Source organism: Lysinibacillus phoenicis (genome assembly GCF_047238325.1).
GTDB classification, from domain to species: domain Bacteria; phylum Bacillota; class Bacilli; order Bacillales_A; family Planococcaceae; genus Lysinibacillus; species Lysinibacillus irui.
This window is the reverse complement of sequence record NZ_JBDFMP010000002.1, coordinates 1-57,671: the sequence shown is the minus strand read 5'-3', so window position 1 is coordinate 57,671 and position 57,671 is coordinate 1. Positions and strand designations below refer to the sequence as shown.

Below are 57,671 nucleotides of genomic sequence, written 5' to 3'. Positions count from 1 at the left end.
GTCGATAAATAACACCATTTTCTAGAAGAATCTCTTCCTCTTGCTCGATAATTCGGTCTGTTATTAATAAGGTAGCATGAGGTTTGGCATCAATGGCTGCCTGTGTAGATGGATATATTTTAATTTGCTCTGGCATTGGTGTGTCACGCATCCACCAATCACGTTCACCTGTTTCCTGCACGATCGCCACATGCTCCTCGTTGACGACAGAAGCACTAACAGGTGTCAATTTGTCGGCACTATCCCATACCCACCCAAAACGTGCGCCAAATAAATCAACAGGAATGGTCTTTTGCACATCAGAAGCAGTTGTAATGATCGGATTAGCACCAAGTGCAGCTGCCACTTCATGTGTTAGCTCATTGGCCCCACCCAGATGCCCCGATAAGACACTAATAACGTTTTCGCCTCGATCATCTATGACGACAACACCAGGATCTGTCTTTTTATCTTTTAAAATCGGCGCAATCATTCGGACGACTGCACCAAGTGAAATGATTAATATCAACCCTTTGTATTGCTTAAATAGCGTTGGCAATAATAAGCGTACTGTGCCCGTAAATAGTTGAATATGCCTTTCTGCTTCATCACCTTGTTCAAATTTGCTCATGTAATATAAATCACTGGCTGCAAATGTTTGCTGTAGGCGACGTCCAATTTGAACACCGTGCTTAGTAATCGCCACAACAGCATAGGGATTGCGTTGATCAACTTCTGGTAACACGCCCTCTTGTAACTCAATCACTTGTCTTCACACCTTTTCTAAAGCCATGTGTAAAGGTTGCATCATACAACTTTGAGCGATATTGGTCCTTATCATGAATAGTCGGATCTAACGCCCAACCTGCTAGAATCATGGCATGCTTACGAATACCGTTAACACGCATCGCTTCATCTAATTCTACTAATGTCGTACGGACTATTTTTTGATCTGGCCATGAGGCACGTTGAATTACCGCTACTGGCGTATCGTCAGCCCAGCCAGCACTTTGTAGTTCCTTGACAATTTTCTTTGTAAGCGTTGCACTTAAAAATAAAGCAATTGTACAATGATGACTCGCTAAATCACGAAGCTTTTCAAATTCTGGCACAGGTGTACGCCCTTCAGCACGTGTTAAAATAAGTGTTTGTGTTAAATCAGGAATGGTTAGCTCAGCACCAATAGCCGCTGCCGATGCAAATACAGAGCTGACTCCAGGAATGACCTCATAGCCAATGCCTTCTTTTTTTAAAAGTGCCACTTGCTCCATAATCGCACCATACATCGCTGGGTCACCTGTATGCATACGTGCCACTACTTTCCCAGCATTAACGCGATCAACCATCACAGCCACCATTTCCTCTAAATGCATACCCGCCGTCCGAATGACCTCTGCATCAGGTCTCGCTTTCGCAATGAGGTCTTCACTCACTAATGAATCTGTATACATCACAACGTCCGCTGTTTGTAACATATGTAAACCTTTAACAGTAATTAAATCTGGATCACCTGGACCAGCGCCGACTATATAGATTTTATTCATTATTTACGCACCACCATTAATGTTAAATATTCTAAATCGACACCATCTAGCTCCCGTACATCCCAAATGACTTCTTCATCTGATGTTACTTTTGTCACCACAGAAGCTTTATCAAGTAAATCTAGATCACGTAGCACCTCAAGCATTAAATCAATTACTTTTGCCACTTTTATAAAGACAACTGCATCATGGCTTTCAATGGCTTCACGCATTGCCTCATAATCATCATACGCAGGGATAATTGCAACACGGTCATCACCATCCGCTAGCGCAATTCCTAGACGAGATGCGGAACCATTGAATGAGGATATCCCTGGAACTGTACGGATTTCTACATCCGGATGCATCTCCTGCATTAATTTCATCATATGGATGAACGTACTATATAATAATGGATCACCTTCTGTGACAAAGGCTACATCCTTGCCCTCTTGTAATTTTTCGTAAACTAGTTCTACAGACTTTGTCCATTCACGTTCTAGAACAGCCTCATCTTTAGTCATTGGAAAGACAAGCCCCAGCATATCTTTTTCGTCAGGGTTTATATACACATCTACAATACGATGGGCATAGCTTTTACTACCTCTTAGCTTTTTTGGATAGGCAATAACAGGAGATTCCTGGATCACACGAAATGCCTTCACTGTAATTAATTCTGGATCGCCAGGACCGACGCCCAAGCCATATAAAACACCTAGATTACTCATGATTTTCTTCCTTTCGATAAGCCGAAATAATATATATTGGATTTAATGGTACAAAGCGTGTCATATCTAAAATAGGTTTGCTGCGTGCAAGCTGAGCCTGTAAAATGTCAACCGCAAAACCACAAGCCTTAAATGCCTCAACGGCTTTATATAAATTTTCAATTGTCGCTGCATTTAACACAATGCGCCCATTTGGCTTTAAACGCTGACAGCATAATTGCAGTAACTCAACCATTTCCCCACCAGTGCCACCAATGAAAATGGCATCAGGGTCAGGAAAGTTGTCTAGTCCTTGTGGTGCTTTACTATGAATAGCCGTTATATCGACTCGAAACTTTTGCTGATTTTGAAGACAGTTTTCTAAATCAGGTGCATTTTTTTCTACTGCAAATACTTGTCCCTCTGGAGCCAGTTTACCTGCCTCAATAGCCATAGAACCCGTACACGTGCCGATATCCCAAATAACACTATCCTTTTGAAGCTGCATCGCTTGTAAACTTAAAACACGAATTTCTTTTTTCGTAATAAGCCCCTTATCTGGCTTTCGTTGTGAAAACTCCTCATCATCTATCCCGAGTGTATAGCATTTTGGTTCCATTGTTTGCTTTAAAATCACGACGTTCAACGGAGAAAAATGACCAACTTCCATTTCATCAAGCGAGTACCAGCCGTATTTTTCATGAACACCCTGTAAGTTTTCTGCTACAAACGCACGGTATTCCGTCATACCAAAATGCTTTAAATAACGAGCAAGGGCATTTGGACTATTTTCTGCATCTGTTAAAAGCGCTACTTTCTTTTTCCCATCAATCTTTTGTGCCAAGCCTTTCATTGGTCGACCATGAATACTCGTTACATAAGCATCCTGCCAGCTTTCTCCCATCTTCGCAAAAGCAAGCTGGAGGGAGCTCATATAAGGGTAAATCTCTATGTCAAGCTTTTTCGCAAGATAGCTCCCAATACCATAAAATAATGGATCGCCAGAGGCCAGGATGACTGTATTTCTAGTTTCTTCTGACAATCTCTCAACAAGTGTTGAAAGTCCTCCTTTGATGGTGATTTTTTCACCTGCAAAGTCTGGGAAAAATTCAAGGACACGTTCACCCCCAACCAGTACCTCACAGTTTTCAATCAACTGCAGATATTGAGGGTATAAGCTTGCTAATCCGTTATCCCCGATCCCAATCAATTTCATCGATCGATGCAATGTCATCAGCCCTTCCTAATAATTGTCCCTGCATCGAATAGATCGATGTAGAAAGCGTTAAACCACCCTTTATATGACGGATGGATGAGTAGCAGCAAGCCTCACATAAATGATGGAAAAATGCATCATAGCCCTTGTCCATCATTATTTCTCCTACTTGTGACGCTGTGTTGGCTTCACGTACTTGTGCTATTGTTTCTTCATTTGCTCCTATATCTACTGCCAGTTGCGCTAAAAAATTAAAGTCAATGGGTGCACTTTTGGAATGCACCATCATCACGCCTTGTGCCACCTTCGAGAATTTTCCCATCATGCCAACAAGAGAAACTTGTTTGATGCCGAGTCGCTTACAATGTTTTAATGTAAAGCCGACAAAATCACCCATTTCAATAAAGGCCTCTTCTGGTAAATGAGGATATTGTTTCATCGCAAATTTTTCACTGCGACCACCTGTTGTTACCACGACATGCTCACAGCCTGCCTCTTTGGCAACGCTAATGGCTTGAACAATACTTGCCATATAGGCTGAACTTGAAAAAGGCACGACGGTTCCCCTTGTGCCTAAGATCGAGATGCCCCCAAGTATACCGAGTCGTCCATTTAACGTCTTTTTAGCAATCTCCTCTCCCTTCGGTACAGAAATCACCACATTCACGCCTCTTGTAATGTGAAATTCGTCCAGAACACCTTGGACAGTACTAACAATCATTTTACGTGGTACAGGGTTAATGGCTGCCTCGCCGACAGCTACTGGCAAGCCTGGCTTTGTTACACGCCCCACACCAATTCCTCCATCTAAATGGATGCCTGGTGTATCTGCCCAGCTTACTGTGCCAACGATGAGTGCCTGATGTGTGGCATCAGGGTCATCGCCAGCATCTTTAATCGTTTCACAGCTTACTGCATTTTCCTCAAAGGTGCATTTTTCAATGGTAAAGGTTGCATCCCGACCAATAGGTAAATGAATGGTACTTGTCTCTTGTTCTTCCTTCGTAATAAGGGCCAGTAATGCTGCCTTTGATACTGCCGTCGCACAGGCTCCCGTCGTATAACCGTGACGCATGTCCTTGGGATCCTTTTTGGGCTTCCGCTCCATTATTTTTTCGCCTGCTCATCCGCTAAGAGTGAGATGGCGTTTAATGCGGCAACCGTCACTGTACTACCGCCTTTACGGCCAACATTTGTAATGTACGGAATACCTTCTAGTTTGAGCAACTCTTCTTTCGACTCAGCAGCTGACACGAAACCAACTGGCATCCCGATAATTAAATCTGGTTTTGCTAAGCCTTCCTTAATTAAACGAATCAATTCCAGTAATGCTGTTGGTGCATTACCGATTGCATAAATACCACCTTCATGCAACTTAGAAGCCTTTTGCATAGAAATGATGGCACGTGTTGTATTTTGTTTTTTCGCTTCTACTGCTACATCCTCATCTGCAATATAGCAATGCAGATCACCACCGTGCTTTTGGAAACGTTTTTTACCAGATCCACTTTCAATCATTTGGACATCGGCAATGACATGACGACCAGCAAGGATCGACTTAATACCCGCTTCAATGGCGCCGGGAGTAATAATGACACTACGACCTAGTTCGAAATCAGCCGATGCATGGATAATACGACGTACAATCTTCCATTCATCTTCGGAGAAGTCATGCTCACCCATCTCCTCTGCAATAATTGAGAAACTATAGTCGTAAATTTTATCTGGGTCTACTGTTAACGGTTTGAAATCTGTTTTAAAATCCATGGATAATGCCTCCTAAATTGTATGTTGAACAGCCTGTAAGACTTCTTCAAATGTTGAATATTGTTGCCCATATTGAATATTGGGTCTTGCTATCAAAATTGTTTCAATATTACAGGCAAGAGCTGCCTCTAGCTTTTCATCAACCGAACCGACTTTACCGCTTTCTTTGGTAATCATCAAAGTGACCCCATATTGACGAAAAAGGGCTTCATTTAATTCCTTTGAAAATGGACCTTGAATGGCTACAATATCACGTTGTGCAACACCAAGTGCCTCACATTTTTCCATATTGTCCAATCTAGGTAGCATGCGAGCGATCACTCTTGTATTTTCTAAGCCTTGTAAAACATTTGTAAATGTCGCAAGTGTTTTACTGCCTGTTGTCAACATGATGACACCGCGTTTTTCTGCTGCTAGCCTGGCTGCCTCCTCATAATCCTTCACCACAGTAATAAGTGGATGCGTATAATGCTCATGCGCACGTTCATAACGGATATAAGGTACTTGCGCCTGTTTAGCTGCAGCCATTGCATTTTTCGAGGCTTCCTCTGCAAAGGGGTGGGAAGCATCTACTACCAATTGATAGCCCTGGTCCAAAATAATGGACGCCATTTCTTCCGCTGTCAATCGACCTATTAAATGTGGCAAGCCAACATCAGCAAGACTTGAAGCTGCCGATTCTGTTACAACTGTGGCGGTTACAGCATGGCCTGCACTTTGTAAGGCAAGAGCTAGATCCCTTGCATCACTCGTTCCTGCTAACATGAAAATCATTTTACCGGCTCCTCTTCATGATGATGCTCGTGATGTTCGTGATCATGATGGTGGTGGTGGTCGTGACCATGATCGTGATCGTGATGATGGTGATGATGTGCATGACCATGAACCGCCGCATAGGCGCGATAATTTTCTAAATCTTGCATCCCTGTTGATGTACCGTTAACTGCTTGCTCAATACGCTCTAATAAAACATTTTGTAATCGTTCGTGGTAGCCAAAATAGTTAGCAATTTGAATATCACACGCTGGATATTGCTCATTAAATTTCTTACACATATCATTCATACGTTCCATTAAAATCCCTGTGAATAAAAAATAAGGAAGCATAACAATTTTTTTAGCACCTAGCTTGACACAGCGCTCGATCCCTTCTTCGACACGAGGATCCGTTACACCCATAAAAGCGCTTTCCACGTATTTAACAGGTAGCTCCTCCCATAAAAGACGAGTAATTTTATAAAAATCACCATTTGCAGATGGATCACTGCCACCTCGTGCAATTAATAAAATCGCTGTATCTTGCTCTTCCTGTTCCGCATTAAAACCAATTTCAGCGAGACGATCTTGTAATATCGCAAAGATTTCTTCATGAATTCCAATTGTTTGACCGTACGTGAAAGTAATATTCGGGTAATGCTCACGCGCATGCTCGATCTCTGCTGGAATATGTAGCTTCGAATGACCAGCATGCAGTAATATGATCGGTATTACATGAACCTCTGTCGCGCCCTTCTTCACGCAGTTTGTAATGCCCTCTTCAATATTTGGTGATGCAAATTCAAGGAAACAAGTTTCTACTAAAAACTGTTCATCAATACGAGGCTTCATTTGCTCGATAAATGTACGTACCTCATCATTCCCTGCTGCTAAACGGCTCCCATGGCCGACAAATAAAATCGCTTTCATCTCTTTTCTCCTTACCTAGTCGCCGCACGGAGCTGGCTCTACTTTTATTTTGGAAGACATATCTTGATACGTATAATGCAGTATCTTTTTCACACGTTTAAAGTATTTAAACAAGCGTTCATTTGGATGAGCATTTGCTTTATATTCTTCAATAATGTCTGTAATAAGTGGGAGTAGCTGTTCAGGCTCCAACCCTTCTACAACTGGCTGCGCTGCATGAGCCGTACGACCGACTGGCTTTGCTCCAATAAAAACATCAAATTTACTTTTACGATAGACGATGCCAATATCATCAAATACAGCTCGATAACAGGCCATACCACAGCCATTGAAGCCAATATTTAATGTTTTAGGTAAGGACATGCCGCCTAGTTTTTCTTGTATTTCTTCCGCATATGGAATGGAATCAGCCTTTTCACCATAGCAAAAATCACAAGCCTTCAATGTCAGGACATCCCCAATAGGCGCTAATAAAAAGCCTACTTCCTGTAATTTCTCTGTAATGCGTTCAGGCTCTGTCGTCGGAATTTTTAAGTGGATTTGATGGTCTGGCGTATATTCCATCGTGCCCTCTTCTCCAACCACCTCTGCTAATGTCATCATTTGCTGTGGTGTGAAAAACTTATTGGCTACCCCTGGACTTACTGCTAGCTCAAAAATAGATTCTATTTTTTGCTGCACAAGCTTCGGCGGCGTGACCTTAATTGCACTTGTTCCTTTCACCATGGCGAGTGCCGCTGTTGCCATTTCAAGCGCTGTTTTTTTCGGCCGAGGCGTAGCCGCTACACTGGGTTTATTAAATCGGCCAGCATTAGGGTCTGCTGCAAAGTCATCACGTGCAGTCCCTGTCTCTTGGTTCATTGCCCACGGCTCATTTTCTTCACGTAAACGCTGATGTGGTCGTAATGGCTGTTTTTCTTCCCCAAGTGTATATTTACGCTGGTAGCCACGTGGCGTAATCATTTTATTATCATAGAAAAATGTCGATGAATTCCCGATAATCACGGTTGTCAGCATACCAATATCATGTTCGAGCATTTCTGCTAATGTTGTCATCGTCACTTCCTGACGTTCTCTATAGGCACTTTTTACAAGTCCTACTGGTGTGTCTGGCGAGCGATATTCTAAGAGAATTCGTTGTGCTTCTACAATTTGTCTTGTTCTCCTACCACTTTTAGGATTGTATAAAGCAATAACAAAATCAGCCATTGCAGCAGCCTCGACACGCTTTGCAATTAAATTCCATGGTGTTAGGTGATCACTCAGACTAATGGTACAAGCATCATGCATAATCGGAGCCCCTAGTAAACTAGCACATGAATTGATTGCTGAAATACCAGGAACTATTTCTACTTCAATGCCTGTAGCTTCTGTCCAGCCTAATTCGATTAACACTTCGTACACTAATCCCGCCATACCATATACGCCCGCATCCCCACTCGAAATTACGGAGACGATGCTGCCTGCTTCTGCTTGACGAACAGCCTCTTGAGCACGTGATACCTCTTCTGTCATTCCGGTACTGACAATAGACTTTGCACTGACTAAATCTTGAATAAGCTCTACATAGGTTTTATAGCCTATGATCATATCACTTTGTTGTAAAGCTTCTACTGCTCGTGTCGTAATATGCTTAAAATCTCCAGGTCCAAAGCCCACTACGAAAATTTTCCCTTTTTGCGCCATGCTGTTACCCCTCTTTCACCTTTTCGATCCCTTTAATGGCTGTCGTTTGTGCTGTACGCTGTAATGTACCTTCCCGAAGTGTAAAGACATGTTCGTTGTATAATGATTCATGATGTAAATCTTGTACGAGTATTCTTGCATGCTCTGTTGATGGCACTCGATACCAATTTCCTTGTGGATAGGCGATGACTACACAAGCATCCTTGCATCGTCCATTACAGCGCGTTCTTGTCGTATGTATTTCCTGATCGAGTGCTTGTCGCTGTATTTCATCTCGAATGGCTAAGGTAATTTCCTCAGCATCCTTTCTCATGCAGCTACTGCCATTGCAAATAAAGAGATGTGTTTTCATCCCCTCTAAATTCCATGTTGTCATCTTCTGTCTCCCCTCATTTGCTTTCTGGAAAAAGAAAAAACCCTCACTCTTAACGAAGAGTAAAGGTTTTGTAGAAGCCAAATAAAAACGAATAGAATAAAATACAGGTACTCGCTCTCGCTTCAACTTCTCCCTCCGAAAAGTTTGCATGCACAATCAAATAAGCAGGTTTCCTGACTTAAGCTTCATTTTACTATCGCACCTTCCCAAGTTTTCACCAGTGGTACCTGCGAATTCATCAGCTATTACAGTAGCGGGGGCTGTATTGGATTTTCACCAATTTCCCTATTATCTCGAGCTATTCGAGCACTTATTGACGTTTTATATGAAATTTATTATCTTCTTCATTTTTTAGAAAACTGTCTCTATCATATCTTATTATTTTAAAATTTCAATATTTCTTTAAAAATTTATGACAAATTTATCAATTTTGCTCGAATCTTATTCTTTAAAAAACTAAGTTCTCCTTACTTCTATCTAAATTTTCTATATGGATATGCAATTAAAAATTTTTATATAAAAAAATCTAGCACAATTATGGAAATTTATGTTACACTTTGTCGTGAAATCTCACAACTTTATGTTTTTTCGGTGTAAAATGCTTGCCATTTTACTTAAAAGGGAAGCCGGTTTGAATCCGGCGCGGTCCCGCCACTGTAATAGGGAGCTTTATAGATAATGTCACTGTCCAATGATGGGAAGACCTATAAAGTGTTGAACTAGAGCCAGGAGACCTGCCGAAAAAAAGGTGATCGTTTCAACCTACGAGGATAGGTGTGCGGCTTAGCAGATGAGAATGATTTGCTTTTTTTAGCTATGCACTTTTCCAGCAGCGGAGAAGTGCTTTTTTATTTTACGCACGCTACATTCTTAAAAAACTAATCGTTAGGAGGAAAGCTTTTGACATTTTCATGGTGGAAACTTAGTTATTTTTTATTGGCCTTGTTAATCGTGCCAAACCGAGCCTTTGCTATGCATATCATGGAAGGCTTTTTACCCATTGAATGGGCCATTTTTTGGTGGGTCATCACGACTCCCTTTATTATTCTAGGATTGCGTTCCATTCGAAAAACAATGGAAGAAAACCCTGAAACAAAAATGCTCTTAGGGCTTTCAGGAGCCTTTGCTTTTGTGCTATCGGCCTTAAAGATCCCCTCTGTTACCGGGAGCTGCTCCCACCCAACTGGCGTTGGACTTGGAACAGTTTTATTTGGACCTTTAGCAATGAGTGTCATTGGGACGATTGTGTTATTATTCCAATCATTACTATTAGCGCATGGTGGTATCACTACTTTAGGAGCCAATGCCTTTTCTATGGCTATTGTCGGTCCGTTTATTGCTTACTTTGTTTTTGAAGGGGCTCAACAAATAGGGTTGTCATTTTCACTTGCCGTTTTCTTTGCCGCTATGCTTGGTGACTTAGGTACATATATTGTGACTTCTGTCCAACTAGCACTAGCCTTCCCTTCAGAGGTTGGAGGTTTTATGGCATCCTTTACAAAGTTCGCAGGAATTTTTGCCTTAACTCAAATTCCGTTAGCCGTTAGTGAAGGAATTTTAACAGTCATTGTGATGAATTTCTTGAAAAAATACAATGTCAGCGAATTAAAAACTTTACGTGTTTTCTCTACAAAGGAGGCACATTAAAATGAAACGTAATGTATTGCTATTAGTGATTGTAGTGCTGTTAGCCATCATCCCACTGTTCATCCAAAAAGGAGCAGAATTTGGTGGTGCTGATGGAGAAGCAGAAGCTGCTATTGGAGAAATCGATGCAGAATATGAACCGTGGTTCGACAGCTTATGGGAGCCGCCAAGTGGTGAAATCGAAAGCTTATTATTCGTCCTACAAGCCGCTATTGGTGCTGGTTTTATTGGCTACTTCATTGGCTATATGCGCGGCAAACATAAAGAAGGTTAACCAACATGTTGCTCATTGATAAATATGCCTACCTCAATAAGCTAGCGTTCGTTCATCCACTTGAAAAAATGATCTTTTCACTTGGACTACTTCTAGTAACGCTTATCATGAAAGATGAACGTCTTTCACTCATTACATTTTTTGTAATGAGTGCTTTTATCATTATAGGTGCGAAAATCCCGCTTAAATACTATATTAAATTACTATTACTACCAGCTTTTTTCTTGCTGACGAGTCTCGTATCCATTTTACTAGCTATTACACCTTCAACCACTGTCTTACCTGCGCATGTTTGGTCTTTCACGTGGATGGCTTGGACAATATTCATCGGGAAAGCAAGTGTCCTAACTGCGCAACACTTGTTCTTTATCGTTCTTGGCAGTATTAGCTGTTTATATTTTTTAATTTTGACCACATCCGTACAAGGAATTTGTTTTGTGCTACGACAATGGCGACTTCCCTCACTCCTAGTCGAGCTAGTAGAATTAACCTATCATTTTATCTTTATTTTTTTAGGGAGCATGCAAAAAATTCATCTAGCCCAGCAGGCCAGGCTTGGCTACCATTCACCTATGCAGTGGCTACGCTCTATATCTATGCTTATTGCGGCACTATTTGTTGAAATGTTTCAGCGTAGTCGAGAGCTCAACAATGCCATGCAGTCACGGGGCGGTGAAAGCGTTTATTGGCAAGAGACGAGCTCTTATAGCAAGAAAAACTGGCTAGGCATGGCCGTTATTTTTCTAGTGCTCATCGTATATGGAGGATACTTCTCATGAAAAACTGTTATTTTGAACTAAATCAGCTGTCCTATGCCTATGCTGATGGAACGAAGGCTCTGACAGACATTACCTTACACATACCTAAAGGAAAAAAAATCGCCATCCTAGGTCATAATGGTGCTGGAAAATCGACTTTATTTCAGCATCTGAACGGCATCTTGAAGCCAACTGCTGGAACGATATTATTTGAAGGAAATAAGCTTCAATACAATCGAAAGGCATTAAAGGCACTTCGCCAGCAAGTCGGCATCGTTTTTCAAGATGCGGATCATCAACTTTTTTCAGGCACTGTCAAGCAAGATATCGCATTTGGACCACTGAACCTTGGTTGGTCTACTGCAAAAGTTGAAGAAAAAATAGCATGGGCTGTTGCACAGACAGAAGTGGGAAATTTACTCGAAAAACCGATTCATTTTTTAAGTGTAGGTCAAAAAAAACGTGTGGCAATGGCAGGTGTGTTAGCGATGGAGCCCTCTGTCCTCCTGTTAGATGAACCAACAGCTGGTCTAGATAATTATTATTCTTCAAAAGTTTTACAAACTTTAGCTAAATTAGCAGACGGTAAAAGAACGATTTTACTAGCTACTCATGATCTCTCTCTTGCTTATGAATGGGCGGATCAAATTATTGTTATGGAGGGTGGATCAATTATTTATAATGGCGATCCTATCACCTTGTTTTATGATGAAGATTTGCTAACACAAGCTCATCTAGAACGACCATGGGTTTTAGAAATGGTCTTAGCATTACAAAAAAAGAAATTAGTGCAGGAAAGCATCCGTATGCCTCGCTCTAAAAAAGATATAGAAAAATTAATTGACCAAATTGATTGCTAGAGAAAAATTTTCCTCAATTACGAAACTTTACTAATCTTTATTCGTATATGTATAGTCGAGACTAAATTTACAACCCCAAGGAGAGATAACAATTGAAAAGTTGGTTTAACAAATCTGTCGCAGTTGTAGCATCCGCTGCACTAATGGTTCCTACCGCTTCTGCCTTTGCTGAGACACCACAACATACAGCAAAAAATGTGCTGGCAAACAGTTCGAAACAAATAGAAAAGAATGAAGAAAAATGGATGAGCAAGGATACAATTGTTATCAAGCATTCAGGTCTTGATAAAAATGTACATAAAAAAATTGGCTCTAAAGTCATCCGCTCTATTCCTTCTTTAGGTTACGATGTAGTTCAACTGAACAAAGGGGTAACAATCGAAAAGGCCGTTTCATACTACTTAAAGCAAAACGGGATTAAAAGTGTATCCCCTAGCTATGTATATCATTCTTTCACTAAAGACATAGATCCAAAAAAACAAGAGATGTATCATTTAAGTCTACTGCAAATGGATCAAGCACTCCAATTAGCTGGCGATCATGATGTAAAAGTTGCTGTCATTGATTCTGGTGTCGATTTTAAACACCCCGATCTCAAATCTCAAGTACTCCCACCCTATAATGCAGCAGCACCTGCAAATGCTACTTATCCAGGCGACCATGGAACACATGTGGCGGGAATTATCGCCTCAGCAAAAGATAATGGTATTGGTGGACACGGGATTAATCCAAAAGCAAAGCTACTGCCAATTGATGTATTCAATGGCAAAGAGGGCGCAAATGATTTCATTATTGCACAGGGCATTCTCTATGCCATTGAGCAAGGTGCCGATGTCATTAATATGAGTCTAGGGGGCTATGGGGAATCTCCACTGATGAAGGAAGCTGTTCAGAAAGCCATTGATAGTGGAATAACAGTTGTGGCTGCTGCTGGAAATGAATCAACAGATGATTACTCCTTCCCCGCTTCATTCGAAGGTGTCATTAGTGTTGGTTCGACGAATGATCGCAACAAGCTATCAAGTTATTCAAATTACGGACCGTCCGTTGATGTTGTGGCACCTGGTGAGGAAATATATAGTACGGTTCATGATGGGAAAAAAGGTTCTTCCTTTGTCAAATTTAGTGGTACATCTATGGCATCGCCAGTCGTGGCAGGTATTGTCTCCCTTCTTAAATCAAAATATCCAAATTTAAAGCCGCATGAAATAGAAGCCATTCTGGAAATGACAGCACAAGATTTGGGCGAGAAGGGTTATGATCTTACGTATGGTCATGGGCTTGTAGATCCTGTAAAAGCATTACAGTTTGATTTAAATAAACTGCCTAAGCATTATTCAGAGACTAAGGAAAATCAGCTTAAAAATGCCAAAGTACTAGCTAAAAATAAGTTGAACACGGAACAAGGTGTATTTGAGCAACAGGACGAGATAAAATGGTACAAGGTTGAATTAGACCAGGATGAATATGCTCAGCTTACATTAAAAGGTGCTGATAAATATGATTATGCCTTTGACTTATATTTCTACCCAAATAGCGGGATTGGTGATGTAGAACCGATCAATGTGAATGATGTTCGTGTAGGTAAAAAAGAAGGATATTTATTTAAAGCAGATCAAAAAGGCACGCTATTAGTTGGTGTTAAAGATCATAATGGTAGCTATAGCTTAAAAGGTAAATCTACTTATGTCTTTACAGCACAAACGACGAAGGACCTGCCAATCGATACATTGGATAAGTCTGCAATGGAGACCATTAAAAAGTTCCCATATAGTACAGCAGGCAAAAACTATACCCTTCTGTCAAAAGATCAACAGCAAGATCAAGATTATTTCACGTTTTCTGTAAAAAAACCTACGACGTTAAAATTTGATCTTACTGGGATTCCAGGTGTTACCGCTTCTATGGAGCTTTATCTAAAAGATGACCTTTCTCCAATACCACCACAAGAAGCCGGCAAAGCTGAAAATGAGGAAGTTGAAGAAGAGGAAGCTTATCCAATACAATCTGCTTATGGTGCAGCGAAAGGTGAAGCAGTCAGCATGATAATCGATGCTGTTCCAGATCAAGAATACGTATTAAGTGTATCTAATGAGAGTAATAGTGAGTTTTCAATGGAGATGTTCTTTAGTGGTGGCATTGAAAAAGAGGAAACGATCAGTGAATCTATGATTCCATACACATTAAAAGGTGAAGTGGTGACCCTTCCTCCTGACGAGGATGGACTACCTTTAGATGAAGCCATGTTAGAAGAAAACGTCCCAGAGGAACAAGTACCTATTTCACCAAGTAACATAAAAAAACGCAATGAAATGGAAAGCCTGATGAGTATGTTAATGACACCTATGACGTCGGGCAATCTTGAAAATGTTGTTCAAATTCTGAAACAGGCGATACGCTTTGATATCGGCGAAGATCAAAAAGCTTATTTCCAAACTGAATATGATGAAGATTTCTTCACATTTAAAGCGAAGGAAGACGCTCTCTATAGTTTTAGCTTTAACAAAGGTACAAACCAAATGCCTACGGGTACAGTGTTTGAATATGACGAGGAAGCAAAGGAATTAATTCCGGTTTCTTCCTTAACAAATGATCTCGGCATTTTAGCACTACTACTTGGTTCAGCCGGTAATGAAAATGAAGCAAAGGTCATTCCATTAAAAAAGGACAAAACATATGTAGTAGCTGTTGTTAATGCTGGTGAACGTTCTGCTGATCCTTACACATTGAAAACTAGTAAAATAGGTGAAATTCCAGCAGATTATAATCCGGAAAATAATGAGGAAGCAAAAGCCCTCAAAATTCAACCGGGTACTACTTACAAAGATCATCTCATTTATTCAGATGATGTAGATTACTACTACTATAAGCAAGAAGGCAATGATGAAGTGATGAGCCTGCTTCTTTCTTCGGTTCCGTTTACAAATGAACAATTAGCGCAACTACCAAATGAACTGCAAAAAGACTTGAAATTTGCAGGAGCGATTATCGAGGATACGAACGGTAATATGAAAATTGATCCGAAGGAAATGGAAACTGAAGTTCCATTTGGACTTGGTGACAACATACTTGAAATGCTCCTTGGAATGATGGGAACAACTGATGTCAACACATCCTTTACGGCTAAAAAAGATCGAGGCTATTTTATCCTTGTTAACAGCATGGGTCTTGGTCAAGTGTCCGCTCAACCGTATACATTAACGCTGTTTGACCATAAGCGAGCAGACGAAGATGCCGATTCTAAATTAGTGAATGGAATCCCAACCAAACCATCTGCTCTTACGAAAAAAGAGGATCGATGGATCGCAAGTCAGTATTTAAATGCAGGTATCCCATTTGGTGATAAGGATTATTTTGAATGGAACAATGACCAAAAGCGCGACGTGACATTCTCTCTTCAAACAGAAAAATCACTAGATGGCGTCATCCGAGTGATCGATGCAAATGGAAAAACAGTCAAAACGCTAGATCTTTATGGGGCAGGAGATGCTGAGGTAGGTACAGTAGAACTAGATGCTGGTAAATACTATATTGAAGTCAGTGAATATTATGGTCAGGCAAGTACCCTACCTTATACGCTAGAAATTAAATAACCACCCTAATTTCCCCTAGATTATGATAGATCTAGGGGATTTTTAGCACAAAAAAGCATCCGTCCGTAGACAGGATGCTTGCTCGTTTATTTTACATAAAATATTTCACATAATTACAGTATTCATCTTGCTTCATGTGAAGTTTTTCATAAAGTTTACGCGCATTTACATTATCGGCTGCTGTTTGAAGCGTAACATAGCGAGCATCTTGTTGCTCACAATATTGAAATACCTGTTCCATCAATGCCTTGCCCACCCCTAGGCCTCTAGCATCTTCGGTTACATAAATATCATTGAGAATAAAGGCGCGTTGTAAAGCGACAGAGGAAAATGTTGGATATAATTGTGTAAATCCAATCACCCTACCATCTTCCTGCGCTACAAAAACAACAGACTCTTTTAAAGCCAATCGTAATTGTAAAAATGCCTTGGCACTACTTATATCTGAATCTATCCCATAAAATTGGCGATATTCATCAAATAATTTTGCTAAGTCTTCTAGTTCGTTCATTGTTGCTTGTAGTATTTCCATTCCTGTCTCCCCTTGTGTCTACCCATGATTGTCTAACCTATATTTCTAGAATCTATTATATAGGAAATAATGGTATAAAGAAAAGAATACTCCACTATTTAGAGAAAGAATATTTACGTTTATTCATCCAAATATACAGCAACCTTCTTCACAAGTTGCTGCCAGTTTAGTTCCTTTCGTGCAAATGCTTGCAATTCTACACAAGTATTTGCTAGCAATGCTTCCTGCTTCGTGACTTGCTGGAATGTCCGGCCAATACTTTCCCAGTCATGTGTCGGATGTATGGTGCCAAAACGTTGTTGCTGGGTTATATCATCAGCACCATCCACATCAGTTGTCACAATATAACAACCATTTTTAGCTGCTTCTACAAAAACATGTGCATAGCATTCAACTAGAGACGTTAAACAAAAGATTTTAGCCTTACGGTATTCCTCCTCTAATTTCACCCTATCATAAATGGGCCCTATGATAGTCACTTGCTTCGCAAGTGGATGACTATCCAGTATCATTAGCAGCTCCTGCTGGAATGTTGCAGACATCGGACCTACTAACCGAAGCTCCCAGTCTGGAATTTGTGCTGCTAGAAAAGCCCTAACAGCCAATATAGTTTGCTTCTCTGGCGAATCTAAGCGTCCCACCATTAAAATTCTATTTTCTTTTTCCTGAAACGGCACCGGCTCTGTGTAAAAATGCTCATAAAAGCCATTGGGCAGATGTTTAATTTCCAATTGTGAAAACTCTTGAATGGCCTTTTGAATAGATACACATTCAGAGGTGAGGAGATCACAGAGTTTTAGTAACTCTAGAAAATATGGATAGGTTTTTAATCGGTTTAGCCAAAATCGATTCACATCTAACTTCATATATATTTTCCCATCTGGATGATAGTGCTTATAGGTCTGGAGAATAGGAAGGTAGGATGGATAGGGACCGATAGCGAATGCTATGTCGATCTCTTTTGCATGCTTCACTAAATAGGCATTCATATTCGCCACATAGTCAATGCCAAATGGGACATGTTCAAATTTCACATTAGGAAAAGATTGTTGAAGTAGGGCGTCGTTCATCTCTGTTGTAACAATACTCACTTCATAGCCTAAGTAGTCCCCAAGTAAAATAGGTACAAGGCATAAATCTTTGAAAATATGTGCATCGGAAAGTTTATAGGACTCCACGCTACAAATAAAGGCGATCTTTTTTGACATCGTATCCCTCTTTCTAATAAAGCACTCTAACTAGTTTATGTCCCCCCCTGTTAAACGTGCACAACTTAGTAAATTTTCGCCCTTAGCAGCACATTTCTCTAGTAAAAGAGCTTGATAGATGTAAAAACTACTCTCTCAAAAGCTTCTAAAAACAAGCATTGGCCTACAGTCACACTATATTCACGCATATTGTATTAAAGAATCCGCTCGGTTAAGTAACTCTACTAATTATGAAAGAATGGAGGGATCACATGAAAATCAGCTTTTTATCACCCGCATTTAATAGTGAAGAATGGATCTTAACAATGCTTGACAGCATTCCAAAAGAATATGCCTATGAAATTATTGTTGTAGATGATGGTTCCACTGACAATACATTAGCTATTTTACAAGACTATCAAAAAAACTGTGCGGCTTTAAAAATTATCGTTCATCCAACAAACCTAGGCGCGAGCGTTGCATATAATCGGTGTATTGCAGAGGCAACAGGAGACTATATAGCCATCATTGATAGCGATGATCATTATTTGCCTGCCATTCGCAACGTACTCGCACAGGTAGATGGTGAGTTTGATATTTATTATTACAACATGATTATAAAAAATGGCTATGGATTTATTAAAGATGAATCCAACCGCTACTCATTACCTGGTCAGTTTAAAATCATTCGAAGAAGTTTTATCGGTGATGCTAAGTTTACCATTCGGAAAGATATTGCGGGAGATTGGGATTTTAACTGTGCACTCATGGATAAAAATCCAACTTGTAAATATACAAATGAATTTGCCTACTGGTACAACTATCCTAGGGAAAACTCTGAATGTGATTTGCATGAAAAAGGCCTGAAATAAAATGATCCTAATCAACATACAGGAGGTGCTACAAACCATACAATGTTTACAGATAAAATATTACTGATTACAGGAGGCACTGGTTCTTTCGGTAACGCAGTTTTAAAGCGATTTCTAAATACTGATATTAAAGAAATTCGAATTTTTTCAAGGGATGAGAAAAAACAAGACGATATGCGTAAGCTCTATCAGCATTCGAAAATAAAATTTTATATTGGGGATGTCCGTGATATACAAAGTATTCACAACGCTATGTATAACGTAGACTATGTATTCCATGCCGCTGCGCTTAAGCAAGTTCCCTCCTGTGAATTTTTCCCTTTAGAAGCTGTGAAAACCAATATTTTAGGAACCGACCATGTATTAACTGCCGCCATCCAAGCAAGTGTGAAAAAAATCATTTGTCTATCAACAGATAAAGCAGCCTACCCTGTCAATGCAATGGGGATTTCCAAAGCAATGATGGAGAAGACGTTTATAGCAAAGTCTCGAATGGTTGATCCTCATCAAACGCTTATTTGTGGCACTAGATACGGCAATGTCATGGCTTCACGAGGCTCGGTGATTCCGTTATTTATCGAACAAATAAAAGCAGGAAAACCTTTAACGATTACTGATCCAAATATGACACGTTTTATGATGACTCTTGAGGAGGCAGTTGAATTAGTTATCTATGCTTTCTCACATGCACAAAATGGAGATATTATGGTACAAAAATCGCCCGCTGCAACTGTCGAGCATTTGGCACAGGCTTTACTTGAAATTTTTCAGGCAAACAATACCATTCAAATTATCGGGACACGGCATGGGGAAAAAATGTATGAAGTATTATGTACAAAAGAAGAAGCAGCAAAGGCCATTGATATGGGCAAATTTTATCGCATCCCAGCGGATAATCGGGATTTAAATTATGGAAAATACCTCGAGGAGGGCTCTCCAAAAATTACTTTAACTGATGAATATAACTCTAACAATACACAACGATTAAGTGTGGCTGATATTAAAGAAAAATTATTAACATTACCTCTTATTCAAAAAGAGCTTCTCCATTGGACGGGAGGAACACCATGAAATTTTTAGTGCTCGGTGCTACCGGTATGGCTGGCCACACCATTGCTATCTATTTATGGGAACAAGGGCATGAGGTAACAACATACTCTAGAACTTCTTTCCCATTCGGACACAATATAACAGGTGATGTAACCGACTCCAATTTTTTACGATCCCTGCTGCAAGACAATGATTTTGATGTCGTGATTAATTGTATAGGTGTTTTAAACAATGCTTGTGATGCAAATCCCGCGCAAAGTATTTTGCTAAATAGCTATCTACCACATGCGATTGTAGCTCTCCTAGAAAATCAACAAACAAAGCTTATTCATCTAAGCACAGACTGTGTCTTTTCAGGGCAGAATGCCCCTTATCATGAAAAAAGTATGCGAGACGGGGAGACCTTTTATGATCGCACAAAAGGGTTAGGTGAAATTGAGCGAAACAAGCATTTAACATTTCGTAATTCGATTATTGGTCCTGATTTAAAACAAAACGGCATCGGATTATTCAATTGGTTTATGCAACAAGATGGCCCTATTAATGGTTATACAGGTGCTATTTGGACTGGTGTCACAACAATTACATTAGCTAAAGCCATTGAACGTGCTACCTATGAAGAACTAACAGGGCTCTATCATCTCGTCCATACTTCGAATATATCAAAATATGAACTTCTTCAGTTATGTAACCGACACTTTTTGGATAGTAAACTGGACATTCTCCCCTATCAGCTTGTTAACGTGAATAAAACATTACTAAATACAAGGAACGACTTTTCCTTTGTTGTCCCAAGCTATGAAGAAATGATTGTTGAAATGAAGGAATGGGTGCTACAGCATAAAGATTTATATCCCCACTATTTTCGTAAATAATTTCGTATAAACTCCATTATGTGGAAGGTTACTCATAATGGAGTAGTTCTATTGAATCTCGATTCCCTTAGGTAAATGACCCTTTTGAATCCAATTTTCTACAAAATGGTTGAAAAATGCAGGCTTAGCTAACGATACTCCATGACCTATGTTAGTCAATAACACACCGTTGCTATTGGGATGACTGCGAACTAGTTCTATTGCTGATTTTTTCATAATACTTCTCTCTTTGTTTCCAACTGTTATTAAAATTTTCCCTTGGGCTTTGCGAAAACCGGAAGGAATGGTAAACGACATATTTTCCTGTAAAATTCGAACTAATGTATTGACAGATATAGCTGAACTTTCACGATAATAGCGTTCAAAATAATGGTCATCGATATATAAAGATTTCGCTTGGAGTTTCGCGAATGTTTTATTTTTTATAAGCGGAAATGTCAGCCGAATGAGCGGTGGTAGCATCCATTCTAATACAGGAGAAGGAAGAACAAGCGCACTATTAATGATGGTAAAATCAATTAAACTTGGATTTATACTTAGCATTTGAATAGCTATTTGAGCTCCTAACGAGAAACCTATTACTATAATGGGCTTACCATTAGCTTTTTCTTCAATTAGCAGTAGCAGCTCTCTAGCACTTTGCTCAATGGAAAAAGAGGATTGTGACATAAGCTCTGGTACTACACAGTAATAATTGGTAAAATACTGAATTTGCTGATCCCACATCCAGCCCCCAACACCCCCACCATGAATAAACATCATGAACGGATTATTAGTATCGCCATATTCCTTGTAGTACATGTTTACACCCGCTTTCATTCACTCTTTAATCATAGTCATCTAAAAAATCTTTACTGAAGCTTGTTTGTGATTGATAAGATGACCGTTTCCCTAGATCTACTCCTCGTTTTATAATCCCCTTGCCAAAACGCCCCTCAATTTCATCGACTATTTTGAGAATAGGCTCATCTTTTACATGCTCTTGATAATTAAAAATCGATAATTGCTGGGTATAGTCCTTACGATCCACCACATTGGAAACTGTTACACCTAGTAATCTTACTGGAGATTCATCCCAATGCTTATCAAATAATGCACAAGCAATATCATAAATTTCTTCAAAACGATAAAGGACATTGGACATTGTTTTTGAACGCGTGTGATTATGCCAATCTGCATCACGTATTTGAATACTGATCGTAGAACCAGCTAAACGTTTGGCATCAAGGCGTTCTGCTACTTTTTTACATAGCCCTTCAATCGTCTTATGTAGTGTGCGAATATCTGTCACATCTTCTGGTAATGTTGTTGAATTTCCTACGCTCTTCGTATCAAAAATCGCCTCGGGATCAACTACTCTATGATCTATCCCATTGGCCCTTGCTCGAAGTCGCACACCATTCTTCCCTAAAATTTGCTTCATCTTAAACTCTTCTGCTTGAGCTAAGTCACCAATTGTAAAAATACCATGTGCATTTAATTTTTTTGCTGTACTTGCCCCAATACCATGCATATTGACAACCTCACGATTCCATAGCTGCTGTTCAATATCACGTATCCGTAAAATGGTTATACCCATCGGTTTTTTCATATCAGAAGCGGTTTTCGCTAAAAATTTATTGGGTGCAATACCGATGGAACAAGGTAAATCAAGCTCCGCTAACATACGCTCTTGTATTTCCTGGGCAATACTTAACGCATGTTTTTCCTTACTTAACTCTGTAATATCCATGTAGCCTTCATCGATTGAACCAGGCTCTACTAAAGGAGTATAGCTACGCAAAATCGTAAACATTTCTTTAGATGCTGCTCGATATTTTTGAAAATCCGGAGGCAATAACAAGAGCTCAGGACATTTACGTTTTGCTTCATGGACTGTCATTGTTGTATAAATACCGAGAGCTCTTGCTTCATAGGAACAGGTTACTAAAATGCCACGGCGCTCCTTTGGGTTACCTGCGATTGCGATGGGCTTGCCCTTTAAGCTAGGATCATGTGCCTGCTCCACTGAAGCATAGAAACTATTCATATCCACATGTAAAATTACACGTCCTTTATGAGTCATGTTAAATCACCTCTTTGTTCTCTTAGCTTTATTATACGCTTGCTATCCATTAATCAACAAATGCATAATCACCATTACTTTCGAGTATATCCTTTAAGATGATTAATGCCTGCTCCAATTGCGTTTCTGGTGCTGCAATGGCTAATCGAACTGCATTCACAGGCTTTGTATTCCCAACAGCGAAACGCTCCGCCGCATAAACTTGTACACCAGCTTTGGAGGCTAACAATTCAAATTGAACACCTGTAAATTTTTCAGGTAAGTGGAGCCATCTGAAAATACATTCGTCATCCCCTAAAATGTGATAATCTCCTAAATACTGATTAACAAGCGTATTTTGCTGCCTAGCATAGGCTCGATGTTTTTCTAAAATCGTTTGCGCCACCCCTTCATGAATCAATCTAGCAGCAAGTTCCAGCATCATAGGAGAGATGGAAATGTTGATATTATAGAGAGTTTCCATAATTCTTTTGCGAAAAGTTGGAGGTGTCACAAGGAAAGAAAGCCGTAATCCTGGTGATAGCGTTTTTGACAGGCTAGCAATATAAATGACCTTGTCTGGAGCATAGGAAGCAATAGGGGCAAGCGCTCGTTCCTTAAGAAAGCTATAAATGGCATCCTCAATAACGATTAAATCTTTCGCTCTGGCCACTTCCGCAATCATTTTTCTCGTTTCCACGGACATCGTATGTGTCGTTGGGTTATGAAAATCAGGGATAACATAGATGCCTTTGATATGTTCATTTTTACAGGCATACAATAAACCTTCTCTTGTCATCTCGCCCTGGCATTGTTGTATGGCCACCAGTTGTATACCTAGCATATTAGCGGCTGTTTTAATGCCAGCATAGGTAATAGGATCTGTACCAATTCGGTCTCCGGGCTGAAATAGGGCGGCGAGTGTTCCCACAATGGCATTTTGTCCGCCAGCTCCGAGCAAAATAGGTTGATCGGTTTGAAAATTCACCAATTCAAAAAGCTTCATGACAGCTTCATTTTGCCAAGCATTTCCCTCTGGTCGTCCATATTGAAATAGCTTGCTAAAACTAGGTTCGTTCAACATCTTTTTCATAAATCGTGTAATATCATCATTTACAAAATTATCTGGTAACACTGAGCCCATTTCAATGATAGGCGTGGCACGATTCGTGGGGAGTAACATTTTGTTGCTAGCCGCATCCGTTGAAACAAACGTTCCACTCCCAATTGAGGCATAAATTAATCCTTTTTGTCCACAGAGCTTGAAGGCTCGTGTGATGGTGCTTAAATTGACATCTAAAAAATCAGCTAATTCACGCTGTGGAGGAAGTTTTGTCCCTGGCGCTAGCTTTCCATCCTTGATATCTTGTTCAAGTTGATGTGCGATAGCTATATATAATGGAGCCGAAATATGGCTAATATCTGGCTTCCAACTCATTGGGTATTCGTCAAATGAATTAATAGGCATTGAAGAAGCCCTTCTTTCTGTTAATTTGCATACAATAGTTTAATTGTCTTGCATACAATGATAATATTGTATGCACACGATGACAATGATATAATTTTTAAAAAATCAGAAAAAAAGGACCGATTATTATGCAATATTCAGAAAGAATCTTAAAAACCCCATCCTCATTTATTCGAAATATTTTGAAAGTAACAGATGCAGAGGATGTCATTTCCTTTGCAGGTGGGCTTCCAAACCCAATCTCTTTCCCTATTGACGCGTTAAGAGCATCAGTGGACCATGCCATTATGGAAAACGGCAGCCGTTTATTTCAATATTCATCAACACAAGGATATGCACCACTGAGAGAATACATTGCTGCGAAATATCAGCGTGTTCATGGATTAGATGTACAGGCAGATGATGTCTTTATTACTACAGGTTCACAGCAAGCACTTGAACTCATTGGTAAAGTACTCATCAATAAAGGCGATGGCATTATTATCGAAGAGCCTGGTTACTTAGGGGCGATTCAAGCCTTTACATTAAGTGAGCCAACTTTCTATGGGGTGACACTTGAAAACGATGGTCTTAACCTAGAGGAATTAGAGCGCGCCCTTCAACAGCCTAATGTAAAATTCATTTATACGGTACCAAACTTCCAAAATCCAACAGGGCTCACTTACTCAAAAGAAAAACGTGAGCAAATTTGCGAAATAGTGTCCAAATACGATGTTGCTTTAATTGAGGATGACCCATATGGAGAGTTACGATTCCAAGGCGAGCCACTTCCATATATCGGTGCTGGTAAATTAGAAAATAGTATTTTACTAGGTTCTTTCTCTAAAACGGTCACACCAGGCATGCGTCTTGGTTTTATCATCACGAAAAATAAAGAGCTTTTACAGCATATCGAAACAGCAAAGCAAGCTTCTGATCTTCATACAAATATTTTCTCTCAATATGTTATCTATGATTATTTAGCTAGTAATGATTATGCGGAACATGTAAAGAAAATAATTGCGCTGTATAAAAATCAGTCAGATGCGATGCTTGAGGCAATGCAAGAGTTTTTCCCTGCCCATGTTGAATATACACGCCCTGACGGAGGGATGTTTATTTGGGCAACAATGAAGGATGGTACACCAGCCCTTGATGTTTTCCATAAAGCAATGGAACAAAAAGTTGCCTTCGTACCTGGTGATCCATTCTACACGTCAAAAACAAACGTGAATACAATGCGTCTTAACTATACAAATGCAACACCTGAAGTGATTCGTGAAGGAATTAAACGTTTAGCAAGTATATTATAAAAAGTGAAACCGTATAAACGCTTACACAGCGCTTATACGGTTTTTTAATACGAATAATAAATGGTCATACTAAGACTTGTTAGTGTATTACCTGGATTGATGTATGAAATTAAAGTATCAGATTCTATATTCAATAAGGTATATTCAAATTTTTCATTAACCATTGCTTTATCAATGGCAGCACCGTTACAGGCTGCATAGCTTTGGTGTGATCCATATCATTTCCTTTTAGAATGTCTATATCCCATCCAAGATGTTCTAATTCTTGTTTATTTTTTTGAAGTACCCCGATAATATCTACTGTTACACTGCCAAAGTTTTCTCCATAAACAATCGTGTCTTTTTCTCCGGCAAACGCCAATCTTGGAATCACTAATTTAGGTTGAATATCTCGATCATCAAATTCCATCAAATTTTTGTACATCGTAACGAATTGTTTCGTTTGATTCGTATCGATTTGTACCTCTATATTTTCCCAATCAACCTTTTCTGGATTTATATGAGCATCATCCTTAATAACAGAAGAATTCTGATTATATAAGGCTTGCTCGTATGTTTTATTTGTTACCACCATCATTTCTTTATAAGGACCATCTAGTGGTGGAAAACCACCCATGATTAAGCTTTCTAATCTAGCCGTCCGAATGGCTAATTGTAATCCAACTAAAGCTAACCAAGAATATCCGAAGTAGCTAAACGTCTTAACGTTCATTTCATCAGCAATCGTTAAAAAATCTTTTACTAAATTTTCAGGTGTGAGATTCTCTGGGCTTGGATGCTGTAGACGGTGTCCTTCGTAATCGAAATATAGAACCTGAAACTTGTCTACAAGTCCCTCAATAAAGTGTTTGCCTAATTCAGGGTCTACTCCCCATAACCTTAAGTTTTCAGCTTCTTGTCCGTATACAGATTTTTTAGCACCTGGAAGCATGATTGTGGGATAGTCTGGATTCCCCACTAAACCAACTTTTAATTCTGTTTCATCTATAAGTTGTATGTTCTTTTCCATATTTATCACTCCTATCTACTATCTATCATATAACCTTCATGCAATATTTCGGTTTTCTGTCCTTCTCCCCTTATATATTGGGATTTTACTTAAAATATGTTATTGTAGCACTTGAAGGTTTTACTTTAATAAGGAGTTAGCAATGGAGACCTATACCCCTAAACAAATAGCAAACACTTTAAATGTTAGCACAACAACTTTGAGAAGATACGAAGAACAAGACCTCATTCCTGTTGTACCAAGAACGAATAGTAATCACCGTTTTTATACATCGATACATTTCCAAGCTTTTACTACCATTCGAGCCCTGTTAAAAGGCTACGACATACCTGTTGTTTATAAAGTTATGAGAATGATGAAAAGTTCAAGGTTTGAAGAAGCTCTATGGTTAGTAAATGAACAGCAATTCCAAATACAAGTGGAAAAACAACGGGTGGAAGAAATACTGATTACTATTCAAAGTGCTGAATTGATTCAATATAGAAATGTAAAATTAAATGAATGTATGAGTATTGGTGAGGCCGCAATAATAGCAGGAGTCAATACTTCAGCAATCCGCCATTGGGAAAATGAAGGGTTAATACAGTCAGAAAGAAATAAAGAAAACGGCTATAGAATGTTTTCGAAATCTGAACTTCGAAAAATACTGGTTATAAGCAGTTTGAGAAAAACCGTTTATTATATAGAAAATATGAAAAAATTATTAAATGATTTAGACTCACAACACTTTGATAAAATCGAACATTCCTTTCAGTTAGCATTGGAAAATCTAAACAATCAACTATTACATCAATTGAAAGGGATCGCAGAACTGATGAAATATTTACATGTTTACCAAGAAAAAAATTGTTAGAGTTAGGGTTCAAGCCTATATTTTTTGGTCTATTATCAGAAAAATCCGAAAACGATTCTTTGGAAAAGGAAATAGGATAGCATTATCCTTCTTCAACCTCCTTCTCTAGGAAGGAGATTTTGATTGCGTTATGTTTTCATATTTCAACAAATAGAACAAAGACAAGCATTTAACATCCATGGCCAATTATTGTTCATAAAAAAACAGCCCTTCATCGATAGAGGGCTGCATGTCTTAAAAACCTATTTTGTATATGTTAGAACTGCATTTTTCTTGAATTTTAACATCGCTTCTGTTGCCTCATTTTTACTTGCATACTCAAAAATCCGAACATCCTTTTTATCAAAAACTGTAATAACCCACATGTGAAAAGCTCCCTTCGCTAAGTTTTTATTGTAATATAACAACCACCAAAATTTGAGCTACATATCGTCAACTGTTTTATAACAATTCCTTACTTGATTCTTATTTTACGCTGTTTTTTTTGAAAAGAAAGCTTTATGTGAAGGTCTTCACAAACTGTTCAATTTCAAAACGCTTTCATTGAACAATTTGTGAAAATTGTTATTTGATAGGCATAAAACAGTAAACTCTGTTAGTTCTATCCGTCATTTTTCAATTTATATCCACCAATTTGCTTCTCTCATCCGTCATTTGCCTTACTTTATCTGTCTCAAGCAAAAAACCGTACGAATGTACGGTTTTTTGCTGTAGTAGTAAATTTCATTTCATAAGGTTAACAAAAAACTGCTTCTTGCTTTTGTGTTAATTCAATCTCGAAGCCTAAGTCTTCCAACATACGATAATCACTATTCGCCTCTTGACCAGCTGTTGTTAAATAATCGCCTACAAAAATACTGTTTGCTGCATAGAGGCCAAGCGGTTGAAGTGACCCTAAATTAATTTCACGACCTCCCGAAATACGTATTTCCTTTGTAGGATTGATGTAACGGAATAACGCCAAAACTTTTAAACAGTACCGGGGATTTAATTCCTTTGTTCCCTCTAACTTTGTACCATCAATGGCATTTAAAAAGTTCACTGGGATGGAATCAGCGTCCAATTGATGGAGGGCACGTGCTATATTGACTACATCCTCTTTCGTCTCCTTCATACCGATAATGGCACCAGAACAAGGTGAGAGCCCATGCTTTTTCACAATCTCCACCGTATTGACACGATCCTCATAGGTATGTGAAGTAGTAATATAAGCATGATGACGTTCGGATGTATTCAAATTATGGTTGTAGCGATCCACACCAGCTTCCTTTAATTGCTGTGCCTGTTCTTCTTTCAGCAAGCCAAGACAGGCACAAACCTTTAAACCGTATTTTTCTTTAATTTCAGCGACCGCCTCGCTCACTACATTAACATCTTTACGAGTTGGCCCTCGACCGCTTGCTACGATACAATACGTCCCAATTTTGTTGTCAAACGCTCGTTTAGCACCAGCTAGAATTTCTTCTTTTGAAATAAAAGGATATTTTTCAATAGGAGCAGTAGATTTAGACGACTGCGAGCAATAACCACAATCCTCTGGACAATAGCCGCTTTTTGCATTCATAATCATATTTAATTTTACTTTTTTACCATAATAATGACGACGAATCGCAAAAGCACCATCCATCAGCTGCAATAGCTCATCATCTTCACAATTTAAAATGGCCAGTGCCTCCTCATTGCTAATGATTTTGCCAGCAATTACTTCTTGCGCTAATTGTTTATAATTCATATGACATTCTCCCTTTCCACTTGTGAAATTTTCACATTTCTTGCCGACTGAAATACTTTATACAATCTTTCTGCTAGTAGGCCTGATGTGATAGCTAAGCAAAAGTCAGCCACAATGCTGCTTAGAAAACCAATAGCGAAAACGTGTGACCAACTTGACTTCATGTCTAACCAGAAATTCAAAGCCACATATAAATAAGGAACGGCTACAGCATAAATAAGGATAAGCCCCATAATCGTTGCCCCAATGAAATGCTTTTTTGTTGGTGTCTTTATTCTTTCCATAATGAACCCAATGCAATAGGCAGCAAGGGCAAAGCCAATCAGATAACCGAATGTAGGCTGCAAAACATACATAATACCTCCACCCTGTGTAAATACTGGTAATCCCACTAACCCTACTCCAATATAAATAAGTTGACTATAAAGGGCATTGCGACTACCTAATAAGCACCCAGCTAAAAACACAAAAACAATTTGCAATGTGAATGGTACGACAGGTAATGGGATTTTAATAAAAGCCCCGATTGCCGTAAGAGCAGCAAACATAGCAATCATGACAAGTGCTAATGTATGGTGACGTTTACTCAACTGTAACCCTCCTGTCTTGGAAAAATTGTTCAATCGTTTCTTTTGTTGTTTCGATCATGAAGATCATTTCTTCATCAGAAATAATATACGGTGGCATAAAATACAGCACATTGCCAAGAGGTCTTATGAGTAGACCATGTGCTAAAGCACGTTGGTAAATTTGATAACCAATTCTTTCTTCACTAGGGAATGGTTCCTTTGTCTTTTGATTGGCAACAAGTTCAATAGCCCCCACTAAACCAACTTGTCTGTATTCTCCTACATAAGGTGCCTCATGAAATGCAGCCGTTGCTAACTCTCGCATACGCTCACCTTTCTGTTGAATCATTGCAATCACTTGCTCCTCTTCAAACATCGTTAACACTTCAAGTGAAACTCGGCAGGCCAATGTATTGCCCGAATAACTATGAGAATGTAAAAATGCCTTCATTGTTCCATAATCGTCATAAAAAGCTTGATAAATTTGGTCCGTAGTTAAGACAGCAGATAATGGTAAATAACCGCCTGTAAGCCCCTTTGATAAACACATAAAATCAGGTGAAATCCCCGCTTGTTCACAAGCGAACAATGTACCTGTGCGGCCAAAGCCAACAGCAATTTCATCTGCTATTAAGTGCACATCATACTGAGAGCACAGTGCTCGTAAGCGTTGCAAATAGATGGGTGGATACATTTTCATACCTGCTGCCGCTTGTATAAGCGGTTCTATAATAACAGCCGTAATTTCTTCATGATGTTCTTTGAGCTGATCTTCTATAAAGCGACTACATGGCGCATTACAACTTGCTGGCTCTTTGTGAAATGGACAACGATAGCAGTCTGGCCCTTTGGCACGAACAGTATCTAATAAAAGAGGCTTGTACACTTCATTGTAAAGCTCTACTCCTCCTACAGATAAAGCCCCAATCGTTTCTCCATGATAAGCATCCGTCAAAGCGAGAAAGCGCTTTTTCTTTGTTTTACCTGCCTGCATATGGTATTGAAAGCTCATTTTCAAGGCCACCTCTATGGCAGAAGAGCCATTATCCGCAAAAAATACTTTATGTAAGCCTTCTGGTGCTAAAGCTGATAATTTCTCGGCTACTTTTATTGCAGGCTCATGGGTAAAATTAGCAAAGATCGTATGCTCTAATGTAAATGCTTGCTCACTTAAAGCCCGGCTAATACGTGGATTAGCATGCCCAAATAAATTGACCCACCAAGAGGATACGGCATCTAAATAACGTCGGTCGTGCTCGTCATATAACCATACTCCTTGTCCTTTTTTTATAACAATGGGTGGAAACGCCTCATAATCCTTCATTTGCGAGCATGGATGCCAAATATGCTTTACATCTCTTTTCTGTAAGTCAGTTAATGCTTGATTCATATGCAAAAAGCCTTTCAAACAAAGTTGTGTGTGTTATGGAATACTCCATTAGCTGTGACATATTATTTAGCTTCGGGATAATTGCATAAGGTATAGGGTGGTATTGTAAAATCGTTTGTATATTGTCCTGTTCCATTTTGCTACCTGTGTCCCCATTAAAAACAATACCTGCCACATTGATTTGACGAGAATGTAATGCCTCCATCGTTAGCAATGTGTGATTAATCGTCCCAAGAGATGTCCTTGTAACTAGCACTACTGGCAGCTTGCTCCTAACAATCACATCCAGTAATGTTGGACCATTAGGAGCAGTGAGCGGCACAAAAAGTCCACCAGCCCCCTCGCATATCACGACATCATAGGATTCTTGTAATCCTTGAAGGTGCTGAAATAATTCGTCTACATGAATTTGCTGTCCCTCCAGTTGTGCAGCAAAATGTGGTGAAGCGGCTTCTCTAAAAGAATAACTATTGATGTGCCCTTGCTTAAGCTTCTGTAAGGAATATGCTTCATACATGGCTGTATCATGATAATAGCCATGCCCATTGTCATTTACCTCCCCTGTCTGAACAGGCTTATATGGGGTAACGTTTAACCCCTTTCTTTGTAAATGACACATTAACATGGTGGTGACAATGGTTTTTCCTACATCCGTATCTGTTCCTACAACCCAAAAATGTTGCATTGTTAACTCCCCCCCTTTTTAAGTTAACCAACTTCATTATTTAAGTTAACATAAATATTTTTGTTTTGTAAATGCTATTTCTCTATTTTTCTGAATTTACTATTTTCCTTAATAAAATCAGTAAATTCCGTCCTAAATGAAGAAAAAACACTAGACCCCCTCCTTCTAGAGAAAGAATCTAGCGTTTACTGTCATACCCAATAAAACAATTTCATACTTTGGAAAAGTTCAAGAACCTAGGAATTATTAACCTTTTGATTATTAGGATGTTTTTAAAGGATTTTAATCATTACTCGTAGTATTAAACTACATGGGGGTGGTTGTATGTTTGGCATTTTTAAAGAACCAGAGAAGATTATCGATACATATGAACAAGTACATGTTATTTTGAAATCCTTACTCACCTATGAATTAAAAGAGTTACCGCATCGTTATGAATTTTGGTACCGTGTGGCGATTCGTCAGGAGGAGTTGCGTACATTACAGGCAGAGCATCGAGCTAAAATATCCATGTCGTCTGCAGTTGGACGCTTTCATCAAGTGCAATATGAGGTTATGACGCAAAAGCTAGCAAAGCTTGAACGTGTTGCAGATATTTATAAACTATTTTGTATTGAAGATGAACGAGAAGCTTTAAATCATCGACTATACTTTCATCAAAATAATATTGCTATTCTATACGACCATATTCAGCATAAAGAGCTTTATACGTATTGTGATGCGGCTCAGCAGCAATTTTGGGAAGCAGTCCGCGATGATATTCTTCATGCGATTGCCCATCTTGATTAAATAAAAAGGCCAGCGTTTTGATTAACCTATTCAAAACGCTGGCTATTGAATTGTTACGCTAGAAGTGTTTGGACATTCCTTTTTCTAGCATTTGTCTAAATTCCTGTACTTGATCTGCTTTAATCGCTACTTGGTTATAGTGTTTTTTTATTCCTAACATAAATGTCACTTCTACCGGTTCTTTCATTTTTAAAATAAATTGTGGATAGGCTTCTCCAAAATCACGGGCAATAAAATCTATCGTATCCTTTGATAATTTTCCTTCTAGTTGCCCTTTGTCTTCAACCATTTCTGCAATATGAGCAAAGCGGACTTCTGTTCGTTTCATTAAACCAAGAGATAAATATAAAGTATCCTCAGTGACGTATACGGGGTTTAAACGAATGGCCTGCATATCCGCTATAAAAAAAATAACTGAATACAAATTAAAAATAAGCAGTACAATCGAAAGGATCATGGATTTTTCATGTAGCCACCAGTGAATACCAATTGTCTCGATGGCAATACCATGAATAATCATAAGCTGAAAAGCGATATAGCTTGACTGTTTATGCAAAGTTAAACCTTGAGTTTCTTTCCTTCTCCAGCTTGCAAAACTATAATAAAGCACTAGTAAATCTGCACAAATCATTTGAATAACCGGATGCTTTGGTGCATGCTTTTCTACGGCCTTTGAAAATGAAAAGAGATCAGGTAAGGAACTTTCACGAACATCCTTTAAAATAGATGGCAAGTATCGTACAAGGGTTGCTACAAGGACAATTTCCAATAGAATAACCGTTCCTTCGACCGCAAAACCAGCCCACGTTACGGCCACAAATGGCTGAAGATGCTCCATGGGAATGATAAAACGTGCGGCAATACAGCCAAAAGCGGCCAATAATATAGCCTGCTTTAAGGAGAATTTCCCTTTATAAAGCATATATAACACAGGCATGACCACAACAAAGTCAAACAATGAACCCATCACTACACCGTTCGTTTTGAGGGGTAAAATGGACGAACCTAATCCACTATGATAGAGCGTGAAATTGCTAGCTAGCACTAATAGTAACAAGGCTAGCCATATATTTTGCTTTCTTTTTAAAACGATCATTTTCCTTAAGCCCCCTTTCTACTGTTAATTAAACTTTATTTCAATTGGTTAATCTTGTATATATTTTAAGTAAAAAAGTTTATCGTCTTTCCATTTCAGTTCAATTATTTTTCACACTTAGAAACTTTCTGCGATAAACATGTGGCGAGTAGCCTGTATATTGTTTAAATTTCTCAATATAGTAACTGACCGTACTAAATCCAGTATTAATCGCAACGGCAGTAACGGATTGCTCATCATTCTGTAATAGCTCTATGCTTTTGCGAAGTCTGTACTGTAATAAATAGCTAAATGGTGTCATCCCCACTATTTTTTTAAAGAAGCGGCTACATTCGGCACGACTTAAGTAAACATGACTAGCTAAATCTTCTAATGCTATTTTCTCGTGATAATGTGCGTGAATAAAATCCAGCATAGCTTTTGCTCGTTCATGCTGTACGATAATACTAGAATCCACGATTTCTTTTGTTAGCATGGATTGTGTTAGCATCGATTCCCAAATGAAGAGGAGTTCTCTCCATATCTTAAACTCAAAGAATGCTGCCTGCTCTCGCATCATATCCGCTATATCCGCTACTTTTTCTGATAACTCCCCGGTTAACTTAACATATGGCAATCGATTAGTCGTTATATAGGGCTGCACATATTTAGAGTGAAAGATGCTGCCTTCATGTCCCCCCATCAACTTTGCATCCACATTTACACAATAAATCAAAGCTTGCTCAATTTGATATGGTTTGGCTTCATGTAATCCCGATACATTGATAAAAAGTCCCTCCCCCTCCTCCAATATAAATACATCTGTTCCTACTCGATATTGGACACGTCCACTTTTTATATAAACAAATTGAATTTCTTTATGCCAATGAAGTGGTAGGAAATCCATGCTTCCTAATCGCATGACCGTTTCATATAAGGCAACTGGAAATTCCTTTGTGCCATGTAATGTTAGTTCTTGTAAATCCTTCGAAATGTTTAAGTGTGGCAACAATTTTCACATCCCTCAATATATTGATATTTTCACAGTATTGAACCGCTATTTTTTCATATTTAATTCCATTATAATCACTTTATCATGATAGTTTAGGAGATGTTAGGATATGGGTCAAACCATCAAGAAAAATCGTACATATGGTTTATTACTTGTCATTCTAGGAGCAAGTTTTTGGGGAATTGGAGGAACCGTAGCGCAGAGACTGTTTCAACAGGACAATATAGAGGTAGGCTGGCTTGTTTCTAGTCGGTTGCTTATGGCTGGAATACTACTACTTGCTGTTTATAAAATTACTCATCGTCATGCCTCCATATTTGTTGTGTGGCGGACAAAGCAAAATGCATATAGACAAATTTTATTTAGTTTACTTGGGATGCTTGCTGTCCAGTATACCTATATGATGTCCATCGCTATTGGTAATTCAGCAGTGGCAACATTACTACAATATTTAGCACCTCTGTTTATCATGGCTTATTACTTTTTAACGAAGCAAAGTCCATTAACAAAACAAGATGGCATTGCAGTCACATTCACTCTTGTGGGAACATTTTTGCTCTTAACAAACGGTTCCTTGTCGACCTTATCAGTTCCATTTCTGGCTGTGTTGTGGGGTGTATTATCAGGACTTTCAGTTGCATTTTACACGCTATATGCCGTGCCGCTTCTGCAACAGTTTCACTCTTTATTAGTTGTTGGCTGGTCTATGATCATAGGTGGTTTAGTAATGAGTTTTTTCCATCATCCTTGGGCTATTGATATGTCAACTTGGACCTTTTCTACCGTTATTTATTTCCTTTTTATTATTGTGTTTGGCACGATGCTTGCGTTTTGGTTTTATATTGCTAGTTTGCAGTATTTATCGCCAAAAGAATCTAGCTTACTAGGAAGCCTAGAACCATTAACTGCTGTCGTCACGAGTGTATGGTGGTTAAAAATTCCATTTGGAGGCTATCAGTTTTTGGGGACATTATTAATTCTCTTGATGATTTTATACCTCACAGTTTTTCAAAAGAAACAGCCCGAAACATCTTAAAATCAGATAATTCAAAATAGTAATAGTTAATACTTCCTATTATAGATATAGCAAAATATGAATTTATACATAAATTTTACATATTTCATATATCTTTTCTCCCTTTTTGTCAACTATACTGAACATAATAACAGACAAAGGGAGGTACTATTATGGATAAAAAAGTTATTATTTTCGAGGTTGAGGGTGGCACAGATAAAGGACCAGACGGCTATCGCCCAGATACAATGCCCATGGTGGATGCATTAAAGCAACGAGGGCAAGATGCTGAGGTTCTTTTCTTTGATGTCACTAAAAAACAGGCAATTTTTGAGTATGTAAAAGAGCATGGTGTAGCCTATGTATCCCGCATTAATCCAGGCAACTTGCAGCATGAAGAAGAGTATTTTGAAATGTTGCGGGAGCTATGCCAAGCGGGAATTATAGGAATGCCACATCCAGATGCCATGATTAGCTACGGTTCTAAAGATGTGTTATCAAAGCTTACGACGACTAATTTAGTACCTGATGATACATTTGCCTACTACACAATCGAAGCATTCAAAACACAATTCCCTATATCCTTAGCCGTGACTGAACGTGTTCTAAAGCAAAACCGTGGTTCAACTGGTGAAGGAATTTGGCGAGTAAACTTGGTGGACCCACTGGCCGAGGGCGTTACTGCAGTGCCACTTGATGCTCAAATTAAATGTACAGAAGCGAAAGATAACCATGTTGAATATTGGCAACTTGGCGACTTTATGACGTTTTGTGAGCAGTATATTACTGGTGCCAATGGTATGTTAATTGATATGCGATTTCTTCCACGTATTACAGAGGGGGAAATCCGTTTATTGATGTTACGAGATCACCCTGTTCATGTCGTACATAAGAAACCTGCTGAAACGAAGGATGCCTTTAGTGCAACGCTCTTTTCAGGTGCTCACTATCGTTATGATCAGCCCGAAGAATGGCCAGAGCTTGTAGAAAACTTTTTAGCACAGCTCCCTCAAGTGACAAGCTTATTAGGGAATCATGATTTACCGCTGATTTGGACTGCTGATTTTATGTTAGATACAAATGAAGCGGGAGAAGATTGCTATATTTTAGGGGAAATGAATTGTTCCTGTGTTGGTTTTACGTCTGAACTTTCGTTAGCGCAGCAAGTAGCAGAAGAAATAGTCATGTGTATGGATGAGCGTACAGAGGTTGTTGCGCAATAAAAAAAGTGCGATCTTTTTAGATCGCACTTTTCATATATAAATCTTAATTGCTCGTATAAATTCATATATAAAATAACCAGCAAAGCCAATTAACAAGAATCCTGCTACAATGGTAAATGTTTTAATCATTTTACGATTCATTGCTTTACGTGTCACCGAGACAATTGTTAGTAAACCGATATCGTGGAGTAAAATTCCACTAAGAACACCAGCAGCAATGATTAAAAAGCTTGTCTGCTCTCCTTGTCCATAGGATTTCGCTAAAACCACTCCAAATACATTAACCCAAAAAACGAGATTACTAGGTGAAATTGCTACTAGTAGGCCATTAAAATAAGAGGCAAAAAACGATTTGGTGACTTTTTCTCCTACCAACGTAATATCATGGTCGGCATTCTTGATCGAATCATACCCTAACAAGAATAAAAATCCTGCCCCTATAATCCACATGGGTAGTTGTACCATCGGCATAGCCAATATAGAAGCTAGTCCCATATACAAGGCAAAAACTAATACTATATCAATGGTCATGCCACCAAGTCCCACAGCCCAGCCGTGTATAAAACCATTTTTGAGTCCTTGCTTTGTCATTTCTACCGTAATTGCTCCTACAGGCATGGCAATGGCAAGTCCTACTAATACATACGCTACATATAAACTCAAAAAAACACTTCTTTCATGTCATCGATAAGCTTCATACGTCCGTTTATACATTCATGGTAGCATAAATATACTTTAAAGGAAATAATTATCAATATTAAATATATTTCTAGATTTATAGCATCTGCTTTTTCCATTGAGCCAGTACATCGTTTGATTTTGCTAGGTCCATTTTCAATGTAACTTGCTTGGCTGTGCAACGTTTTTTGGCTTTTTCCCATGCTTCTTCTAAGGCCGGTAAATAGCTTAAATTTTTAGTTGTGGCTATAAGTTGTAAAAAAATATTCCCTTGAATATAGTGCCAACGAGGATTCATACCATCTAATAGAATAGCTTCCTCAATTAAGCGCAGCGCCAGATAGGGGCTTCCCTCATGTCGATTTAAAAACTGTGCAAAAGCCCCCCAGTATAGCGCTTTATTTGGCTGTAGCTTGATGGCCTCAGCATATTGTACGGTTGCCTTATCATGTTCTTTAGCAAGGACATAATATTCAGCCATTGTATAATAAGCATTCGCCTGTGCTTCAATGGTCCCTGCTAATAATTCATCGACTACTTTTCCAAACTGTTCACTATCTTGACTACCTATATAAGCAGCAAGAACATCTCGTTCTGGATAGGAGCCATCTGTTCGTTCTACACTTTGCTTCACCTTCTCATCAGTAGTTGCCGGTATATTGGCATAACCATTTGCCTCAAGCAATGCAACATGTTGCAAAATGAGCTGTTTAGCCTCCCCATCTTTAATGGTTTCATTGGCAAGTATATCTTTAGCTAGTTGATAACTCTCTTTTACTTGTCCACTTACAAATAAGTCATTGATTTGTTGAACTTGCTCATCCATTCGATTAACCACTATTCATATCCTCGCCTTCACCTAAAGAAAAATCTTATAGTTAGTGTACCATCTTCATAGTGTAAGAAAAAGATAACCTGTCCTAATCTTTCTACAATTCTTTTAATTTAAATGCTTTAACATGTTGCTCTAGTGTATGAGCCATTTGATTTGTTTCATTAGACCCTTGTGAAACCTCATCAATACTTGTAGTTGTTTGCTGTGCTGCGAGAGTAATCATATTCATCGTTTCCTCAATATCTCGAATCGATTCTGTTAATCGTTGAATCATTTGAACAATATGAGCTGATTTTTGATTTTCAGCGGTCATGGCATTCGATATAGCAATCATTTCATCCACTGTAGTAGCCACTGCTGTTGAAATATTTCCTAAAGCTTGTGCTGTTAAACGCACCGTCTCTGTTCCTTTTTGGATATATTGCGTATTATCATTCGTTGATGTCATGACTTGCTGTACATGTTGCATAATATCCCCAATAAGTTGCTCTACTTGTAAAACCTCCTGATTGGATTGCTCAGCAAGCTTACGTACTTCCTCTGCTACAATGGCAAAGCCCTTCCCATGATCCCCTGCTCTAGCAGCTTCAATTGAAGCATTTAAGGCGAGCAAATTCGTTTGTGAGGCAATAGTAGCGATAGACGTTGTAATAGTCTGGATTTTGGTGGCAGAGCTAACTAAGTTTTCTACTGTCTGACGTACTTCACCTGATCCGCTATGAATTAATGCCATAGCATTGCTTATATCCTTTGCTAATCGCTCACCCTCTGTTGCTAAATTCATTGTTTGTCGAGCATTCTCTGCACTTTTATTGGCATTGTTTTGAATCATTTGAAGATCTTCTGCTAAAGATGTAAGAACATCTGTGGCATTTTCCGCATGATGCATCCCTGCAGTCACAGCACTTGTTACCTCTTCAATATTATTAGCGACACCTTGAATTGTATTAGTCATATTCATCAAAGTGGAAGCGGTTTCATCTGCATTATTAGTTAGAGTATTAGAAGTAGAACGCATTGTCATAATCATATTTTGTAAATTAGCCGTCATTCGATTTAATGTATTCGCTAAATCCTCCACTTCATCCTTACTGTTAATCTTTGTTTCAGGTACAGCTAAATTACCATTTGCAATTTCTTTTGCCTGCTGAATAAGGACAGTAATAGGTTTTACTTTTCGACGGATTAAAAATCCAGTAATGATAGAAGCAATAAGCATTGGGAAAATACTAATTAATATACCGTTCCGTACGACATCCCAAGTTCGCTCCTTGACGATATTGGCATCAAAATCGATAACACTAATGGCAATAATCTCTTTATTAGAGTCGTGGTCTTTAAAAATAGGCGCATAGCCAGATAAACGCTCCATCCCAGCAAAGGTATATGGTTGTGAGTATGTCGGGTGTTGATGTGAAAGCAAATTTTCAAGCGCTTCTTTGTCTACATAAAATGAATCGCCAGGTGCAAAGCCTTTCTCAGCTAATTGATCATCAAGGGCTATTAATGTACCATCAAGGGCTAATATATATTGTGTTTGGAAAATATCTTTATGGCCCGTTGTCCAGTTTAAATCCTTCCCAATACGCTGCTGTGCAGCTTGATCGCCGCTAATGGCCCTATCTATCTGTTCTGGATTGATCAAACCTGTCGTAATATTGGCACAGCCATAGGCCTCTACACCAGCAGCATCATATAGTTTATTGTATGCAGTTATGTATGTGGCGAGCGAAGTGATCCCTAGCATAACAACTAAAATACCAGCGATAATCGTCCCTAGTTGAAAAGTTAATGAATTGCGTAATTTCACGATTCATCGTCTCCCCTTTCTTGTCATAATCTATGAATATTTCCTATTATTTCTCATCATACTATAAAAAGATGTATTAAAAAAGCATCTTTAATTTATCTTAGAAGTTTAAAGTGTTGGATAAAAGTTCTGAATTGTGCGATAATTGAAGTTAACTTTCTTCATTTTGAAAGCAAAGTACTTCAACAAATAGGAGGGCTTGCTATGAATAAACGTTTTCATTTTATATCGCTTATTACGGGAAATTTGTTAACAATAGGAGCTATCTTCATTTATACCGTGCATAGTCAAGTGCATGTAGCCCTCAGTACGTATGCTCTAGTGATGGGATTTTTAAGTACATTGCTCGTGATCTTCTTTTATGTTTGGGGAGAGGAGAAGCAACAAATACCAAACCGTTATTTGAAATAATATGCATAAAACTAACTTGACTTGCCATTACTACTATAAAACGTTCCCTTTCTACCTTTAGTGTAAAAGGGATATTTTTATGTAAAGTTAGAAAGCATTAGCTCTTTAAGAATCCTATTTCATTCTTTTATTGATGTTACAGTTATTTTTTAAAGAGATTTAGTCGAACTGCTTCTCCTAACAGAAACATTTTGATATGAGTTGATTTCAATTCATTTTTTTACTAAATAGGCTGATTCGTTTAGTTCTTTTCATTCACAATTGGCTTCTTTTTCGAGGTATTCCCCTCTGATTACGACTAATTGTTGTAGAAAAACAAAATTTTTTGTAGAAAATTTTAAAACAATGATTGAGTACTATATCAAATTTCTGTATAATCAGCTTGTTTGACAATACTTTTATGAACTTGGGGGTAGACAATTGGGTAAAGCATTGATTATCGGAGCTGGCGGAGTTGCCAGTGTTGTGGTACACAAGTGTGTTCAAAATTCGGACGTATTTGAGGAAATTTGTATCGCAAGTAGAACTGTTTCAAAATGTGACGCTCTAAAAGAAAAACTAGACGGCGGAAAAACAAAAATTCATACTGCACAGGTAGACGCAGACAACACAGAAGAGGTTATTGAGCTTATAAAATCTTTCGGACCTGATGTTGTTATTAACGTTGCACTACCTTATCAGGACTTAACGATTATGGATGCTTGCTTAGCGACAGGTGTGCACTATGTGGATACTGCAAACTACGAGCCACCTGAAACGGCTAAATTTGAATATAAATGGCAATGGGCTTATAAAGAGAAGTTTGAAAAAGCTGGCTTAACTGCATTACTTGGTAGCGGTTTCGATCCAGGTGTTACAGGCGTTTTCACAGCTCATGCGCAAAAACATGAATTTGATGAAATCCACTATATCGATATCGTGGATGCAAATGCGGGAGATCATGGTTATCATTTCGCAACAAACTTCAACCCAGAAATTAACATTCGCGAAATTACAGCGAATGGTCGTTACTGGAAAGATGGTGAGTGGGTAGAAACTGCACCACTTGAGAAAAAAGAAGTTTATAACCTACCAGAAATCGGGCCAAAAGATATTTACCTTCTATACCATGAAGAGCTTGAATCACTAGCGAAAAATATCAAAGGTTTAAAACAAATCCGCTTCTGGATGACGTTCTCTGAAAAATACTTAACACACTTAAAAGTATTAGAAAACGTAGGTATGACATCAATTGAGCCGATCGAATTTGAAGGTCAAATGATTCAACCAATTCACTTCCTAAAAGCAGTATTACCAGATCCAGCTTCTCTTGGACCACGTACAAAAGGTAAAACAAATATCGGATGTATCATTCGCGGTCTAAAAGATGGCAAAGAAAAAACGTATTATGTTTACAATGTTTGTGATCACGAAGAGTGCTATAACGAGGTTGGTTCACAAGCGATTTCTTACACAACTGGTGTACCAGCTATGATTGGTGCAATGCTTGTGATGAATGGTCAATGGCGTAAACCGGGTGTTTGGAACGTGGAAGAGTTCGATCCAGATCCATTCATGGATGCACTAAATAAATGGGGTCTACCATGGCAAGAAAGCCATAACCCAGAATTACTTGACCTTGATTTAGATGCAAAGGAATTAAGCCGATGAAACCAATTGATTTTTCAAAAGTTCCATCCCCTTCCTATGTAGTGGATGAACGATTATTAACAAAAAATCTTGAGCTTTTAAAATCAATTCAAGATCGTACAGGCTGCCGAATTTTACTAGCCCTTAAAGGTTTCTCAATGCATTCAACATTCCCTTTAGTTGGGGAATATTTAGCAGGTATTACAGCCAGCTCACTGCATGAGGCACGCCTGGGCTATGAAAAAATGGGCAAGGAAGTTCACGTTTATGCTCCTGCATATATTGAGCATGAAATGGACGAGCTTCTAGGATATGTGGATCACATTGTTTTTAACTCATTTAACCAATGGGCACAGTACAAGGATAAAGTGAAATCTGCAGGTAAAACAATTGAATGTGGTATTCGAGTAAATCCTGAGTACTCTGAAATTGAAACTGCGCTTTACGATCCTTGCTATACAAATTCCCGTCTTGGTACGACTTTAGCTAACTTCGATAAATCACAGCTTGACGGCATTGATGGCTTGCACTTCCATGCGATGTGTGAGCAAAACTCTGATACGTTAGAGCGTATTATTGAAGTAGTAGAAGAAAAGTTTGGTGATGTTTTACACCAAATGAAATGGTTAAACTTTGGTGGTGGCCACCATATTACACGTGAAGATTATGATGTAGAGAAACTTGTTCACATCATTAATTATATTCAAGAAAAGTATAACCTGCTTGTTTACCTAGAGCCAGGTGAAGCAGTAGCGCTTAATACAGGCTATTTAGTCGCTACAGTACTTGATATTCAAAAAAATGGGATGGACCTTGCTATTTTAGATACGTCAGCAACATGTCATATGCCTGACGTACTTGAAATGCCATACCGCCCAATGATCATTGGTTCTGGTCAAGCGAATGAATTCGCACACACATATCGCTTAGGTGGACTTACATGTCTTGCTGGTGATGTGATTGGCGATTATTCGTTTGAAGAGCCATTAAAACCAGGTGATCGACTTGTCTTCACAGATATGGCCCATTATTCAATGGTGAAAAACCATATGTTTAACGGCGTCAACCTCCCTTCTATCGTTTCTTATAATGATGAAGAAGGTATTAAAGTCATTCGTGAATTTAAATTCGAGGACTACAGTGGTCGACTGTCCTAATACCAATAGAAAAGTCCTTCCAGTTTTACACTGGAAGGACTTTTTTTATGGCCGCATGGTCATCCAATTCTCCACATAATGAATGGCTACTCCATGAAAAGCATCGTTATTTGAAAAATGTTGGTGAACAAGTATAAGCTGTTCATTCATATAAGCTTCTCCATTATCATAAAAAGTAATATTTTGCCCTTCCTCTGAAGCGCCTGTTTCTACACCAATTACAATCGATTTATTCATCGTGGAAGCATAAGCAATTTCATGCTCAACAATAGAAATAATATCTTTTGCAGCATCGCGATAGGCCATGATCGTCACACTATCCACATGGTCAATGACCCAATCAGCTAATAACCCTTTTCCAAATTCGTTATGATACTGAACTTCATCAAACCAAAATGGCATATCTACTTCTAAAGTAAGTTGTAACTGATTTGCTTGCTCACTTGCTTTCATTATTAGTGTTTGATAGGATCCTATCGTTTGTGCTTGATGTGAGCTCCATCCACTATTTAAATAAGGTTCAACATCAAGATGAACCCCAGAAAATTGCTCAGATTCAGTTGAATTCTCATTATATGTATGTAACCAATTAAACAACTCGTCTTGGCTTCGACTACCCTCAGCTGAAACCCAGCTTGCAGCACCATCCAATGCATAAATGCGAATACCTTTGTCAGAAGCGTTGCTAATAAACTGCTTATAGTCATCGTTCGCTATGCCTTGATCGATTTGCAGATAAACCTTTTTAACATCGTTATGTTCTAAAAATAATAATATTTTTTCTTGGTCATCCATGATGAGGGATGTATCCCACAGCCACGTAGCCTTTTCCTGTGTAGCCATTGCATCAACCTTTCCACTTGATAAAGCTAATGAACTAATCATGATGACGATTAGTGCTGTCCACAACTTTAATTGTCTCTTCATACAAACTAACTCCATTCTACTCGCCACGGCTCCTAGAACAGAACCTGGCAACCTGACAATCATGCACTGAAAAAATAGTGTTTAGACTCATGGCTTTGCGTCCTTCCCTTTCGGTGAAGTTTGCCTTTTTCAGTTTTTTCTTACTCATTATCATACGCGGCTAGCAACGGTTTGTCTGTAGGTATAATGCATAATTGTCACATGTATGATCAGGTAAAAACGATAAAATACAGGTTAAATTTACTAGTCAAATATAAAAAAACGTAGAGTACTTAAGCCTCTACGTTTTCCTTTTCATTTTCAAGCATTTTGTGTAAATAATCGATAATTTCCCGAATGCCCTCTAATGAATTAACCAGTATTTTTGGATCAACATATGTTATCATACGATTTTCTAGATTAGCTACAGCTGTAAAGTAGCGCGTTTTACTATAATTGACAAGACCCAATTGTTGCAGTATGGAATCATCAAAATCAAGAATTTCACGAGCCTCTGTAACAAGTAATCCATAATTGACAACGTCCGTATTCATCACAATAATACGAGCAGTTGCTGTATTGGAGGAGCGGTTGTATAGTATTCGTTCAAAATCGAGAACGGGTACAAGCTCACCTCGAATTCTTGTAAAGCCTAGAAGATAGTTCGGTAAATGAGGAATAGGTGTTACATGCTCTAATTTTTCAATTGATATCGCTTGCTCTACAGGTACCGCATATTCCTCTGTCCCACAAGCAAAAACGACTGCTTTGACACTTTCCATGCGTTCACATCCTTCTATTCGACTGTTATTTTTTTGCAGATTCCTTGACGATTTCAACGAGTAAATCTGCTAATTTTTCTAATTCTTCGACTGGTATTTTTTCATTTGTTGTATGAATATCCTCGTATCCGACAGATAAATTCACTGTAGGAATACCAAATCCTGCGATCACATTCGCATCCGATCCTCCACCAGAAATACCTAATGTTGGTGTACGGTCAATATTGCGAACAGCTTCCATAGCAACCTGCACAACTTTATCTGTTTCTGTTACACGGAATCCAGGATACATAAGCTTCACTTCCACTTCTGCACGTGCGCCTAATGAAGCGGAAACTTGTTCAAATGTTTCCTGCATATGCTTTGTTTGGGCATCTAATTTAGCTTGATCAATGGAACGTGCTTCAGCTAGAATCGTCACTTCATCACATACGATATTCGTTGCTTGGCCACCTTCGAAGCGTCCAATATTAGCTGTCGTTTCCTCATCTAAACGCCCAAGCTTCATTTGAGCAATACACTTAGATGCTACTGTAATAGCGGAAATACCTTTTTCAGGAGCAACCCCAGCATGTGCCGTTTTGCCAATAATCTTTGCAAAAATTTTCGCTTGGAATGGTGCGGCTGTTACGATCCCACCTACTTTGCCATCACTATCCACCGCAAAGCCATACTTTGCTTTAATGTTAGATGGATCTAACTCTTTAGCACCAGCAAGACCGCTCTCTTCACCAGCGGTAATAATGAATTCTATATCTCCGTGCTCTATATCTTGCTCTTTTAATCGCTTGACCATCTCAAAGAGTGCTGCTAGGCCTGCCTTATCATCAGCACCTAAAATTGTCGTACCATCGGATACGATATAACCATCATCACGCAGGGATGGTTGAATGCCTTTCCCTGGAACAACTGTATCCATATGAGAAGTAAAATAGATTGGCTCCACATCTAGAGTACCTTTTAAAGTGGCGATAATATTGCCTGCTCCATGTCCATTACGCGTATGTGCATCATCTTGGATGACTGTAAATCCAAGTGCAGTTAATTTATCTACAAGAATTGGTGCAATTACTTGTTCATGCTTTGTTTCTGAATCAATTTGAACGAGCTCAAAAAACTCTTCTACTAAACGACTTGTCATGTTGTAAAACTCCCTTAGTTTACGTGTTCTTCCACGTTATAGTATACGTATTATTTTAGCACAACGTCAGAAGAGTTGAAATCACTTGAACAATCCGACAGACTAAAAGTCCGAGAAAAAAATCCTCAGACTTTCCTTAGACATTTAAAATAGCCTCTTTTTCTTCTATTATCGTTTGTAGATAGCTCACTGCTTTGTTATGTTTATCCCGTAAGCGCCAAATTGTATTATGTACATCATCTTGCACACGTGATACCTGTTCCCTTGCAGTTGAAATTTTAGAATGGACAGACCAGGCTGAAAAAATATCATCAAAGAAGTAGTCAGCAAATTTAACGAAACCATCTGTCTCCACATGGAGTGATTTTGTTGACATCTCATGAACATCCAATAATTCATTATGAAAACGTTGCAAGGCAATTTGAGCACTGTGTAAGTAGTTCTCCGATTGATCGAGTGCATCGTGCTTTAAGTGAGTGGCAATGAGTCCACCGCCAAAAAAAGTATCCCAAGTGGAGTATCCGCTGGCAGAATGTAATGAAGCTGCCGCTTGCCCTAGCTTTGTTAAGGCTACTTCTCCTGCTTCCTCAGCTTCTTGGATTTCTGTTATCAGTTGTTTGGTTAACATTTCTTCATTTGCTAAATGCTCTAGTCTAGCTGCTTGTGCTGGATCATGAAGCTGTAAGTACTTGTTCTTTTTTGAAAGTACCTGTTTCAGTGCTTGTTGTAAGGCCACTTCATCTATTTGCGTTAGTTTATGCTTTACTTGAATGTTATCTTCAGTTAAGTCAACTTGCATTTTTTTTGCTTCATTCATCTTTAATTCAAGTACCGCTGCTTTATCAATTTTTTCTGCACGAAGCTCATCTTGTTGTCCAGTCCACGTACGAATCATATTCATAAACGAGAAACTATCTAATTTATCCAGTTTGGATCGAATTTGATTGAGTGCTGCTGTATGTTGGTCTATTTCCTGTTGTGTAAGTTCAATTTGGCTATTCAGTAACTGACTTTGCTCCTTTAATCTGGATGCTTTTCTTAGTTGTGCATGAATCTTTTCTTGCTCTGTTTGTAATTGCTGCCATTCCATTCATCTCAACTCCTCTTATCTATCAGTACGGATGACAAGGAAAAATGTTTCATTTAAAAAAAGAAAAACCTAGTAACTATCACGCTACTAGGCTTGTTTTTTTATAGTGGAATGTTACCGTGTTTTTTCTCTGGACGAGTTTCGTGTTTGTTTGCTAGCATATCTAGTCCTTGAATTAGCTTAATACGAGTATCTCGAGGATCGATAACATCGTCTACCATTCCACGTGAAGCTGCAACATAAGGGTTTGCAAATTTTTCTTTATATTCTTCAATTTTGGCAGCACGTGTCGCTTCTGGGTCATCCGATTTCGCTATTTCACGTGCAAAAATAATGTTCGCGGCACCTGCTGCACCCATAACAGCAATTTCAGCATTTGGCCAAGCAAATACCAGGTCTGCACCAATAGATTTAGAGTTTAAGGCAACGTAAGCGCCTCCATAAGCTTTACGTAAAATAACTGTAATTTTTGGTACTGTCGCTTCTGAATAAGCATAAAGGATTTTCGCACCATGACGAATAATACCGCCATGCTCTTGTTTAACACCTGGGAAGAAGCCAGATACGTCTTCAAATGTGATGATTGGAATATTGTAAGCATCACACGTGCGAATGAAACGAGCCGCTTTATCAGAAGAATCAATATCTAATCCACCTGCAAGTACTTTTGGTTGGTTACAAACAAGTCCAACTGATTCACCAGCAATACGTGCAAAACCAACAACTACGTTTTTTGCAAACTCTGCGTGAACCTCCATGAACGAATCTTCATCCACTACTTGTTCTACAACTCTTCGTACATCATATGGTCGCGTTGTTTCAATTGGCACTGTATCCACGATTTCTGGACGGTAGTCATCCCCTTCAGGACGTGCTTGACGTGGTGCCTTTTCTTTATTATTTTGTGGTAAATAGCTTAATAGTTTCTTAATTTGATCAATTGCTTCTTCTTCAGATGGTGCGCGGAAATGAGCGTTTCCACTTACTGCATTATTGACTTTTGAACCACCTAAATCTTCAGCGGAGATTTTCTCACCCGTTACGGTTTCGATTACTTTAGGTCCTGTAATGAACATTTGAGATGTTTTATCAACCATTAGGATAAAGTCAGTAATAGCCGGAGAATATACCGCTCCACCAGCACATGGTCCCATAATAACAGAGATTTGCGGAATCACCCCTGAATAAATCGCATTACGGTAGAAAATGTGACCATAACCATCAAGAGAAAGAACACCCTCTTGGATACGTGCGCCACCTGAATCATTGATGCCGATAAATGGTGTACCATTTTTCGCAGCTAGGTCCATTACCGTCGCCATTTTTTTCGCATGCATTTCACCAAGAGCTCCACCAAACACTGTGAAATCTTGAGAGAATAAGTATACAGGACGGCCATTGATTTTTCCGAAACCGGTTACAACACCATCACCAGGACCTTCCATTTTGTCCATCCCGAAATCTACTGTACGATGCGTAATAAATGGATTGATTTCAAAAAATGTGCCATCATCTAGCAATAATTCAATACGTTCACGAGCTGTTAATTTTCCTTTTTCGTGCTGTTTGTCGATGCGCTCATAGCCACCACCAAGTTCAATTACCGTCTTACGATCATATAAATCATTGATTTTGTCGAACATATCCATATTGATCACTTATCCCCTTTTCCACTTTTATCACATAATTCATATAACACACCGAATGAAGATTTCGGATGCATGAACGCAACCTCTGCACCACCAGCACCTGGCCCTGGCTCGTCGGATAATAGACGTACACCTTTCTCCCGAAGCTCTGCCATACGCTCACGAATTCCTGTCACTCCGAAGGCCACATGATGAATGCCTTCTCCACGTTTCTCAATAAATCCATGAATGGCGCTCTTTTCACTCATTGGTTCTAATAGCTCTATTTTTACGTTGCCTGCGTCGATAAATGCCACACGAACCTGTTGAGATTCTACTTCTTCTACTTTCAACAACTTTAAACCTAAAGTTTCTGTATAATATGTAATGCGTTCATCAAGATCGCGCACCGCAATCCCAATATGGTCTACTTTCTCCATGGTGACATCTCCTTCTGTTATGGTACATACTCTATTTTACAGACTTTTTTGTCAAAACTCTACTACTTGAGAAATTTTTCAGATTTGCTAAACTATTTATAAGAAAAGAAGGAGCGAACGAGCATATGAGTAATAAAAAGTTTCAAAAAATTGTTGTTTATAGCATGATAGCGATTATGCTAATCTCATCTCTAGCATTCGGATTATCTATGCTAGTTTAAGGCAAGTCACAAGCGTCCACACTACTGTGGGCGCTCTTTTTTGACCTTTAAACCCTTAAATGATTGCTTTATTTCTAAATACCTGTCCATTTCCTCTATAAACTGATAGAGGGCTGCCTGGGCGATAAATTGCTCATGATTTTGTGGTAAAGGTAACTGTGAAAAATCATGTTTAACCTGCTCTAACTTTTCTCGATAATGTCGCGCTGTATTTCCAGAGTGAACATGCTCACCAAGGTCTTGTAAAAAATCTGCCACAATTTCAGCCTCTTGTACTATAACAGGTAATGTTGTAATTTTTGGAAGTACTCTTTCAATAATTTCTAACTGCCGCTCACGCATATCAAAATACTTGTAGTAATCATTTTTTCGTCTCATAAAATGATTTTCAACATCTTTAAATGCTAAAGACTTGGCATCATCTAATGTTTTTATCGCTTCTATGATTTCATGCCCATCCCACAGCATATCTCCTTGTCGTAAATAGCTTGCAATTTCTATAAAAATCTTACTATAAAGCTCCTCAATTTTAACTCTATAGTAATTTAATTCCTTTTGAATGTCTGGCATATACATATTAATGGCAATTCCCGTTCCATAACCGATAGCCATTAATGCTAATTCATTATAAACAAGTGCCAGCGAAAAACCTTCAGCAGCGTATATATGCATAATAATGACGACACTGGAAATAAATCCGTCTGCAACTTTTAACGACACGATGGTTGGTATAAACAGTATTAACATACCCGCTAATGTAAGTGGATGATAAGCAAAAAGCTCAAAGCTCACAAAAGCAAAAATCATCGCAATAATACTTGAGACCAATCGTGTATATGCTGCATAAATGGATTTCTTTTTCGTAGGCTGCACACATAATATGGTTAGAATACCAGCAGATGCATACGAGGCTAAATCAAAATATTGAGCAATGGCAATTGCAATTGCTGCACCGATTGCTGTTTTTAACGTTCGATAGCCGATTGAAAACTTCTTCAGGCCGACTGCCTCCCATCCTTTAGTACTCTTCACTCATATAGCTAATCATTTAGCCAATATTACAAAAATTTTAATAATAACGGAACTCACTATATATGGAGATAAGTAGGTAGCCTACATAGATAAAGTTATCTATGTGGCTATTCTACTTACATTTAATGATTTTTCTTATACAAGAATAGAATTACAGTTCGTCACAGTATTCTTCAAAGTTAGCTTGTAAATTTGTTACAACTGACATTGGGTCATGCCCTTCGATTTCATAGCGACCAACTTCGGCTACTACTTGTCCATCCTTTAAAAGCACGAATGATGGTGAAGAAGGTAAGTGATCTTCCCCGAAATGATAACGTGCTGCTGCAGTAGCTTCTTTATCTTGCCCTGCAAATACTGTTACTAAATGATCTGGGCGTTTATCGTAATGTACGCATTGTGCAGCTGCTGGACGAGCAATACCACCCGCACAACCACATACTGAGTTAACCATAACTAATGTAGTACCTGGGCGAGCAAACGCCTCTTCAACAGCTTCTGGTGTTTTAAGTTGTTCGTAACCAGCTGCCTCAATTTCAGCACGTGCTGTTTTTAAAATTTCCTGCATAAATAAATCGTAATCCATATTCATATAGCGATAGCTCCTTTCAAGTCGGCGTCATTTTAGCTTTATTTTATATAGTTGGTATTTGACGCTCATACATCTCTTATCATAGCAGTTTGCAAAGAATTTGTGCACCTTCTTGCTCAACACAAATCACTTGATTTTACTAAGATTTCAATATGACTAGTTTACTTGTCTTCCTGCTCTTCGCTAAATAAACGATCAACACCCTGTGTGACTGTCAATTGTCCGCTTAAAATTTGGCGTTCAAGCAGCTGTACATGGGCTTTTCGCTGTGGATTCCCATAAAATAAATCAATTAGATGATCAGTAATCATAGTTTGGAACCACTCTTTTGTTTGATTTTGACGTCGAGTAGCCCAATATTGATTGTCTTCCACAATTTGTTTGAATTGTTCAATTGTCGCCCAAACCTTATCAAGTCCCCGTTTTTCTAGTGAACTCACTGGCATCGATGTTGACATCCAACCAGGTGTGGCAGGCTGTAAAAAATGTAAAATTTGCTTATACTCTGCAACTGTTTTTTTGGCTAAACGAACATTATCACCATCCGCTTTATGCACGATAATAGCATCCGCTAATTCCATGATTCCTTTTTTCATGCCTTGCAGCTCATCGCCAGCCCCTGTTAAAACGAGTAATAGGAAGAAATCAACCATCCCACGGACATAGGTTTCACTTTGCCCAACACCAACGGTCTCAATTAAGATCACATCATAGCCAGCCGCTTCACAAACTAACATTGTTTCACGTGTCTTTTTATGAACACCCCCTAGGGTACCTGCTGATGGGGATGGACGGACAAATGCAGTAGGCTTCTTGACGAGCTCCTCCATGCGCGTTTTATCCCCAAGAATACTTCCTCCGGATAATGAAGAGCTTGGATCAATCGCAAGGACAGCAACTCGTTTCCCCATTTCACAAAGCATTGTTCCGAAAGCTTCAATGAAGGAACTCTTCCCTGCTCCTGGAACACCTGTAATGCCTATTCGAATACTATTCCCTGTATGCGGGAGCAGCTCCTGTAATAGCTCTTGTGCTTGCACTTTATGGGTTGCATTAGAGCTTTCTATGAGGGTAATGGCTTTTGACAAATGGGTGCGAGAGCCCGCACGTACCTGTTGTGCAAGCTCTCGTATATTCAAATTGTCGGCCTTTTTCTTTCGGAATTTTTTCGGTGTACCATATTGCATACCGTCGTGAGTTGCCTCGACTCCGTCCATGACAAATAGCGCACTGTCTTCCATTTCTTTATTTTTGTCCATTATTCAGACACTTCCTCATAGCCTAAACGTTTGTAGATTTCTTCTATAATTTTTTGTGCGGATACAGGAATTACTGTACCTGGTCCAAAAATAGCTACTGCGCCGGCATTATAAAGGAATTCATAATCTTGCGCTGGAATAACACCGCCAACGATAATGATAATATCTCCGCGTCCTAATTTTTCAAGCTCTGCAACCAATTCAGGGACCAATGTTTTATGACCTGCTGCTAGAGATGATACCCCAATGACATGAACATCATTTTCAACAGCCATTTGAGCTGCCTCAGCTGGTGTCATAAATAATGGTGAAATATCCACATCAAAGCCTAAATCAGCATAGCCTGTTGCAACAACTTTAGCACCACGGTCATGTCCATCTTGTCCCATTTTGGCTACTAAAATACGTGGACGACGACCTTCATTTTCAAGGAATTCTTCTGTCATTTGTTTTACTTCTGCAATTTGCTCCTCATCAGAGAAGTTTGCAGAGTAAACACCAGAAATAGAGCGAATTACGGCCTTATGACGTCCAGAAACCGCTTCGATGGCATCAGAAATTTCACCTAAAGAGGCACGTGCACGCGCTGCATCCACTGCTACAGCAAGTAAGTTTTCTTCCCCATCTTGAGCAGCTTTCGTTAAACGAGCTAAATGTTTTTGCACTTCCGCTTCATCTCGAGCTGCCTTCATTGCTTCTAAACGTTCAATTTGCTTTTGGCGTACAATTGTATTATCGATATCGAGAATATCAATTGGCTCTTCTTTTGCTAAACGATATTTATTTACCCCGACAATGGTTTCCGTTTTAGAGTCGATTTTCGCCTGACGTTTAGCCGCGGCTTCCTCGACTTTCATTTTTGGAAGTCCAGTTTCTATTGCTTTGGCCATTCCGCCAAGGGCTTCAATTTCTTCGATTAGTGCCCAAGCGGATTTTGTGATTTCGTCTGTTAATTTCTCGACGTAGTATGAACCACCCCACGGATCAATCACTTTCGTCATCGCTGTTTCTTCTTGTAAAAATAGCTGAGTATTACGAGCGATACGGGCAGAGAAATCGGTTGGAAGGGCAATTGCTTCATCTAGTGCGTTCGTATGAAGAGATTGTGTATGCCCCATCGCAGAAGCATTCGCTTCGATTAGCGTACGTGCAACATTATTAAATGGATCTTGCTCGGTTAAAGACCAACCAGATGTTTGTGAATGTGTTCGCAATGCTAATGTTTTTGGATTTTTTGGATTAAACGTTGACATCATCTGTGCCCAAATACGACGTGCTGCGCGCATTTTAGCAACTTCCATGTAATAGTTCATGCCAATTGCCCAGAAGAACGATAGTCGAGGCGCAAATGCATCAATATCAATCCCTGCTTTTAACCCTGTACGTACATATTCCAAGCCATCTGCTAATGTATACGCAAGCTCAATGTCATTTGTTGCGCCTGCTTCTTGAATATGGTAACCAGAAATCGAAATAGAGTTAAATTTAGGCATATACTTTGCTGTATATTCAAAAATATCTGCAATAATTTTCATCGACATAGCTGGTGGGTAAATATATGTATTACGCACCATGTATTCTTTTAAAATATCGTTTTGAATCGTACCTGCTAATTTCTCTGGAGTTACCCCTTGCTCTTCCGCTGCTACAATATAGAATGCAAGAACTGGTAATACTGCTCCATTCATTGTCATAGAAACGGACATTTGGTCTAACGGTATTTGATCGAAAAGGATTTTCATATCCTCAACAGAATCGATAGCTACACCAGCTTTCCCTACATCCCCCGTTACACGTGGATGATCTGAGTCATAGCCTCGGTGTGTTGCTAAGTCGAATGCTACAGAAAGCCCTTTTTGCCCCATTGCCAAGTTTCGTTTGTAAAAGGCATTAGATTCTTCAGCAGTTGAAAAACCTGCATATTGTCGAACTGTCCACGGACGAGCTACATACATGGTAGGGTATGGACCACGTGTATTAGGTGCAATACCAGCTACGTCGTTTAAATGTTTAGCTTCCTTAATATCTTCTTTTGTATAGATATCTTTAATTTCAATTCCTTCATTCGTCATAAATTTGTCTTCAGACGCTTGAGGTGCTTCAGTTGTTAAAACTTTTTCTATTTCTACTGCATTAAAATTTGGCTTGCTCATCGTTGGACCTCCTTCATGCTCGCGAACACAGACTGTAATTTTTCAATGATGTTCTGTCCTGCGAAAATAAAGCCGTTTAAGCCATTTGCTAACCATACTTCTTCTTCGTCTTTAAATTTACCAGCAACATCTACTATCACATCTGCTGGTTTATTAGCTAAAATGGCTGGTACAAGCTCTTTTGTATCTTCATCATTACCTGCAATCACCACATATTTAGCCTCTGTTGCCTTTAGCCATGCTACTGCCTCTTCAACAGTTGTTACTGGCTCGCTTTTTTCGGGAACTAGGCCAACCGTATTTAAGAAACCAGCTACAAAATCGGCACGTGGCTTAGCGCTTTTTAATGTACCTATTGCTAGAATGCCTGTTTGGACATGGGCTGCTGTCATTTTTCCACGCAGATTTTCAAATGGAATGGCGATACGCTTAATGTCAGCAAATAATGGATTTGTTTCCTGTTCAAGGGCATCGGCTGGATTAGCATAAATGTTTGTTCCAATTAATGATTGCTTGCGTGTTTCTGCAGCATTTATACGAGTTCGATAGGATTTTTCTATTTCCTCTGCCAGCTTACCAGATGCTGTGTATTCATCAATTCCACCGGCTGCCTCAATTTCTAAAAATAATGCCCATGCTTCTTTCACAAAGTCCGCTGTTAACGACTCAATGAAATAAGAACCGCCTGCAGGATCAGTTACTTTCAGGACATTTGTTTCTTCTTTTAAAATTAATGATACATTACGGGCAATACGAATAGATTGCTCTGTAGGATTCGTTAATACATCATGTGGATGAACAGTAAAGAGGTCGGCACCACCGATTAATCCCGAAAGCGCTTCATTTGAAGAACGCAATAAATTGACATAAACATCTAATTTAGAAAAGCTTCTTAACGATGTCTCGGCAACTGTTGGGATTTTTACATTGTTTGACACACCATAAGCAGATGAGAACGCTTTCCAAAGTACTTTAAAAGCACGAAGTTTTGCAATCTCCGTAAAGAATTGTGTATCAATAGCAAACGAGACAAAAAACTTCTTCGAAAAGGCTTCAAAGCTATCTTCCTGCTCGGCAAATTTTGCTGCTAATGCAAGTGCATAGGCTAATTCTTGTACTGCATTGGCACCTTCATTATGATAAACAGTTGTATCTGCACTGACTGAGCGCACGCTCGGAAAAGCACCTAAAGAAATAGGATCTTTCGAAACAATGAATCCTTTAACTGCCTCTCGTTGATCCTCTACTATATGATCGAATACTGCTAATAATGGGTCTTTTGAATTTTGAATAGTAATTTTAAATGAATATTCAGAGAAATATGATGCTAATTTGACCAATACTTCTTCTGTCCAAACAAAATTCACACGGCTATCAATCGTAATAATTTCATTGCCTCGTGCTAAACTATCTTCAAGTTGAGCAAAAAAAGCTTCACTTGTATCAGCATGAATTTGCTGTGCCACCTGAAAAACTTGATTATTTTGTTGTGAACGGATTGTGGCAACTTGTAAATCAAGCTCTTCGCCAAGCTTTGCTACTAAGCTTTCTTGTGTGTAAAGTGGCTGTAGTGTAACACCTTCATTTGTTTTCGTAAATAGTGACTCAAATGGTTTCCCTTTTAAAGCTTTGATTGCTGCATCTTGCCAGTCTGAATAGGCTGGTATTTCAAATTCAATATTTTTCATGTTGTTTGACATGCGGACGCTAATCAGCTTCCCCCCTTAGTAGTTTCTATTTGTTATTCTACATGACAAATAGCGACTCGAAAAGCATAAAAAAAATCGGAAACCTTTATACAGCAGGTTTCCGACGAGTCATCAGTAGACTGACGTTGAAGATTTATTCGTATTTTCGAGTATTTCTTTTACTCTATTTAGGAATTTGCCACATACAAGTCCATCAAGTACTCGATGATCTAATGATAAACATAAATTCACAATATCACGAGCAGCAAACATTCCACCTGGTAAAACAACTGGTTTCTTTACAATACTTTCCACTTGTAAAATTGCTGCTTGTGGGTAATTGATAATACCCATTGATTGAACTGAGCCAAATGCTCCCGTATTATTAACTGTAAATGTACCACCTGTGATGTCATCCATTGCCAATTTTCCTGTACGAACTTTTATTGCAAGCTCATGGATTTCTTTAGCAATTCCTTTAATGGATTTCTCATCAGCGTGTTTTATAACAGGGACAAATAAGGCATCATCTGTCGCTACCGCAATCGAGATATTGATGTCATGCTTTTGGATAATTTTATCTTCTGCCCACATCGAATTCAACATTGGGAACTCCTTCAAGGCTTGAGCAACTGCTTTTACAAAGAAGGCGAAATATGTAAGATTAAAGCCTTCTTTTTGCTTAAATTCATTCTTTAAGCTATCACGGTAAGCTACTAAATCTGTTACATCCACTTCCATCATCATCCAAGCATGTGGCGCTTCATGAACGCTTCTTACCATATTATTTGCAATGGCACGGCGCACTTTCGTCACTGGAATTTCAATATCTCCTGGGTGAACAGGTTGTGCTGGTGCTGCTGGTTTTTCTGCTTGTTGCTGCTGAGCTGGTGCTACAGTAGCATCTGATGTTGTTTGAACAGCTGATGGTGCTGGCACGACATCATTTGCTGTTGGAATATTGCCAGTTTCAATGAGCTTAAGCAGATCTTTTCTTGTAATACGACCACCCTCGCCTGTTCCTGTTACTTGATCGAGTGCAATATCATGCTCCTGGGCAAGACGAAGAACAGCTGGTGAGTAGCGCACTTTATCTTTGCGTACTTCTTTTGGCGTAGCTGAAGGCGTAGGAGCTGGTTGAGGTGCCTCCTGCTTCTTTTGAACCCCTGCATTTAAAATAGCTGAGCTTACTGAAGATTTTTTTTCTTGAGGCGGTGGTGGTAATTCACCTTCCCCTGCTATTTCAATAGAGCATACGACGGCTCCAACTGGTAATGTTTGACCTTCTTGCGCGATAAGCTCCGTAATAACCCCTTCAAATGAGGATGGGATTTCTGCATTTACCTTATCTGTTACGACCTCTGCTAGTGGATCATATTTTTTAACTGTATCTCCAGGCTTTACAAGCCATTTTTCAATTGTACCTTCTGTTACACTTTCACCGAGTTGAGGCATTGTAATATTTTGAACTGACAT

Annotated in this window: 55 protein-coding genes and 3 riboswitches (1 of these 58 running past the window's edge); of the genes, 17 read left to right on the top strand and 38 right to left on the bottom strand. The window is 38.9% G+C overall.

All coding sequences use genetic code 11. The annotated features are described in order from the left end of the window. The 10 genes in view from ABC382_RS01425 to ABC382_RS01380 are tightly spaced (at most 15 nt apart) and all read right to left on the bottom strand, a layout consistent with a single transcriptional unit that may run on beyond the window. On the bottom strand, window positions 1–745 hold the 5' portion of the coding sequence (locus ABC382_RS01425; protein ID WP_274793558.1) for a cobalt-precorrin 5A hydrolase. It extends 377 nt beyond the left edge of the window; 745 of the gene's 1,122 nt are visible here — the first part of the coding sequence; it begins with the start codon at window positions 743–745; its stop codon lies off the left edge, out of view. After that, the gene (gene cobM / locus ABC382_RS01420) at window positions 738–1,523 is read right to left on the bottom strand and encodes a precorrin-4 C(11)-methyltransferase (RefSeq protein ID WP_274793559.1); all 786 of its coding nucleotides are present in this window, start codon (window positions 1,521–1,523) and stop codon (window positions 738–740) included. Before cobM ends, ABC382_RS01425 begins: the two co-directional genes overlap by 8 nt. Then, complete coding sequence (gene cobI / locus ABC382_RS01415; protein WP_274793560.1) at window positions 1,523–2,230, bottom strand: precorrin-2 C(20)-methyltransferase; 708 nt, start codon at window positions 2,228–2,230, stop codon at window positions 1,523–1,525. Before cobI ends, cobM begins: the two co-directional genes overlap by 1 nt. Further along, the gene (cbiE, locus tag ABC382_RS01410) at window positions 2,223–3,443 is read right to left on the bottom strand and encodes a precorrin-6y C5,15-methyltransferase (decarboxylating) subunit CbiE (RefSeq protein WP_274793561.1); all 1,221 of its coding nucleotides are present in this window, start codon (window positions 3,441–3,443) and stop codon (window positions 2,223–2,225) included. Before cbiE ends, cobI begins: the two co-directional genes overlap by 8 nt. Then, on the bottom strand, window positions 3,400–4,533 hold the full coding sequence (locus ABC382_RS01405) for a cobalt-precorrin-5B (C(1))-methyltransferase (protein ID WP_274793562.1): 1,134 nt from the start codon (window positions 4,531–4,533) through the stop codon (window positions 3,400–3,402). Before ABC382_RS01405 ends, cbiE begins: the two co-directional genes overlap by 44 nt. Continuing rightward, window positions 4,533–5,192 (bottom strand): precorrin-8X methylmutase, encoded by a 660-nt coding sequence (locus tag ABC382_RS01400; protein ID WP_274793563.1) that lies wholly within the window; start codon window positions 5,190–5,192, stop codon window positions 4,533–4,535. Before ABC382_RS01400 ends, ABC382_RS01405 begins: the two co-directional genes overlap by 1 nt. A 12-nt stretch (window positions 5,193–5,204) precedes the next feature. Then, window positions 5,205–5,966 (bottom strand): precorrin-6A reductase, encoded by a 762-nt coding sequence (cobK, locus tag ABC382_RS01395; RefSeq protein ID WP_322611907.1) that lies wholly within the window; start codon window positions 5,964–5,966, stop codon window positions 5,205–5,207. Then, on the bottom strand, window positions 5,963–6,877 hold the full coding sequence (locus ABC382_RS01390) for a sirohydrochlorin chelatase (protein WP_274793565.1): 915 nt from the start codon (window positions 6,875–6,877) through the stop codon (window positions 5,963–5,965). The genes cobK and ABC382_RS01390 overlap by 4 nt, the downstream gene beginning before the upstream one ends. A gap of 15 nt (window positions 6,878–6,892) precedes the next feature. Beyond that, the gene (cobJ, locus tag ABC382_RS01385; protein ID WP_412926531.1) at window positions 6,893–8,563 is read right to left on the bottom strand and encodes a precorrin-3B C(17)-methyltransferase; all 1,671 of its coding nucleotides are present in this window, start codon (window positions 8,561–8,563) and stop codon (window positions 6,893–6,895) included. A gap of 4 nt (window positions 8,564–8,567) precedes the next feature. Then, window positions 8,568–8,939: a (2Fe-2S) ferredoxin domain-containing protein gene (locus tag ABC382_RS01380; RefSeq protein ID WP_322611905.1), complete on the bottom strand. Its 372-nt coding sequence runs from the start codon at window positions 8,937–8,939 to the stop codon at window positions 8,568–8,570. Window positions 8,940–9,085: 146 nt separating this feature from the next. Beyond that, a riboswitch (cobalamin riboswitch) is annotated at window positions 9,086–9,268 on the bottom strand. A 243-nt stretch (window positions 9,269–9,511) separates the two neighbouring features. Then, a riboswitch (cobalamin riboswitch) is annotated at window positions 9,512–9,695 on the top strand. Between the two features lie 144 nt (window positions 9,696–9,839). Here ABC382_RS01380 and ABC382_RS01375 point away from each other — a divergent pair. From ABC382_RS01375 to ABC382_RS01355, 5 genes are all read left to right on the top strand, one after another. Continuing rightward, the gene (locus tag ABC382_RS01375; protein ID WP_412926530.1) at window positions 9,840–10,586 is read left to right on the top strand and encodes an energy-coupling factor ABC transporter permease; all 747 of its coding nucleotides are present in this window, start codon (window positions 9,840–9,842) and stop codon (window positions 10,584–10,586) included. Between the two features lies 1 nt (window position 10,587). Next, window positions 10,588–10,860 (top strand): energy-coupling factor ABC transporter substrate-binding protein, encoded by a 273-nt coding sequence (locus tag ABC382_RS01370; RefSeq protein WP_274793569.1) that lies wholly within the window; start codon window positions 10,588–10,590, stop codon window positions 10,858–10,860. Window positions 10,861–10,865: 5 nt separating this feature from the next. Then, complete coding sequence (gene cbiQ / locus ABC382_RS01365) at window positions 10,866–11,639, top strand: cobalt ECF transporter T component CbiQ (protein WP_274793570.1); 774 nt, start codon at window positions 10,866–10,868, stop codon at window positions 11,637–11,639. Next, window positions 11,636–12,478, top strand: coding sequence for an energy-coupling factor ABC transporter ATP-binding protein (locus ABC382_RS01360; protein ID WP_312507260.1), 843 nt, complete (start codon window positions 11,636–11,638; stop codon window positions 12,476–12,478). Before cbiQ ends, ABC382_RS01360 begins: the two co-directional genes overlap by 4 nt. Window positions 12,479–12,570: 92 nt before the next feature. Continuing rightward, window positions 12,571–16,071, top strand: coding sequence for a S8 family peptidase (locus tag ABC382_RS01355; RefSeq protein WP_322611904.1), 3,501 nt, complete (start codon window positions 12,571–12,573; stop codon window positions 16,069–16,071). A gap of 91 nt (window positions 16,072–16,162) precedes the next feature. Here ABC382_RS01355 and ABC382_RS01350 read toward each other — a convergent pair whose 3' ends face one another. Both ABC382_RS01350 and ABC382_RS01345 read right to left on the bottom strand, forming a co-directional pair. Continuing rightward, window positions 16,163–16,603, bottom strand: coding sequence for a GNAT family N-acetyltransferase (locus tag ABC382_RS01350; RefSeq protein ID WP_274793573.1), 441 nt, complete (start codon window positions 16,601–16,603; stop codon window positions 16,163–16,165). A 119-nt stretch (window positions 16,604–16,722) separates the two neighbouring features. Next, window positions 16,723–17,811, bottom strand: coding sequence for a glycosyltransferase family 4 protein (locus ABC382_RS01345; RefSeq protein WP_412926529.1), 1,089 nt, complete (start codon window positions 17,809–17,811; stop codon window positions 16,723–16,725). A 251-nt stretch (window positions 17,812–18,062) separates the two neighbouring features. Between ABC382_RS01345 and ABC382_RS01340 the strand changes: the two genes are divergently transcribed. From ABC382_RS01340 to ABC382_RS01330, 3 genes are read left to right on the top strand one after another with little or no spacing between them, the layout of a single operon-like run. Continuing rightward, on the top strand, window positions 18,063–18,662 hold the full coding sequence (locus ABC382_RS01340) for a glycosyltransferase family 2 protein (protein ID WP_312507256.1): 600 nt from the start codon (window positions 18,063–18,065) through the stop codon (window positions 18,660–18,662). Between the two features lie 42 nt (window positions 18,663–18,704). Then, window positions 18,705–19,733 (top strand): polysaccharide biosynthesis protein, encoded by a 1,029-nt coding sequence (locus ABC382_RS01335; protein WP_322611902.1) that lies wholly within the window; start codon window positions 18,705–18,707, stop codon window positions 19,731–19,733. Further along, on the top strand, window positions 19,730–20,587 hold the full coding sequence (locus ABC382_RS01330; protein WP_322611901.1) for an SDR family oxidoreductase: 858 nt from the start codon (window positions 19,730–19,732) through the stop codon (window positions 20,585–20,587). Before ABC382_RS01335 ends, ABC382_RS01330 begins: the two co-directional genes overlap by 4 nt. 48 nt (window positions 20,588–20,635) lie before the next feature. Here ABC382_RS01330 and ABC382_RS01325 read toward each other — a convergent pair whose 3' ends face one another. From ABC382_RS01325 to ABC382_RS01315, 3 genes are read right to left on the bottom strand one after another with little or no spacing between them, the layout of a single operon-like run. Then, window positions 20,636–21,388, bottom strand: coding sequence for an alpha/beta fold hydrolase (locus tag ABC382_RS01325; RefSeq protein ID WP_412926528.1), 753 nt, complete (start codon window positions 21,386–21,388; stop codon window positions 20,636–20,638). A gap of 25 nt (window positions 21,389–21,413) precedes the next feature. Next, window positions 21,414–22,652, bottom strand: a complete 1,239-nt coding sequence (locus ABC382_RS01320) for a DNA polymerase IV (RefSeq protein ID WP_412926527.1) — start codon at window positions 22,650–22,652, stop codon at window positions 21,414–21,416. A gap of 49 nt (window positions 22,653–22,701) precedes the next feature. Next, window positions 22,702–24,099: an aminotransferase-like domain-containing protein gene (locus ABC382_RS01315; protein ID WP_274793580.1), complete on the bottom strand. Its 1,398-nt coding sequence runs from the start codon at window positions 24,097–24,099 to the stop codon at window positions 22,702–22,704. 128 nt (window positions 24,100–24,227) lie between these two features. Here ABC382_RS01315 and ABC382_RS01310 point away from each other — a divergent pair, with 128 nt between their 5' ends. Further along, the gene (locus ABC382_RS01310) at window positions 24,228–25,391 is read left to right on the top strand and encodes an aminotransferase-like domain-containing protein (protein WP_274793581.1); all 1,164 of its coding nucleotides are present in this window, start codon (window positions 24,228–24,230) and stop codon (window positions 25,389–25,391) included. Between the two features lie 130 nt (window positions 25,392–25,521). On the opposite strand, the gene ABC382_RS01305 is transcribed toward ABC382_RS01310, so the two are convergent. Beyond that, window positions 25,522–26,400: an alpha/beta fold hydrolase gene (locus tag ABC382_RS01305; RefSeq protein WP_412926526.1), complete on the bottom strand. Its 879-nt coding sequence runs from the start codon at window positions 26,398–26,400 to the stop codon at window positions 25,522–25,524. Between the two features lie 142 nt (window positions 26,401–26,542). Between ABC382_RS01305 and ABC382_RS01300 the strand changes: the two genes are divergently transcribed. Next, entirely contained in the window at window positions 26,543–27,253 is a 711-nt protein-coding gene (locus tag ABC382_RS01300; RefSeq protein WP_412926525.1) for a MerR family transcriptional regulator, read from the top strand. Between the two features lie 242 nt (window positions 27,254–27,495). On the opposite strand, the gene ABC382_RS01295 is transcribed toward ABC382_RS01300, so the two are convergent. The 5 genes from ABC382_RS01295 to bioD form a co-directional block, all read right to left on the bottom strand. After that, window positions 27,496–27,618: a hypothetical protein gene (locus tag ABC382_RS01295; protein WP_274793582.1), complete on the bottom strand. Its 123-nt coding sequence runs from the start codon at window positions 27,616–27,618 to the stop codon at window positions 27,496–27,498. A 371-nt stretch (window positions 27,619–27,989) separates the two neighbouring features. Further along, window positions 27,990–28,985 carry a biotin synthase BioB gene (gene bioB / locus ABC382_RS01290; RefSeq protein ID WP_312507463.1) on the bottom strand — a complete coding sequence of 332 codons (996 nt, stop codon included), beginning with the start codon at window positions 28,983–28,985 and terminating at the stop codon, window positions 27,990–27,992. Further along, window positions 28,982–29,575 carry a biotin transporter BioY gene (locus ABC382_RS01285; RefSeq protein ID WP_312507462.1) on the bottom strand — a complete coding sequence of 198 codons (594 nt, stop codon included), beginning with the start codon at window positions 29,573–29,575 and terminating at the stop codon, window positions 28,982–28,984. The genes bioB and ABC382_RS01285 overlap by 4 nt, the downstream gene beginning before the upstream one ends. Next, window positions 29,568–30,944 (bottom strand): adenosylmethionine--8-amino-7-oxononanoate transaminase, encoded by a 1,377-nt coding sequence (gene bioA / locus ABC382_RS01280; protein ID WP_412926524.1) that lies wholly within the window; start codon window positions 30,942–30,944, stop codon window positions 29,568–29,570. The genes ABC382_RS01285 and bioA overlap by 8 nt, the downstream gene beginning before the upstream one ends. After that, window positions 30,925–31,629, bottom strand: coding sequence for a dethiobiotin synthase (bioD, locus tag ABC382_RS01275; RefSeq protein WP_274793586.1), 705 nt, complete (start codon window positions 31,627–31,629; stop codon window positions 30,925–30,927). Before bioD ends, bioA begins: the two co-directional genes overlap by 20 nt. 324 nt (window positions 31,630–31,953) lie before the next feature. Between bioD and ABC382_RS01270 the strand changes: the two genes are divergently transcribed. Beyond that, window positions 31,954–32,418, top strand: a complete 465-nt coding sequence (locus ABC382_RS01270; protein ID WP_274793587.1) for a hypothetical protein — start codon at window positions 31,954–31,956, stop codon at window positions 32,416–32,418. A gap of 58 nt (window positions 32,419–32,476) precedes the next feature. Here ABC382_RS01270 and ABC382_RS01265 read toward each other — a convergent pair whose 3' ends face one another. Next, window positions 32,477–33,514, bottom strand: coding sequence for a beta-carotene 15,15'-monooxygenase (locus ABC382_RS01265; RefSeq protein ID WP_412926523.1), 1,038 nt, complete (start codon window positions 33,512–33,514; stop codon window positions 32,477–32,479). A 100-nt stretch (window positions 33,515–33,614) separates the two neighbouring features. After that, window positions 33,615–34,502 carry an AraC family transcriptional regulator gene (locus ABC382_RS01260; protein ID WP_312507458.1) on the bottom strand — a complete coding sequence of 296 codons (888 nt, stop codon included), beginning with the start codon at window positions 34,500–34,502 and terminating at the stop codon, window positions 33,615–33,617. 112 nt (window positions 34,503–34,614) lie between these two features. On the opposite strand from ABC382_RS01260, the gene ABC382_RS01255 reads away from it, so the two are divergent. Together ABC382_RS01255 and ABC382_RS01250 are read left to right on the top strand one after the other, a co-directional pair. Next, the gene (locus tag ABC382_RS01255; RefSeq protein WP_412926522.1) at window positions 34,615–35,541 is read left to right on the top strand and encodes an EamA family transporter; all 927 of its coding nucleotides are present in this window, start codon (window positions 34,615–34,617) and stop codon (window positions 35,539–35,541) included. 152 nt (window positions 35,542–35,693) lie between these two features. Continuing rightward, entirely contained in the window at window positions 35,694–36,743 is a 1,050-nt protein-coding gene (locus tag ABC382_RS01250) for a Cj0069 family protein (protein WP_274793591.1), read from the top strand. 30 nt (window positions 36,744–36,773) lie between these two features. Here ABC382_RS01250 and ABC382_RS01245 read toward each other — a convergent pair whose 3' ends face one another. The 3 genes from ABC382_RS01245 to ABC382_RS01235 all read right to left on the bottom strand — a co-directional run bounded on the left by ABC382_RS01245 (window position 36,774) and on the right by ABC382_RS01235 (window position 40,066). Beyond that, window positions 36,774–37,406, bottom strand: a complete 633-nt coding sequence (locus tag ABC382_RS01245; RefSeq protein ID WP_412926521.1) for a LysE family transporter — start codon at window positions 37,404–37,406, stop codon at window positions 36,774–36,776. Window positions 37,407–37,518: 112 nt separating this feature from the next. Beyond that, window positions 37,519–38,259, bottom strand: a complete 741-nt coding sequence (locus ABC382_RS01240) for a tetratricopeptide repeat protein (protein WP_412926520.1) — start codon at window positions 38,257–38,259, stop codon at window positions 37,519–37,521. A 91-nt stretch (window positions 38,260–38,350) separates the two neighbouring features. After that, window positions 38,351–40,066, bottom strand: a complete 1,716-nt coding sequence (locus tag ABC382_RS01235; RefSeq protein WP_274793594.1) for a methyl-accepting chemotaxis protein — start codon at window positions 40,064–40,066, stop codon at window positions 38,351–38,353. A 204-nt stretch (window positions 40,067–40,270) separates the two neighbouring features. Here ABC382_RS01235 and ABC382_RS01230 point away from each other — a divergent pair, with 204 nt between their 5' ends. The 3 genes from ABC382_RS01230 (at window position 40,271) to nspC (ending at window position 43,263) form a co-directional block, all read left to right on the top strand. Next, entirely contained in the window at window positions 40,271–40,477 is a 207-nt protein-coding gene (locus ABC382_RS01230) for a hypothetical protein (RefSeq protein ID WP_274793595.1), read from the top strand. Window positions 40,478–40,897: 420 nt separating this feature from the next. Further along, on the top strand, window positions 40,898–42,127 hold the full coding sequence (locus ABC382_RS01225) for a saccharopine dehydrogenase family protein (RefSeq protein ID WP_274793596.1): 1,230 nt from the start codon (window positions 40,898–40,900) through the stop codon (window positions 42,125–42,127). Further along, window positions 42,124–43,263, top strand: a complete 1,140-nt coding sequence (nspC, locus tag ABC382_RS01220) for a carboxynorspermidine decarboxylase (protein WP_274793597.1) — start codon at window positions 42,124–42,126, stop codon at window positions 43,261–43,263. Before ABC382_RS01225 ends, nspC begins: the two co-directional genes overlap by 4 nt. 45 nt (window positions 43,264–43,308) lie before the next feature. On the opposite strand, the gene ABC382_RS01215 is transcribed toward nspC, so the two are convergent. The 6 genes from ABC382_RS01215 to mce all read right to left on the bottom strand — a co-directional run bounded on the left by ABC382_RS01215 (window position 43,309) and on the right by mce (window position 49,250). After that, entirely contained in the window at window positions 43,309–44,190 is an 882-nt protein-coding gene (locus ABC382_RS01215) for an amidase (protein ID WP_412926519.1), read from the bottom strand. Window positions 44,191–44,233: 43 nt separating this feature from the next. Then, window positions 44,234–44,325, bottom strand: a riboswitch (cyclic di-GMP riboswitch). 137 nt (window positions 44,326–44,462) lie between these two features. Continuing rightward, window positions 44,463–44,951 carry a chemotaxis protein CheW gene (locus ABC382_RS01210; protein WP_274793599.1) on the bottom strand — a complete coding sequence of 163 codons (489 nt, stop codon included), beginning with the start codon at window positions 44,949–44,951 and terminating at the stop codon, window positions 44,463–44,465. Between the two features lie 25 nt (window positions 44,952–44,976). Beyond that, entirely contained in the window at window positions 44,977–46,092 is a 1,116-nt protein-coding gene (locus ABC382_RS01205; protein ID WP_412926518.1) for a M20/M25/M40 family metallo-hydrolase, read from the bottom strand. A gap of 136 nt (window positions 46,093–46,228) precedes the next feature. Next, window positions 46,229–47,182, bottom strand: coding sequence for a coiled-coil domain-containing protein (locus tag ABC382_RS01200; protein WP_274793601.1), 954 nt, complete (start codon window positions 47,180–47,182; stop codon window positions 46,229–46,231). 101 nt (window positions 47,183–47,283) lie between these two features. Continuing rightward, the gene (locus tag ABC382_RS01195; RefSeq protein ID WP_274793602.1) at window positions 47,284–48,831 is read right to left on the bottom strand and encodes an acyl-CoA carboxylase subunit beta; all 1,548 of its coding nucleotides are present in this window, start codon (window positions 48,829–48,831) and stop codon (window positions 47,284–47,286) included. 5 nt (window positions 48,832–48,836) lie between these two features. Continuing rightward, entirely contained in the window at window positions 48,837–49,250 is a 414-nt protein-coding gene (gene mce / locus ABC382_RS01190) for a methylmalonyl-CoA epimerase (protein WP_107949440.1), read from the bottom strand. Between the two features lie 125 nt (window positions 49,251–49,375). On the opposite strand from mce, the gene prli42 reads away from it, so the two are divergent. Then, window positions 49,376–49,471 carry a stressosome-associated protein Prli42 gene (gene prli42 / locus ABC382_RS01185; protein WP_155273190.1) on the top strand — a complete coding sequence of 32 codons (96 nt, stop codon included), beginning with the start codon at window positions 49,376–49,378 and terminating at the stop codon, window positions 49,469–49,471. A 21-nt stretch (window positions 49,472–49,492) separates the two neighbouring features. On the opposite strand, the gene ABC382_RS01180 is transcribed toward prli42, so the two are convergent. From ABC382_RS01180 to ABC382_RS01155, 6 genes are all read right to left on the bottom strand, one after another. Further along, a complete protein-coding gene (locus ABC382_RS01180) occupies window positions 49,493–50,503 on the bottom strand; it encodes an aromatic acid exporter family protein (protein WP_274793603.1) in 1,011 nt (336 codons plus the stop codon). Between the two features lie 151 nt (window positions 50,504–50,654). Continuing rightward, window positions 50,655–51,095 carry a BrxA/BrxB family bacilliredoxin gene (locus tag ABC382_RS01175; protein WP_274793604.1) on the bottom strand — a complete coding sequence of 147 codons (441 nt, stop codon included), beginning with the start codon at window positions 51,093–51,095 and terminating at the stop codon, window positions 50,655–50,657. 161 nt (window positions 51,096–51,256) lie between these two features. Further along, window positions 51,257–52,354, bottom strand: a complete 1,098-nt coding sequence (meaB, locus tag ABC382_RS01170; RefSeq protein WP_274793605.1) for a methylmalonyl Co-A mutase-associated GTPase MeaB — start codon at window positions 52,352–52,354, stop codon at window positions 51,257–51,259. Next, a complete protein-coding gene (gene scpA, locus ABC382_RS01165) occupies window positions 52,354–54,507 on the bottom strand; it encodes a methylmalonyl-CoA mutase (RefSeq protein ID WP_274793606.1) in 2,154 nt (717 codons plus the stop codon). The genes meaB and scpA overlap by 1 nt, the downstream gene beginning before the upstream one ends. Further along, window positions 54,504–56,207 (bottom strand): methylmalonyl-CoA mutase family protein, encoded by a 1,704-nt coding sequence (locus tag ABC382_RS01160; protein ID WP_412926517.1) that lies wholly within the window; start codon window positions 56,205–56,207, stop codon window positions 54,504–54,506. The genes scpA and ABC382_RS01160 overlap by 4 nt, the downstream gene beginning before the upstream one ends. A gap of 120 nt (window positions 56,208–56,327) precedes the next feature. Further along, window positions 56,328–57,671: dihydrolipoamide acetyltransferase family protein (locus ABC382_RS01155; protein WP_274793608.1), on the bottom strand; the 1,344-nt coding region annotated here is incomplete at its 5' end.

Excerpts from the sequence above, each read along its gene's own strand:
- cobM (WP_274793559.1), bottom strand. The coding sequence starts at position 1,523 with ATGAATAAAATCTATATAGTCGGCGCTGGTCCAGGTGATCCAGATTTA.
- cobI (WP_274793560.1), bottom strand. The coding sequence starts at position 2,230 with ATGAGTAATCTAGGTGTTTTATATGGCTTGGGCGTCGGTCCTGGCGAT.
- cbiE (WP_274793561.1), bottom strand. The coding sequence starts at position 3,443 with ATGACATTGCATCGATCGATGAAATTGATTGGGATCGGGGATAACGGA.
- ABC382_RS01405 (WP_274793562.1), bottom strand. The coding sequence starts at position 4,533 with ATGGAGCGGAAGCCCAAAAAGGATCCCAAGGACATGCGTCACGGTTAT.
- ABC382_RS01400 (WP_274793563.1), bottom strand. The coding sequence starts at position 5,192 with ATGGATTTTAAAACAGATTTCAAACCGTTAACAGTAGACCCAGATAAA.
- cobK (WP_322611907.1), bottom strand. The coding sequence starts at position 5,966 with ATGATTTTCATGTTAGCAGGAACGAGTGATGCAAGGGATCTAGCTCTT.
- ABC382_RS01390 (WP_274793565.1), bottom strand. The coding sequence starts at position 6,877 with ATGAAAGCGATTTTATTTGTCGGCCATGGGAGCCGTTTAGCAGCAGGG.
- cobJ (WP_412926531.1), bottom strand. The coding sequence starts at position 8,563 with ATGGCGCAAAAAGGGAAAATTTTCGTAGTGGGCTTTGGACCTGGAGAT.
- ABC382_RS01380 (WP_322611905.1), bottom strand. The coding sequence starts at position 8,939 with ATGACAACATGGAATTTAGAGGGGATGAAAACACATCTCTTTATTTGC.
- ABC382_RS01370 (WP_274793569.1), top strand. The coding sequence starts at position 10,588 with ATGAAACGTAATGTATTGCTATTAGTGATTGTAGTGCTGTTAGCCATC.
- cbiQ (WP_274793570.1), top strand. The coding sequence starts at position 10,866 with ATGTTGCTCATTGATAAATATGCCTACCTCAATAAGCTAGCGTTCGTT.
- ABC382_RS01360 (WP_312507260.1), top strand. The coding sequence starts at position 11,636 with ATGAAAAACTGTTATTTTGAACTAAATCAGCTGTCCTATGCCTATGCT.
- ABC382_RS01350 (WP_274793573.1), bottom strand. The coding sequence starts at position 16,603 with ATGGAAATACTACAAGCAACAATGAACGAACTAGAAGACTTAGCAAAA.
- ABC382_RS01345 (WP_412926529.1), bottom strand. The coding sequence starts at position 17,811 with ATGTCAAAAAAGATCGCCTTTATTTGTAGCGTGGAGTCCTATAAACTT.
- ABC382_RS01340 (WP_312507256.1), top strand. The coding sequence starts at position 18,063 with ATGAAAATCAGCTTTTTATCACCCGCATTTAATAGTGAAGAATGGATC.
- ABC382_RS01335 (WP_322611902.1), top strand. The coding sequence starts at position 18,705 with ATGTTTACAGATAAAATATTACTGATTACAGGAGGCACTGGTTCTTTC.
- ABC382_RS01330 (WP_322611901.1), top strand. The coding sequence starts at position 19,730 with ATGAAATTTTTAGTGCTCGGTGCTACCGGTATGGCTGGCCACACCATT.
- ABC382_RS01325 (WP_412926528.1), bottom strand. The coding sequence starts at position 21,388 with ATGTACTACAAGGAATATGGCGATACTAATAATCCGTTCATGATGTTT.
- ABC382_RS01320 (WP_412926527.1), bottom strand. The coding sequence starts at position 22,652 with ATGACTCATAAAGGACGTGTAATTTTACATGTGGATATGAATAGTTTC.
- ABC382_RS01315 (WP_274793580.1), bottom strand. The coding sequence starts at position 24,099 with ATGCCTATTAATTCATTTGACGAATACCCAATGAGTTGGAAGCCAGAT.
- ABC382_RS01310 (WP_274793581.1), top strand. The coding sequence starts at position 24,228 with ATGCAATATTCAGAAAGAATCTTAAAAACCCCATCCTCATTTATTCGA.
- ABC382_RS01305 (WP_412926526.1), bottom strand. The coding sequence starts at position 26,400 with ATGGAAAAGAACATACAACTTATAGATGAAACAGAATTAAAAGTTGGT.
- ABC382_RS01300 (WP_412926525.1), top strand. The coding sequence starts at position 26,543 with ATGGAGACCTATACCCCTAAACAAATAGCAAACACTTTAAATGTTAGC.
- ABC382_RS01295 (WP_274793582.1), bottom strand. The coding sequence starts at position 27,618 with ATGTGGGTTATTACAGTTTTTGATAAAAAGGATGTTCGGATTTTTGAG.
- bioB (WP_312507463.1), bottom strand. The coding sequence starts at position 28,985 with ATGAATTATAAACAATTAGCGCAAGAAGTAATTGCTGGCAAAATCATT.
- bioA (WP_412926524.1), bottom strand. The coding sequence starts at position 30,944 with ATGAATCAAGCATTAACTGACTTACAGAAAAGAGATGTAAAGCATATT.
- bioD (WP_274793586.1), bottom strand. The coding sequence starts at position 31,629 with ATGCAACATTTTTGGGTTGTAGGAACAGATACGGATGTAGGAAAAACC.
- ABC382_RS01270 (WP_274793587.1), top strand. The coding sequence starts at position 31,954 with ATGTTTGGCATTTTTAAAGAACCAGAGAAGATTATCGATACATATGAA.
- ABC382_RS01265 (WP_412926523.1), bottom strand. The coding sequence starts at position 33,514 with ATGATCGTTTTAAAAAGAAAGCAAAATATATGGCTAGCCTTGTTACTA.
- ABC382_RS01255 (WP_412926522.1), top strand. The coding sequence starts at position 34,615 with ATGGGTCAAACCATCAAGAAAAATCGTACATATGGTTTATTACTTGTC.
- ABC382_RS01250 (WP_274793591.1), top strand. The coding sequence starts at position 35,694 with ATGGATAAAAAAGTTATTATTTTCGAGGTTGAGGGTGGCACAGATAAA.
- ABC382_RS01230 (WP_274793595.1), top strand. The coding sequence starts at position 40,271 with ATGAATAAACGTTTTCATTTTATATCGCTTATTACGGGAAATTTGTTA.
- nspC (WP_274793597.1), top strand. The coding sequence starts at position 42,124 with ATGAAACCAATTGATTTTTCAAAAGTTCCATCCCCTTCCTATGTAGTG.
- ABC382_RS01215 (WP_412926519.1), bottom strand. The coding sequence starts at position 44,190 with ATGAAGAGACAATTAAAGTTGTGGACAGCACTAATCGTCATCATGATT.
- ABC382_RS01210 (WP_274793599.1), bottom strand. The coding sequence starts at position 44,951 with ATGGAAAGTGTCAAAGCAGTCGTTTTTGCTTGTGGGACAGAGGAATAT.
- ABC382_RS01205 (WP_412926518.1), bottom strand. The coding sequence starts at position 46,092 with ATGACAAGTCGTTTAGTAGAAGAGTTTTTTGAGCTCGTTCAAATTGAT.
- ABC382_RS01200 (WP_274793601.1), bottom strand. The coding sequence starts at position 47,182 with ATGGAATGGCAGCAATTACAAACAGAGCAAGAAAAGATTCATGCACAA.
- ABC382_RS01195 (WP_274793602.1), bottom strand. The coding sequence starts at position 48,831 with ATGGATATGTTCGACAAAATCAATGATTTATATGATCGTAAGACGGTA.
- mce (WP_107949440.1), bottom strand. The coding sequence starts at position 49,250 with ATGGAGAAAGTAGACCATATTGGGATTGCGGTGCGCGATCTTGATGAA.
- prli42 (WP_155273190.1), top strand. The coding sequence starts at position 49,376 with ATGAGTAATAAAAAGTTTCAAAAAATTGTTGTTTATAGCATGATAGCG.
- ABC382_RS01175 (WP_274793604.1), bottom strand. The coding sequence starts at position 51,095 with ATGAATATGGATTACGATTTATTTATGCAGGAAATTTTAAAAACAGCA.
- meaB (WP_274793605.1), bottom strand. The coding sequence starts at position 52,354 with ATGGACAAAAATAAAGAAATGGAAGACAGTGCGCTATTTGTCATGGAC.
- scpA (WP_274793606.1), bottom strand. The coding sequence starts at position 54,507 with ATGAGCAAGCCAAATTTTAATGCAGTAGAAATAGAAAAAGTTTTAACA.
- ABC382_RS01160 (WP_412926517.1), bottom strand. The coding sequence starts at position 56,207 with ATGTCAAACAACATGAAAAATATTGAATTTGAAATACCAGCCTATTCA.